Origin of the sequence: Streptomyces sp. NPDC086519 (assembly GCF_040686075.1) — a bacterium.
Lineage (GTDB): Bacteria > Actinomycetota > Actinomycetes > Streptomycetales > Streptomycetaceae > Streptomyces > Streptomyces shenzhenensis.
In genome coordinates this window covers 56,824-113,498 of sequence record NZ_JBFBJL010000012.1, presented here as the reverse complement: position 1 = coordinate 113,498, position 56,675 = coordinate 56,824, and the positions used below count along the sequence as shown (strand labels likewise).

Genomic DNA, 56,675 nt, shown 5'->3' with positions numbered 1-56,675 from the left:
CGCATGTTCGGCGCCGCGTCCGCCACCCGCTTCTACTGCGGTCTCGCCCTGCTCGTCCTCGCCCTGCCGGTGTGGCGGCTGCCGGGCGTGGCGACCCTCGCCGTCACCACCGTGCTGCTCCTGCTGGTCAACGCGGTGGAGCACTGGCTGATCAGCTCCGGGCGGCAGGTGCCGCTGATCCTGCGCAACCGGGCGTTCGGTACGAGCTGACGGCGACCTGACGTAGTAGGCCGACGGATCTGGGGCAGTGCCGGACGCCCTCCTGAGGCGGCCCCGGCGGGACGCGAAGCGTTCCTAACTTCGCTGTATGGAACTTTCCGGCCCCCGCCATCCCGGCACCCATTCCGGCACCGCCGACGAAGAGCAACAGGAGGTGGCTTGATGCCGTCCCGCAGCGCCTTACCAGCCCTGCTCTCCCTGTCACTGGGCTACTTCAGTCTGGGGACGATCTCGCTGGCGGTCGTCGGCCTGAACGGCCCCATCGGCGACGACCTGCACGTCCAGCCGGCCACGGTGGGCATCCTGGTCACCGTCTTCGCGCTGACCTTCGCGGTCTGCGCGCCCACCGCCCCCATCGTGCTGCGCCGATGGAACCGCAAGCGGGTGCTGCTCGTGGGCATCGGCCTGCTCACCGTCGGCGCGGCCCTCGGTGCCGTCGCGCCCGGCTACGGCTTCCTCACGGCCACCCGGGTGCTCGGCGCGATGGGGGCCGCCGTCTTCGGTCCCGGCGCCTCGGCGGCCGGGGCGCTGATCGTGCCGCCCGAGCGCCGGCAGCGGGCCCTGGCCACGGTGTTCGGCGGCATGACGGCCGCGGCGGTGCTCGGCGTGCCGCTGGCCTCGTTCCTCGGCGGCTCGCTGGGCTGGCGGCCGGCCCTGCTCGGCGTGGCCGCGCTGTCGGCGCTCGGCTTCGTGGCGGTGCTGGTGTTCGTCCCCGAGATCCCGTCCGGCGAACCGCCGACGGTCGGCGCCTACCGGGAGGCGATGCGCACCCCGGCCACCGCCGCCACGGTCACCACCACCCTGCTGTTCATGGCCGCCCAGTTCACCGTCTACGGCATCGCGGGCGCCTATCTGAAGGACCGCTTCGGCGCCTCCTCCGGGCTCATCTCGCTGACCCTGCTCGCCTTCGGCGTCATCGGGGTGGCGGGCAACGCCTGCGCGCCGCGGATCGCCGAGCGGCTGGGCGGCGGGCGCACGGTGAGCGTCGCCGTGCTCGGTCTCGCGCTGGGCTTCGTGCTGCTGTTGGTCGCCCCGCACTCCGCGCCCGGGGTCGTCTTCTTCGCGTTCTGGGCGTTCTTCAGCCAGCTGTACCAGGCGCCGCAGCAGGCCCGGCTGGTGGAGCTGGTGCCGCTGCAGCCCGGTCTGATCCTCGCCCTGAACGCCGCCGCGCTCTACCTCGGGATGAGCCTCGGCAGCTTCATCGGCAGCTCCCTGCTGCCGGACCTGGGCGCCGGCCCCATTCCCTGGGCGGCCCTGGGCGTCCTCGTCCTGGCCGGACTGGCCCACCTGTCCTCGGTCCGGCAGGTCGCCGCGGCGGCGGCCGGTGCGGAACGGGCCGCGAGCGCTCCCGTACACACCGGCTGAGCGCTGCGCGCTCCGCGCCGGGAGTGCCGCGATGCCTTGTCGGTTGTCTGCGGCGCCGTCGTGGCTTGGCGCGCCCACGCGGCGGCAGCCGCACATCGACACAGCCCCGCGCCCCTTTCAGGGGCGCTCCACCAAAGCCAGTTCCATTGAGTCAAGGAGAACCCATGAGCAGCCACCAGGTGAACTTCGTGCGCGAGTACATCGAGACCGTCTGGAACCAGGGGCGGACCGAACTAGCCGACAAGTACCTGGCCGAGGACCTCATCCAGCACAACCCGAACCTGCCCGACGGGCGGGCCCCGCTGGTCGAGTTCGTCGACGGCTTCCACAAGCAGTACCCGCGGGCGCGGTTCGAGATCCGGCGCGCGGCCGGCTCGGGAGACCTGGTGTTCCTGCACACCCGCTTCCGCGGCGACCCGGACGACCGCGGCATGGTCGTCGTGGAGGTCTTCCGGATCGACGAGGGACTGATCGTCGAGCACTGGGACGTCCGCGACGAGATCCCGGAGACCACCGTCAGCGGACACGAGGTCGTCTGACCGCCCCGTCCGCCGGCTCCCCCCTGCCGCCCGGGAGGCTCCGCGCCTCCCGGGCGGCGGCCGTTTTCCCCCTGAAACGCCCGAGAGACAGGAGACACCTGTGACACGACAGCAGCAGCCGGCCCGGCGGCCGGCCGCCGGGCTCACCCGGCGCGGACTGATCGGCTCGGCGGCCGCCGCCGGGGCCGGCGCGGCCCTCCTCCCGGCCCCCGCCCGCGCCGCCGACGAGACGGCCACCGCCACCACGACGGCCGCCCCCGCCGCGGTCACCGTCGACGCCTCCGACACCCGATACCTGGACCTCACCTCGCGCGGCTACAACGCGAGATTCACCGCCGCCCCCGACTCCGTGCGGCTCGTGCACAGCACCGACCAGGTGGTGGCCGTCGTCCAGGAGGCGGTGCGCGACGGCAGACGCGTCGGGGTACGCGGCGGCGGGCACTGCCTGGACGGGCTCGTCGACGACCCGGACGTACGGATACTCGTCGACATGTCCGGGATGGACGCGGTCCGCTACGACCCCGCGCGCCGGGCCTTCCTCGTCGAGGGCGGCGCCACCCTCGGCCACGTCTACCGGACCCTGTACCTGGAGTGGGGCGTCGCCCTGCCGGGCGGCACCTGCCCGACCGTCGGCGTCGGCGGGCACGTCACCGGCGGCGGATACGGCGCGATGTGCCGGCAGCACGGCGCCGTCGTGGACCACCTGTACGCCGTGGAGGTGGTCACCGTCGACGCCACGGGCACCGCCCGCGCGGTGGTCGCCACCCGGGACGCCGACGACCCGCACCGCGAGCTGTGGTGGGCGCACACCGGCGGGGGCGGCGGCACCTTCGGCATCGTCACCCGGTACTGGTTCCGCTCCCCGGACGCCGCCGGCAGCGACCCCGCGACCCTGCTGCCCAGGCCCCCGAAGACGCTCCTGAAGTCCACGGTCACCATCAAGTGGAGCGACCTGACCGAGGCGGCCTTCACCGCCCTCGTCGCGGACCACGGCACCTGGCACGCCCGCAACAGCGTCGCCGGGTCCGCCTACGACAGCCTGCACAGCGTGCTCATCCTGTACAACCGCGTCCAGGGCGCCGTCGTGCTCAACTCCCAGATCGACGGCACCCTTCCGGACGCGTCCGCGCTGCTGGACGCGTACGTCACGGCGGTGGCCGGCGGCATCGGGGCGCCGTACACCGAGGTCCGCTCCTCCTGGCCGTGGATGAAGACGACGCTCAAGGACCCGTACGACACAGGCCTGTACAACCGGACCAAGTCCAAGGGCGCCTATCTGCGCAGGGGCTGGTCCGCCGCACAGGCCGCGACCCTCTACGGCTACCTCTCCGACGCCGGCTACGACGGCCACGCCGGGATCCTGCTCTACTCCTACGGCGGCAAGGTCAACACCGTCGCGTCCTCGGCCACCGCGCTGGCCCAGCGGGACTCGGTCCTGAAGGCCAACTTCACGACGTACTGGCCGGACGCGGCCTCCGACGACCGGCACGTCACCTGGATGCGCAACCTCTACCGGGACCTGTACGCCGACACCGGCGGGGTGCCCGTGCCGAACGACACCAACGACGGCTCGTACATCAACTACCCGGACACCGACCTCACCGACCCGGCCTGGAACACCTCGGGGGTGTCCTGGCAGAGCCTCTACTTCAAGGACAACCTGGCCCGGCTGCGGGCGGTGAAGGCGGCCTGGGACCCGCACAACGTCTTCCACCACCGGCTCTCCGTCACCGCGCCCTAGCTCTCGGAGACACCGGACCGGGGACATGGACGAGCCCCCGCCTCGCTGCGGTGAGGCGGGGGCTCGTCCCGTTCGGGGGAGGCGCTGGGATCAGCCGAGGCCGGCCGGGAACGCCACTCCGGTCAGGGACTCGCTCAGCTCCCGGAGCCGGGCGCGGGACGTCTCGTCGTACGCCTGGGCACCGGCCCGGGCCCGCGTCGAGCGGTTGAAGTAGACGCCCGACACGTTCTCCAGGGCCGGGTCGGTGATCAGCCGCAGGGTGTTGCGCATGCCGTCCGCGACCGTGCTCTGCGGGGTGAACAGGTTCACCACCATCTTGGTCGGCATGTACGACGCCGGGTGCAGCGCGTTGACGGTGACCCCGGTGCCGCGCAGCCGCTCGGCCAGGTCGAAGGTGAGGGAGATCTGGGCCAGCTTGGCCTGGCAGTAGGCCTGCACGCCGTCCCAGTGGCGCTCCAGCATCACGTCACGGAAGTCGATGGGGGCCTGGCCCGCGGAGCTGACGTTGATGATCCGGGCGGGTGCCGAGGCCGCCAGCAGCGGGGCGAGCCGGCAGCTGAGGACGTACGCGGCCAGGTAGTCGACCTGGAAGGTGAGCTCCAGCCCGTCCTGGCTCTCCTGCCGGGCCAGCTCGACCCCGATGCCCGCGTTGTTCACCAGCACGTCCAGCCGGTCGTACGTGGTGAGGATCCGCTCGGCGAGTTTGCCGATGTCCTCCAGCGAGGAGAAGTCGGCCAGCTCGTAGCTCAGCCGGCCGGTGGCGCCGGCCGCGCGCAGCTCGGCCAGCAGGTCCGCGCCCTTGGCCGCACTGCGGCCGTGCAGGATCAGTGACGCGCCCTGCGCGGCGAGTTCACGGGCGACCGCGCGGCCGAGACCGTCGGTCGCGCCGGTGATGAGAATGGTCTGCTCGGGAACGGCCTTCATCGTGGGGAACTCTCCTGTCAGGCGTACGTTGCCAGTTCTTCGGTGGACTGGTCGGTGTATCCCTGGCTGACCTCCACCACGATGCCGTCCGGGTCGGACACCCACACCGTCTTCCAGCCGGGGATGAACTCGTCGAACGTCAGCGGCCCGAGCGTCGGCTCCAGCTCGCCCCGGGCCGCGGCGAGGAACGCGTCCACGTCGTCGACCTGGAAGGCGAGGTGGCGGGCGGTGCCGGGGCCGGCCGGGCCGTCCTTGTCGGCCGTCACGAGCGGCTCCGCGTCGGTCGCGAACAGCTCCAGGTAGACCGGGCCGTTGCGCAGGAACACCACGCGGACGCCGTCGGCCTCCACCACCCGGGCCCGGCGGAAGCCGAAGTGCCGGGTGTAGAAGTCCTCGGTGGCCTTCTGGTCACGGCAGTTGAGGCCCACGTGCGACCAGCGCGGGCCGTGCGGGGCGGCGGTCGTCATGGCCGTCACTTCCCGGTGACCGCGGCGAACGGCACGGTGTCGTGGACGTTCGTCATGTAGGTGATCAGCCCGCCCCGGACACGGAAGTAGTTGCACACCGCGGCCTCGACCGTGATGCCGTCCGGGGTGCGGGCGGTGATGTCGGAGACCACCGCGGCCTGCTCGCCGTCCACGACGACGTGCCGGGGCACGTTGGCGAAGGAGGCGTACATCTGCGGGAAGCCCTTCATCATCTCGCGGAGCGTCTCGCGTCCCTCGACGTGTCCGGCCAGTTGCTCGTCCATGGTCTGGTCGACCGCGAACAGGTCGCACCAGGCGTCCCAGTCGCCCTCGTTGGCCAGCCGGTAGTACGTGTCGACCACTTCTCGGGTGCTCATGCGCCCGTCCTTTCGTGTCTGCCTGCTTTCCGGTCTGCCCGTGCCGTCCAGGACGGGGGTGTCAGGGGAGGGGCACGCCGAGCTGGCGCATCAGGCCCGTGGTGTCGGCCTGGACCCAGCGCTCGACGACCTTGCCGTCCTCCAGGCGGTAGACCTCCAGGCTGGTCCAGGAGACCTCCTTGCCGGTCGGCTCCTGGCCGAGGAAGGGGCCGATGTGCCGGCCGTGGAAGGTGATGTGCATGATCACCTTGTCGGGGGCGGCCGGGTACAGGGCGTCGAGGTGCACGGCCATGTCCAGCGCGTCGTGCGCGGCCTTGATGATCCCCTTGAGCTCGTCGAGGCTCTCGACGCTCCAGGCCGGGTTGTTGTCCTTGAACGTGGGCCCGAACAGCTCGTCGAGGTCGTCGTAGCGGCGCTCGTTGACGGCGTCGCTGACCTGCCGGACCACGGTGTAGTTCAGGTCGTCGGAGGAGACCTGGGCGCGCAGGCCGAGCAGGTCGTCCTGGGCCCACCGCTCGGCGAACAGGCCGTTCTCGGCCCGCCAGATCTCGGTGGTGGACCACTGGACCTTGCGGCCGGTGGCCGGGAAGCCGAGCACGTCGCCGAGGTGGGTGCCGGTGAGCTTCACCCGGGTGACGATCCGGTCGTCCCCGAGCGGCACGCCCTCCTCCAGCTCGCCCTTGAGGTCGAGCGTCTCGTGCGCGCCGCGCACCGCGTCCAGGTAGGAGTCGATGCCGGTGATGTCGAAGCCGGGGTGGTGGTCGGTGAAGTCCGGGCTGAGGACGGCGCGGACCCCTTGCAGGTCGCCGGCGTTCAGCGCGTCGAGGAAGCTCCCGTAGAGCTTCCGGATGTCCTGCTGGTCACGGGTGGACATGCTGCATCCCCTCGTTCGGTCGGGCGGCGGTCGAAGGCGGCAGGGAGGTGCCGAGGGCGAACGCCGCCGCGCGCTCGCCGATCATGACGCTGGGTGCGTGGGTGTTGCCGGCCACGATGGACGGCATGACCGAGGCGTCCGCGACCCGGAGGCCCGCGACGCCGTGGACGCGCAGCTCGGGGTCGGTGACGGCGTCCGGTCCTGTGCCCATCCGGCAGGTGCCGGCCGGGTGCCACAGGGTGGTGGCGTTGGCGGCGACGTAGGCGCGCAGCTCGGCCGGGCCCGACACGTCCTTGCCGGGGCCGAGTTCGTCGCCGCGGAAGGCGTCGAAGGCGCGGGTGGCGGCGAGTTCGCGGGCCAGTTCGACGCCGTGCACCAGCACGTCGAGGTCGGCCGCCGAGGTGAGGTAGCCGGCGCTGACGACCGCGTTGGACTCGGGGTCGGCGTCGCGCAGCCGTACCCGGCCCCGGCTGTGCGGGAGCACGGCGATCGGCGCGAAGGTGAGGCCGGGGCCCTCCCACTGCTCGGCGGGCGCGCCGGCCGGCAGGAACTTGACCGGGCCGAAGGTGAACTGCAGGTCGGGCGGCCCGGCCGGGTCGGCGGCCGGGGTGTGGGTGAACAGCCCGGCCTCGGAGAGCAGGGCGCCGGGCGGGTGCTCCCGCAAGGACTGGTAGCAGACGGGGGTGAAGAGGTGGTCCTGGAGTCCGGCGCCCACGCCCGGCAGGTCCCGCACGCAGTGGATGCCGTGCGCCCTGAGGTGGTCGGCCGGTCCGATGCCGGACAGCATCAGGAGCTTCGGCGACTCGAACGCGCCCGCGGACACGATGACCTCACGTTCGGCGCGTATCCGTGCCGGTGCGCCGTCGCGGACGTACTCGACGCCGGTGACCCGGTCCCCGTCGAGCAGCAGCCGGGTGGTCCGGGCGCCGGTCACCACGGTCAGGTTGGGCCGGTCGAGGGCCGGGCGCAGATAGGCGTCGGCGGCGCTGCACCGCCCGCCCGCGTCGTCGCGGTTGGTCTGGTACAGGAAGCCGAACCCGTCCTGCCGGGCGCCGTTGTAGTCGCCGTCGCCCGGCGCGTCGTGGCCGAGTTCACCGGCGGCCGCCACGAAGGCGCGGGCCAGCGGGGACGGGGCGTCCAGCTGCCGTACCCGCACCGGACCGTCGGCGCCGCGCAGCTCGGAACCGCCGCCGGAGTAGCTCTCGGCGGCCCGGAAGTACGGCAGGACCTCGTCGTACGACCAGCCGGTCGCGCCCTCGGTGACCCAGCGGTCGTAGTCGTGGCGGCTGCCGCGCACCCACATCAGGGCGTTGACGGAACTGCACCCGCCGAGGACCTTGCCGCGGGCCACCGGGACGCGGCGGCCGTCCATGCCGGCCTCGGGTTCGGTGACGTAGCCCCAGTCGATCTCGCCGCGCCAGTCGGCGGTGAGCAGGGAGAGGACCGAGGCGGCGTCGGCGTGGTGGATCTCCGGACGTTCGTCCGGGCCGCCGGCCTCCAGCAGGGTCACGGTCACGGACGGGTCCGCGCTGAGCCGGGCGGCGACGGCGCAGCCGGCTGAACCCGCGCCGACCACCACGTAGTCGGCGGCCGGTGGCACCGGGGGAGTCGGATTCGACGGCATGACAGCCTCCAAACGGTGACGGGGTCAGAGGGCGGCCGGCTCGCCGACCTGGTAGTCGACGATCACCGGGGCGGCGCCCGGCGCGGGGCGTTCGAGCCGCCACTGCTGGTTGATCCGGAACGAGGACACGGTGCCGTCGGCGGTGGACTTCGCCGTCCACACGACGGTCAGGTCGATGCCGATCCGCGGTCCGTCCTCCTGGTGGACGAGCTTCTCCACGGTGTGGTCCTGCTCGCTGTAGGCCTCACCGACCGCCACGTACCAGTCGACGAAGTCCGCGTGGCTGTGCAGGGTGCGCTCGGGGAAGGCCATCTCCAGGCCCTCGTCGGCGACGAAGGGCAGCAGCTCGGCGACCGGGGCGTGCACGTTGAGCAGGCCGAACCAGCGCTGCACGAACTCCTCGATCTCCCGGTCGGAGCCGGTCTGTTCGGTGGACATGGATGTCTCCGCTCATCGGGGTCCCGCTCCCGGCGACCGGGAGCGATACGCGTCCGATGACCCCACACCCCGGCCGCGCCGTGCGCCCCGCGCCCGGACACCGGCCGCACTGTGCGAAGTCGCAGCTCAGGCTCGGGCAACTCGCCTCTTCGCGGGAGCCGTACCGCCCGGTGGCGAGGCACCCGCAGGCGTTGGCCACAACATGCCGTAGTGCATTCGGCCATTTGTGCATGTGCCATGAGCACGGGCGGCGGCGATGGTCGGGACGAAGTGCCCCGCCGTAGACAGGAATCCGCCACTTGGCACCGTCCCGCCGATCCGGGAGGAATCCCATGAGCAGGCGCATTCTCGTCGTCCTGTCCGAACACGGTTACTGGGGCGAGGAGTTGATCGGCCCCCTGGAGACCTTCGACCAGGCCGGCTACCACGTCACCTTCGCCACCCCCACCGGCAAGCGGCCCCAGGCGCTGCCGCCGAGCATGGACCCCGAGTACGTCGACCCGCCGCTCGGCCGGTCCGTCACCACGCCCCAGATGGCGGCGAAGGTACGGGCCGTCGAGGAGTCGGACCGGCTCGACAACCCCCTCGACCTGGCGTCCTGGCTCCCCGACCGGCCCTACCGCTCCCGGCCGTACTTCCTGCGCGACTGGGAGGCCTACCACAGCCGCCTGGAGCAGATCCGCCACCAGATCGCCGACCGCTACGACGCGCTGCTGATCGTCGGCGGCAGCGGACCCATCGTCGACCTCGCCAACAACTGGCGGGTGCACGACCTGATCCTCGCCTTCCGCGCCCTGGACCGGCCGATCGCCGCCGAGTGCTACGGCGTCGCCTGCCTGGCCTTCGCCCGCGACCAGGAGACCCGCGAGTCCATCATCCGCGGCAAGCACGTCACCGGGCACTGCATCGAGTACGACTACAAGGACGGCACCGGGTTCCTCGGCACCGACTTCGTGATGGGCCCGCCGCCGTACCCGCTGGAGTACATCCTGCGCGACGCCACCGCGCCCGGCGGCGCCTACCACGGCAACTTCGGCAAGGAGACCTCGGTCATCGTCGACTACCCGTTCATCACGGGCCGTTCGACCCCGGACTCCTACCTGACCGGCCAGAAGACCGTCGAGGTCCTCGAACAGGGCCTGCGCCAGTGGGGGTTCAGGACCTCCTGACGTCCTGACATCCGTCCCGCGAGAGGTGACCAGCATGGACAGCAGGCCCGCGCGCGTCGCGCTCCTGGAGCAACTGGAGGCCGAAGGCGTCCGGTACATGTTCGGCAACCCCGGCACGGTCGAGCAGGGGTTCCTCGACGAACTGCGCTCCTTCCCCTCGATCCAGTACATCCTGGCCCTGCAGGAGGCCACGGCCGTCGGCATGGCGGACGGCTACGCCCGCGCCACCCGCACCCCGGCGGTCCTGCAACTGCACTCCGGGGTCGGCCTCGGCAACGGCATCGGCATGCTCTACCAGGCCATGCGCGGCCACGCCCCGATCGTCACCCTGGTCGGCGAGGCCGGGCTGCGGTATGCCGGACTGGACGCCCAGATGGCGGCCGACCTGGTCGGCATGGCGGAGCCGGTCACCAAGTGGGCGACCCGGGTGCTCGACCCCGACTCCACGCTGCGCGTGCTGCGCCGCGCCTTCAAGGTGGCAGGGACCCCGCCGTACGGGCCGGTCCTGGTGGTGCTGCCGGCCGACGTGATGGACGCCGGCACCCGGGAGGCGGTCGCCCCGGTCAGTTACCCGGACATCCGCAACCGGCCCGCCCCGGACACCGTCGCCCGGGCCGCGGCCCTGCTCGCCGGGGCCCGCCGCCCGCTCATCGTGGCCGGCGACGGCGTGCACTTCGCGGGCGCACAGGCCGAACTGGCCCGCCTCGCCGAGGTGTGGGGCGCCGACGTGTACGGCGCCGACTGGGCGGAGGTCAACCTGTCCGCCCAGCACCCGGCGTACGCGGGCCAGTTGGGCCACATGTTCGGCGAGCAGAGCCGGCGGATCACCGGCGCCGCCGACGGCGTCCTGATCGTCGGCACCTACGCGCTGCCCGAGGTGTTCCCGGCCCGGTACGACGTCTTCGCCGAGGGCACCCCGGTGGTCCACGTCGACCTCGACACCGACGCCATCGCCAAGAACTTCCCCGTCGACCTCGGCATCGTGGCCGACCCGAAGGCCACCCTCGGACTGCTCGCCGACGCGCTGCACGGGGAGATGGGCGACGAGCGGCGGGCGGAGGCGGCCGAGCGGCTGCGGGTGCGGGCCGCCGAACGGGCCGACGCCCTGGCCGGCGCCCGGGACCGGGACCTGGCCGACGGCGAGGCGCAGACCGTGCCCACCGCCGCCTTCGCCCGCGAACTCGCCCGCCGGCTCCCCTCCGACGCCATCCTGTTCGACGAGGCACTGACCGCGTCCCCGACGATCTTCCGCCATCTGCCGCCCACCCTGCCCGGCCACTGGATGCAGACCCGGGGCGGCTCCCTCGGCGTCGGCATCCCCGGCGCGCTCGGCGCCCAGCTCGCCCACCCCGACCGCACGGTGGTCGGCTTCACCGGCGACGGCGGCAGCATGTACACCTTCCAGGCCCTGTGGACGGCCGCCCGCCACGGCCTGCCCACCAAGTTCGTGATCTGCAACAACGGCAGCTACCGGCTGCTGGAGGACAACATCGAGGAGTACTGGCGGGAGACGGGCATACCGGCCCACGAACAGCCCGGCATGTTCGACCTCTCCCACCCGTCCATCGACTTCGTCGGCCTCGCCCGCTCCCTCGGGGTGGCCGCCGTACGGGTGGAGAAGCCCGGTCAGGCCGAGGGCGCGGTGGCACAGGCGCTCGCCCACCACGGGCCGTTCCTCGTCGACCTGGTGACGGCCAAGGGAAAGGGGTGACCGCCGTGCGACTGAACGGACACAAGATCGCCGTCCTGATGGAGAGCGACTTCTACGAGCCCGAGATCCTCTACTACCGCTACCGCTTCCCCGAGGAGGGCGCCGAGGTCCACTTCCTGACCCGGCTCTGGGGCAACGAGGGCATGACCTTCCACGGGCACGAGCACCGCATGCCCTTCGACGTGAACGAGTCCTTCGAGGACCTCGACGAGTTCGCGCTGAAGGAGTACTCGGCGGTGATCGTCCCCTCCGGGATGGTCGCCGACCGCCTCCGCTACACCGACGACCCCGACCGGCTGCCGCCCGCCTCGCAGTTCCTGCGCCGCGCGTTCGCCGACCCGGCGATCCTCAAGGGCATCATCTGCCACGGCATGTGGCTCGCCGCCCCGGTACCCAACCTGATGCGCGGGCGGCGCGCGGTGGTGCACAACAACCTGCTGGGCGACCTGCGCAACATGGGCGGCGAGTACGTCGACCAGGACGTCGTCGTCCACGACGACCTGGTCACCGGCCGCACCGGCAACCACTGCCACGTCTTCGCCCGCACCATCATCGACCTGCTCGCCGACCGCCGGCCCGCCGAGCCCGCCCCGGCCGCCCGGGCCGGGCAGGCGGGGCGGGGCTGACGGGACGCGAACGGGGAGAGGAGCGATCATCATGACACCGGTGACCGGGCGCATCCCCGTCCTCGACGTCCGCCCCCGGGTGCGGGACGGGGAACTGCCCGCCAAGGCCGTGACCGGCGAACACCTCGACATCACGGCCACCGTCTTCCGCGAGGGCAACGGCGTGATCGCCGCGGACGTGGTCCTGCGCGGTCCCGAGGGAACCCCCGCCCAGCGGGTGCCGATGACCCTCGTCGATCCCGACGCCGACCGCTGGAGCGCCACCGTGGTCGCCGGCGCCGAGGGCCTGTGGACCTTCCGGGTCGAGGCCTGGGCCGACCCCCTGGCCACCTGGCGCCGGGACGCCGGACTGAAGACCGCGGCCGGCGTCGACACCGAACTCACCCTGCGCGAGGGCGTGCTGCTGCACGAACGGGCGGCACACGGCGAGAACGACATCACCGACCGGGACCGCCGGGAGGAGGTCCGGGCCGCGATCGCCGCGCTCCGTGACACCCTCGCGCCGGCCTCCGCCCGGCTGGCGGCCGTCACCACCCCCCGGGTGACGGCCGCCCTGGGCCGCTACGCGCTGCGCGAACTGGTCACCGCCTCCCGGCCGCTGCCGCTGCGCGTGGAGCGCCGGCGCGCCCTGGCCGGGTCCTGGTACGAGCTGTTCCCGCGCTCGGAGGGCGCGGTCGTGACGGCGGACGGGCGGACGGTGAGCGGCACCCTGCGGACCGCCGCCGCCCGGCTGCCCGCCGTCGCGGCGATGGGCTTCGACGTGGTGTACCTGCCGCCCGTCCACCCCATCGGCGGCACCCACCGCAAGGGCCGGAACAACACGCTCGTCGCGGGCCCGGACGACGTCGGCTCGCCCTGGGCCATCGGCTCCCGGCAGGGCGGCCACGACGCGGTCCACCCCGACCTCGGCACCCTGGAGGACTTCCGGTACTTCGTCAGCACCGCCCGCGGCCTCGGCCTGGAGGTGGCGATCGACTTCGCCCTCCAGTGCTCCCCGGACCATCCCTGGGTGACCGGGCACCCCGAGTGGTTCCACCACCGGGTGGACGGCTCGGTCGCCTACGCCGAGAACCCGCCCAAGACCTACGAGGACATCCACCCCCTCGACTTCGACACCGACTTCGAGGGCCTGTACACCGAGGCGCTGCGCGTCCTGCGGCACTGGATGGCGCAGGGCGTACGGATCTTCCGCGTCGACAACCCGCACACCAAGCCGGTGCACTTCTGGGAGCGGCTGATCGGCGAGGTCAACGCGACCGACCCGGACGTGGTGTTCCTGGCCGAGGCGTTCACCCGCCGGGCCATGGTGCACGCCCTGGCCCAGGCCGGTTTCCAGCAGTCGTACACCTACTTCACCTGGAAGAACACCAAGCAGGAGCTGACCGAGTACCTGCCCGAACTCACCCGGGACAGCGCCGACTTCCTGCGTCCCAACCTGTTCGTGAACACCCCGGACATCCTGCACGCCTACCTTCAGCACGGCGGCCGCCCGGCCTTCGAGGTACGGGCCGTGCTGGCGGCGACCGCCGCGCCCAGCTGGGGGGTCTACGCCGGGTACGAGCTGTGCGAGAACACCCCGCTCGCCGAGGGCACCGAGGACTACCTCGACTCGGAGAAGTACCAGCTGCGGCCCCGCGACTGGGCGGCCGCCGAGGCCGAGGGGCGGACCATCGCCCCGCTGATCACCCTGCTCAACCGGCTCCGCCGGACCCGTCCCGCCCTCCGGGAACTGCGCAACCTGCGGCTCCAGCACACCGACAACGACCAGATCCTCGCCTACTCCAAACACGTGGGCCGGCCCGAGGGCGGCACCGACGTGGTGCTGGTCGTCGTCAACCTGGATCCGCACCGGGTTCAGGAGGCGACCGTCACCTGCGACCTGGCGGCCCTCGGCCTGCCCGTCGACGGCACGCTCAAGCTCCGCGACGAGCTCACCGGAGCCGTCTACGGCTGGGGCGAGTCCACCTACGTGCGCCTCGACCCGGCCCACCAGGTCGCGCACGTACTGACGACCGAGGAGGCGTCATGAGGACGGAGATCCTACAGCCGCTGCTGCCCGCGCTCGGGCCGTGGCTGACCGGCCGGCGCTGGTTCGACGCGCGCTACGCCGGGGCCCCGCTGACCGCCGACGCGGCGTCGGTGGTCGGGGACGACCCCCCGCTGCTGCTGCACGCCGTGGTCTCGGCGGACGGCGCCGCCGGACCGCTGCGCTTTCAGCTCCTGCTGGGCCTGCGCCCGGAGCTGCCGGCCCGGCTGGACCCCGCCGCCATCACCACCGTGCCGGCCGGCCCCTGGCAGGGCTGGCGGGTCTACGACGCGCTGGCCGACGGCACCCTGCTCGCCCTGCTGCTGCGCACCCTGGCGGGCGGCGGCGCCGGGCCAGGGCCGCGCCTCGAACGCAGCTCCCGCTATCCGCTGCCGGTCGGCCTGGTGCCCCGGCCGCTCCAGGTGGAGCAGAGCAACACCTCCGTGGCCTACGGCGACCGGGTCCTGCTGAAGATCTTCCGCCGACCGGAGCCGGGACCGCACACCGAGGTCGAGGCGCTGCGGGCGCTCACCGGCCGGGAGTGCGCCCGCACCCCCCATCTCTACGGGGCGGTGCACAGCGACGCGCCCGGCGCGGAGGGCCTGGTGCTCGGCCTCGTCGAGGAGTTCCTGCCGGACGCCCGGGACGGCTGGCAGGAGGCGGTACGGCAGGCGGCCGACGCGGTGGCCGGCACCGGCCCCGGCAACCCGGCCGGCGGGGGCTTCACCGCGGACGCGTCCGCTCTGGGCCGGGCCGTCGCCGACGTGCACGGCGCGCTGGGCGAGGCGTTCGGGCGGACCCGGCTGACCGCGGCGGACGTGGCCGAGGAGACGGCCCGGATGACCATGCGTCTCAAGGAGGCCGCCGAGGAGGTCCCGGCGCTCGCCCGGTACACCGCACGGCTCGGCGCCCTCTTCGACGACTGCGCGCGGGTGGCCGGGCGCGGCTGCCCGCTCTTCGTCCAGCGCACCCACGGCGACCTGCACCTGGGGCAGGCGCTGCGGGCCCACGACGGCTGGCGGATCGTGGACTTCGAGGGCGAACCGGCCCGGTCCGCCGCCGAACGCGCCCGCCCGGAGCCGGTGCTCAAGGACGTCGCCGGCATGCTGCGCTCCTTTGACTACGCGGCCCGCACCGGCCTTGCCGCCGCCGACGACGAGGGCGAGTCCTCGCCGTCGGTGCGACTGCGCCGCCGTCGGCGCGCGTCCGCGTGGGCGGTGCGCAACCGGCGGGCCTTCATCGCGGGGTACGCGTCCGCCGGCCACGAGGACCCGGACTGCCACCCCGTACTCCTCCGGGCGTTCGAGGCGGACAAGGCCGTCTACGAGGCCGTGTACGAGTCCCGCCTGCGCCCCGACCGACTACCGATCCCCCTCGCCGCCCTGCACCGCCTCGCCACCACGCCCCGCTGACGCCGCCATGTCCGAAACCACGCCACCGGCCTGGGCCCCGGCGCCGAACCAGGTGTGCGACCGGATGGCCGGCCCGACGCCGGACCGGGTGCCCGGCCAGGCGGCCTGCTCGGCGTCGGACGGGGCGTCGAACCGGGTGTCCGGCCCGGCGTCGGACCCCGCTTCGAACCCGGCGTCCGAGCCGGCGTTCGACCCGGCGTCGAACCCGGCGTCCGGTCCGGCTTCGACGCGGTGTCCGGTCCGGCGTCGATCCGGCATCGAATCCGGTGCGGAAAGGGCCGGAATCGGCAAAAGGAAATCAGGGCTCGGCGGGCTTTCTTTTCTCTTTGTCGATCGGGCAATTCGCGGCGGTTCCGGGAGGGGGAACCGGGTGGTGCGGAGCGGGTCAGGAGCGGCCCTGCTCGGTGAAGGTCGTGCTCGGGTCGCGGTTCGGGGCCAGACCGGCCGACGACAGCGCGTGGTCGTACGCCTGAAGGGCCGCCGTGCTGTTGCCCTGGCGGCGCCACAGGTCGCCCACGTACCGCCAGTTGAGCGCGGTCTGGTGGGACGGCGGGAACTGGCGCAGCTGCCGGGTGGCGGCCTGGAGGCACTGGGCCGCCTGCTCGTGGTCGCCGCGCAGCAGATGGATCTCGGCGAGCGTGGCGCGTGCGCCGACGGCCTGGATGCGGGACTCCGGACCGGTGAGGCCGAGGGCCCGCTCCGCGTGGGCCGCGGCCTCGTCCAGGTTGCCGAGCATCGCGTCCGCGTCGGCCAGACCGATCTCGCACTGGGCGAGTTCGGGCGCGTTGCCGACCTCCGCCAGCAGTTGCTGCGCCTCCTCCAGAAGCTGTTTGGCGCGCGTCGGTTCCGGCTCGTCGACCTGGAGGAGCAGCGAGCCGCAGTTCATCTTGAGCATGGCCAGATGGCGGATGTTGTCGTCCTCGGACATCAGCGCCAGCGCCCGCTCCACCAGCGCCAGGGCCTCGTTCAGCTGGCCGCGGGAGCGGGCCACGAGTCCCGCGTTCCAGAAGACGGCACCGCGCGCGGCCCGTGCCCCCTGCTTCTCGGCGGCGTCGAGGAGCCGGACGCCGAGAAGCTGGGCCCGGGTGAGGTCGCCGCGCATGTGGTACGACGCCATGACCGTGGCGCCGAGCTGGACGTGGTCGACCGTGACGTCCAGGCCGAGCGCGTCCAGCCGGGACATGGCCCGCTCGCCGATCTCGATGCTCGTCGTGATGTCGCCGGCGTTGCGGTAGCAGCGGCACAGGGCGACCGACACCGTGCACCAGTCGGCGGAACCGGGCGGCAGTTCGGGGTCGCGCTGGAGATCCTCGAGGATCGTGATGGCGGCCTCGATCCGGTCGAGCTTCTCCAGGGCGGAGGCCTGTGCGATGCGCGCGCGCCGGATCATCGACGGGTCCAGCAGGGACGGCTTCGCGAGGAGGTCGCTCAACGTCTGGAGCGCCTCGCCGTTGCTGCCGTTGCGCAGGGCCATCTCGCCGAAGGCCAGCCGCAGCCGGGTCTCCTCCAGTTCGTGGTCGTCGCGGCCGGTGCGCAGATACTCCACGGAGCACCCCAGGCGCTCGGCGAGCGCGGCGAGCACCGCGTCCGACGGCGCGCCGCGCTTCCCCGACTCGATCAGGGAGATGTAGCTCGCCGAAATCTCGCCGGACGCCAGGTCCTGCTGCTTGAGTCCCCGTTTGCCGCGCAACACCCTGATGCGCTCGCCCAGTCCTGCGGCCGTCGCGTTGCCGAGTGGATCCATGTGAACTCCTCGGTGCCGTACTTGACTGTCGGGATGACAGATCGATGTTATCAGTAAGCTGATATCTACCCAATGCGGCCTCCAGTGATCTTTTAGTGGCTCTCGGGTGCGTTTTACAGGTAGTTCCTCTGATCCTGTCGATGGCCGCCTTATGCGGCATACGATATTCCGTTTGGATATGATTAATTTTTCTAGAAACTACTTGACTGAACTAGTCATTCAATGTTGACTGTAATTGTCAAGGCGCAACCTTCTATTGTTCAGGGGAGGGGATTTTCGTGAGCAATAAAATAATCGCGCTCTTCGCAGTCGTCGTCCTGGTCAGTGGTCTTGTGTCGGGGGGACTGTGGTTGAGCGATTCCGGTCCGGGTAACCGTCCGCAGCACGAAGGCATGCCCGCGTCCAGCGGTGGGAGCGGTGGCTGCTGCTGAGCACACACGCGTTTCGCACGGAACCGGGAACCGGGTCCGGTCCGGCGGCCGCACGACGGCCGCGGGACCGGACCCGGTCCTTCGTCGTGCGGGAAGCCGCGCGCTGGTCGTGCGGTCAGTCGTGCGGTCAGTCGTGTGGGAAATGGCAGGAGACGGTGTGGCCGGCGGCCTCTCCGGCCGACCGCGCGCGGGGTGTCTGCTCCGCGCAGCGCCGCCGCTCGGCGGCCAGGAGCCCGGCGTGGACGGGGCAGCGGGCCCGGAAGGCGCACCCGGAGACGGCGCGCGGGCCCGGCCCGGGGTCGGCGGGCAGCACGATCCGGCGCCGGGAGCGCTCGGCGACCGGATCCGGCAGCGGGACGGCCGAGAGCAGGGCCCGGGTGTAGGGATGGCGCGGCCGGCCGAACACCTCGGCGACGCCGCCCGTCTCCACCGTCCGGCCCGCGTACATGACCGACACCCGGTCGGCGAGCTGCCGTACCACCGCGAGGTCGTGCGAGACCAGCAGATACGCCGGGCCCAGCGCGCGCTTCAGCCGGAGCAGCAGGTCCAGGATCCCGGCCTGCACGGACACGTCCAGCGCGGACACCGGCTCGTCGAGCAGCAGCAGCGCGGGGCCGACCGCCAGGGCCCGGGCGATGGCGACGCGCTGGCGCTGCCCGCCGGAGAACTCGTGCGGGTAGCCGTCCGCGTCCGCGGGGCGCAGTCCCACCTGGGTCAACAGCCGGGGGACCCGCGCCGCCACGACGGCCGGCGGCACCCGCGCGGCGTGCAGCGGCTCGGCGACGATGTCACCCACCGGCATCCGCGGATCGAGGCTCGACGCCGGGTCCTGCGGCACCAGTTGCACCGCCGTACGCAGCTCACGCGCCGCTCGCCGGGAGAGCAGCGCGGTGTCCTGCCCGAGCACCTCCACCCGGCCGGCCTGCGGAGCCGCCAGCGAGGCGATCTCCCGCAGCGTCGTGCTCTTCCCGGCCCCGGACTCCCCGACCAGCGCCAGCGTCTGCCCGCGCCGCACCTCCAGATCGACGTGCTCGACGGCCCGCACCACGGGCGCACGCCGCTGCCGGAACCCCGGCAGCCGGTACGACCGCCCGAGCCCGGAGACGGACAGCACGACGTCGCCGCCCGCGCCCGCGCCCGCGGCTGCGGCTGCCGCGGGGGCTGAGGCTCGGGACGTGCCCGCGGCCGGGCCGGCGCTCGTGCGTCGGGTCGTGTCCCCGGCCGTGTCCCCGGCCGTCTCCCCGGCCCTCTCCCCGGCCGGGTTCGGGGGCGGCTCGGCCGGGCGGTCGACGTGCGCCGGTGCGTCGAGGGCCCGTCGCCACGGTCCGGCCGGGGCGGCGGGCGGGGTGTGTTCGGCGCTGCCCGTGCCCGACGGCGGCGCGGCTGTCGGAGGTGCGGACGCCTCGGCGGCCGGGTCCCCCGCCGTCCTCGGGGGCGACCCGGCCGGGCGGCCGGGACGGCCCGGGTCGCCGGCGGCCGGGGCGTGCTCCGCGGCGGCCGTGCCCGGGTCGCCGTCCGTGGTGGCCGCCGGGCGCGCGGGCGGTCGCGGCGGCCGTGCGGGCAACTCCGTGATCGTGACGCCCCGGTCCGGCGTTTCCGCCGGCGGTCGCCCGAACAGGTCCGCCGCGCTCCGGTGCCGGACCTCCGGGATCCTTCGGCAGGCCGCCGTGTGGGCGCCGGGTGCCGAAGGGTCGGCCAGGGACGGGCTGTCCACCCCGGTGAGCGGGGGCTCGGCCGCCCGGCACTCCGGTTCGGCCAGCGGGCACCGTGCGGCGAAGGTGCAGCCCGGGCCGGTGGTGCCCGGGGCGGGCGCGGTGCCCGGAACCGGGGTGGGCGGTGTCCGGGTGTCGAGGCGGGGCACGGAGCCGACCAGGCCGAGGGTGTAGGGCATGCGGGGGCGGCAGAGCACCGCTTCCGCCGGCCCCGTCTCCACCACCCGCCCCGCGTACAGGACCGCGACCCGGTCCGCGGCGCCCGCGACCACGCCGAGGTCGTGGGTGACAAGGAGCAGCGCCGCCCCCGTCTCCTGCCGGGCGGCCGCGAGCGCCTCCAGCACCTGGGCCTGCACGGTCACGTCGAGCGCGCTGGTCGGCTCGTCCGCGACGAGGACGGCGGGCCGGTTCGCCACCGCCATCGCGATCATGGCCCGCTGGAGCATGCCGCCGGAGAGCTGGTGGGGAAGGGCGCGGGCCGCCCGGGACGGCTGCGGCACCCCGACGAAGTCCAGGAGCTCCACGGCCCGCCGCAGCGCCGTCTCCCGTCGCGGGCGCGGGCGTTCGTGGATGCGCAGGGCCTCCGCGATCTGGTCGCCGACGCGCAGCACCGGGGTGAAGGCGTGCAGCGGATCCTGGAAGACCATGGCGATCCGGCTGCCCCTCAGAGCGGCCAGCTCCCGCTCCGGCCGCCCCAGCACCTCCTCGCCCAGCAGCCGTACCGAACCGCCCACCTGAGCGCCGGGCGGAGCCAGGCCGAGCAGGGACAGCGCGGTGAGCGACTTGCCCGCGCCGGACTCGCCCACCAGGCCCAGCACCTCACCGCGGCGCAGCACGAGGTCCACGCCACGCACCACGGGGACGGCCGGCCGTCGTCGTCCGCCCCCGAAGGCGACCGTCAGACCGCGCACCTGGAGGACCGCGTCCGCCGGTCCGCGCGCGGCCGGGCCCGTGCTCATCACGCGAGCCCCGACACGGCACCGCGGGGCGGCCCGGCGGGCCGTACCGTCGTGGGGTCCAGGGCGTCGCGCAGGGCGTTGCCGAGGAGGCTGACGGCCAGCACGAACGCGGTGAGCAGACCCGCCGGGAAGAAGAACATCCACGGATACACCAGGGCCACGTCGGACGCGTCCGCGATCAGCGTGCCCAGGGAGACGTCGGGCGGCTGGACGCCGAAGCCGAAGTAGGACAGCCCGGCCTCGCTGACCACCGCACCGGCCACCGTGACCGTCGCGTCGGTGATCAGGAACGAGGCCAGGTGCGGCAGGATGTGCCGCCAGATGATCCGCACCGGTCCGACCCCCATCAGCCGTGCCACCACCACGAACTGACGCTCTCTCAGGGAGCGGGTCATGCCGCGCACCGCCCGCGCGGTGACCATCCAGCCCAGCAGGGCGAGCAGCCCGGCCAGCGCGAGCCAGCCCCACTGCCGCAGCCGCGGGGCGAGCACCACGAGGACGAGGAAGCCGGGAAGAACCAGCAGCAGGTCCGCCACGAACATCAGCGACCGGTCCGTCCAGCCGCCGAAGTAGCCAGCCGAGGCGCCCACCGCCGCCGCCAGCCCGGTGGCGACCGCGGCCACCACCGCCCCGATCAGCAGCGACTTCCGCAGCCCGTGCGCGACCTGGGCGAACACGTCCTGCCCGATCCGGTTGGTGCCCATCCAGTGGCGTGCGTCCGGCGGCTGCCGCAGCGCCGTGTAGTCGACGTCCGTATAGGACCACCGGCACGCGTACGGTCCGGCGACCGCGAGCGCCACCAGGGCCAGCAGCAGCGTGAGTCCGCACAGCGCCCCCGGGTGCCGGGCCAGCCGGCCGAGCACGGCCCGCCCTCGCCGTCCCGCTCTCACGGCTGCCGTACCCGGGGATCGAGCAGCGCGTGCAGGACGTCCGCGACCAGCCCCGCCAGCAGGACGACGGCCGCGGCGAAGCCGTTGACCGCCGCCACCGAGTTCACGTCGCCCTTCTCCACCGAGTCGATCAGCCAGCTGCCCATGCCGGGCCAGCCGAAGACCCGCTCGGTGAACACGGCGCCGGTGACCAGGGTGAGGACGCCGAAGGAGAAGAAGACCGTCATCGGCACGAGCGAGATCCGCAGCCCGTGCCGCAGCAGCGCGCGGCCCGGGGTGAGCCCCTTGGCGCGCGCGGTGCGCAGATGGTCCGCGCCGAGCACGTCCAGGGTGGCGGCGCGCTGGTAGCGGCTGTACAGGGCGATCGCCGCGAGCGCCACACAGAGCGCCGGGAGCACCAGGTGGGCCGCGGTGTCCCGCAGGTGGACGCTCCAGTCGCCCCGCAGCCCGGGGGTGTGCTCGCCCGTGTACTTGACGACGCTGCCGCCCGCGGCCCGGTTGACCGCGAGCGCCCCGGTCTTCAGCAGCAGGGCCAGTACGAACGTGGGCACGCACAGCACCGCGAAGGAGAACCCGGCCAGCGCCCGGTCGCCGAGCCCGCCGCGCCGGACCGCCGACCACACCCCGGCCAGGGTGCCGACGGCCGTACCGGCCAGCGTGCCCACCAGCAGCAGCCGTACCGACACGCCGATCCGGCGGCCGAACTCGGCGCGCACCGACTCGCCGTCGATGGTGCGGCCCAGATCGCCGTGGACGGCGCCGTCCGCCCAGTGCGCGAAGCGCATGGGCAGCGGCGCGCGGTCGTCCATGCCGAGCCGGGCCAGCTCGGCGTCGACGACCCGCGCCGGCGGCGGTGGCCTGCGGTCCTCGAAGTACGCGCGTGGATCGAGCGCGGTCGAGGCGAGCGCGTAGGACAGGACCAGGGAGAGGAGGAACAGGACCACGCAGCGGGCCAGGCGCCTGGCGATCAGGACGAACATGGCACTCCTGACGGGGCAGGGAGGGTGACGGCCCGGCCGGGGCGCGGGCGTTCGCCGGGGGATGAAGTCTGCCTTCTCTTCATTCGGGGGAAACATCGTGATGTTAGGCTCCGACGCCGCAATTCCCATGGCAACAGGGGTAGTTGGCGGTTACGCGACGCCGGAGAGGCTGACAGGTGGAGCGATTACGGGCCTGGTCCGCGTGGATGGCCGGCTGGGCGCTCATCGTCCTCACGGCGACCGGATGCTCCGGGCCCGGCGGGCACGACGGTTCCGGGCAGCAGGCGCTGCCGACGTACGGCACCTACGACATCAACGCGCTGCCGTCCGGGGACCTGCGCTCCGGCGGGACCCTGACGCTGCCGATCACACAGATGATCACGCAGTTCAACTTCAACCACGTCGACGGCGCCCTGGACGACGTGTGGACCATCGACACGATGACGGAGCCGCGGCTGTTCACCCGGGACGCCGAGGGTGTCCCGCGGATCGTGCGGGACTACCTGACCTCCGCCACCGTCACCACCGCGGGCTCGCGCCAGGTCGTCACCTACCGGCTCGCCCCGAAGGCCCGCTGGTCCGACGGCAGGGCCCTGAGCTGGCGGGACTTCGCCGCCCAGTGGCACGCGGTCGGCGGCGGCGACGGCCGGTACCTGGTCGCCGACCCGAGCGGCTACGACCGGATCGCCGACGTCCGCCAGGGCAGCGACGCGCACGAGGTCCGGGTCACCTTCAGGAAGCCGTACGCCGACTGGCGCCGGCTCTTCACCCCGCTCTTCCCGGCCGTCGCCTACGACACCCCGCAGCGCTTCGACTCGGACTGGCAGGGCCGGCTCCCGGTCACCGCCGGCCCCTTCCGGCTCGCCTCCGTCGACCGTACGGCGCAGACCCTCACCCTCGTCCCCGACGCCGCCTGGTGGGGCACCCGGCCCCGGCTCGACCGGATCGTCTTCCGCGTCCTCGACCCCGACGCCGCCCTGCAGGCCTTCCTCAACGGCGAGGTCGACGCCGTCAACGCGGCCACCAGCGAGGCCTACGCCCAGCTGGCGAAGGCCAAGGACACCGCCGTCCGGATCGGCTCCGCCTGGGACGAGGTGCACATCACGCTGAACGGCGCCAGTGGACCGCTCGCCGACCGAGCGGTGCGCAACGCCCTCCAGCAGGCCGTGGACCGCCCGGCGCTGGCCGAGGTCGCCGCGGCGGGCCTGCCGGTGAAGGTGCCGCTGCTCGGCAACCACTTCTACATGACCAACCAGCCCGGCTACGCCGACGACTCCGGCCGCTACGGCCGCTTCGACCTCAAGGCCGCCGAGAGCGCCCTGGACCGGGCGGGCTGGCGCAGCCGGGGAGCGGGGAGACCGAGGGTCAGGGACGGCCGCAGCCTCACCCTGCGCCTGGTGCTGAGCGAGGGCACCAACCGGCTCGGCGAGGACCTGGCCCAGCTCGTCCAGCAGATGCTCGCCCGGGCCGGCGTCCGCGTCGAGATCGAGAAGGTCCCCGCCACCGCCTACGGCCCCCAGTACCTGGACAAGGGCAACTTCGACCTCGCGATCTTCCGGTTCACCGGCCTGACGTACCCGAGCTCCGCCTACGCCGTCTACCGGCGCCCGGCCGGCGGTCAGGTCTTCGAGAACTACGGCCGGGTCGGCTCGGCCCAGGTGGACGAACTGCTCGACAAGGCCGCCGGCACCCTCGACACCCGGACCGCGCGACAGCTCTACAACGCGGCGGACGCCCGGATCTGGCGCCTCGGCCACGACATCGAGCTCTACCAGCGCCCCCAGATCCTCGCCGTCCGCAAGGGCCTCGCCAACTACGGCGTCCCCGGCCTCGGCGACCTCGACTTCGCGAAGGTCGGCTGGGAGAAGTGAGGGCGGGACGGGCGCGAGGGAGCCGGGCGGAAGCGCGCGTGCGGCGGCCCCGGGCGGGTGTGTCCGCCCGGGGCCGCCACTGCCGTCCTGGGGGCGCCGTTCAGCCATGCGGTGTGCTCAGGGCTCTCTCGTCGGCCTGCTGGCGGACCATGTCGAAGCCGAGCGCGGCCGAGGCCAGCGTCACGTGGTGGTGCCAGCCGCGGAAGGAGCGGCCCTCGAAGTCGCCGAGGCCGAACTCCTCGTGCATCCGGCCCAGCGCCTCCCCGGCGAACCTGCGCAGCCGGGCCAGCAGGACGGTCTCCGCGAGCCGGCGGACCGGCAGGTTCGTCAGCCAGTAGGCGCGCGGCTGCGGGCGGCCGTAGGGCCAGTCCGCGAGGAGCATCCGCGCCCGGGGTGCGGCACTCGGGCAGCCCTCCGGAGAACGCTCGGCCCGCAGCAGCACGGGAACGGTCAGGAACTCCGAGTGGCACATGCGTTCGGTCACCGGGTCGTGCCAGGTCACCGACGTCCGCTCGGTGTTGCGGACGGCGTGCCCGGCGAGGTCGGCCAGCGTGCCGCCGGCGCCCCGGGCGGCGGCCCGGCCGCGGGGGAGGAGGACCGGCGTGTGCGGCGATGCCTGGACCACATAGCCGAGACCGCGGGCCTCCAGGCCCCGTAGCAGGGGATCCGGGTCCCCGTCGCCGCGCCAGTCGGCCAGCACCGGCAGCGGTTCCAGGGACCACTCGTCGAGCATCTCGTCGAGCGACTCCAGGACGTAGCTCCACCGGGGGCGGCAGCGCTCGTGCTCCGGCAGGTGCGCCTGGCCGCGCAGCCCCTCGTCGCGGTCCCACCGGCTCGGCAGCACCAGCCGCCAGTTCACCGGGACCCCGCCGGCGTGACCCACCAGCGAGGTCGCCAGCGCCAGCTGGCAGTTGACGGTGCGTTCCTGGGAGGCCGCGTACTGCCGGGCCACGCCGACCGACCGGTCGCCGTTCTTGGCGAAGACGACCTCGTCGACCGACCAGGCCTCGGCCCGGAAGGCCCGGGCCATCTGCCCGGCCAGCCGGCCGCGCACCGGCGCGGACGCCCAGGGGCTCTGGTTCACGAACTGCTGGATCTGCTGCACCGCCCGCCGCCCCAGCACCTGTTCGGTGATCCGGGCCGGCGTCTTGCGGCCGGGCACGGCCAGCAGGCCGCGCAGGTACACCTCGCCCCAGCGCCGCTGGTCGGCCCGGGTGAACTGGCCGAACAGCTCGCCGCAGTAGGCCGGCAGGTCACGGGCACCGGGCGGGGCATCCGGGGTACGCACGGACGGTAACGGGAGTGTCATGGTCGCGAGATCACTCATGGTTGCAGTCGTCACCCCCCTCCAGCAGGAAGGCGTCCGTCGCGAGCAGAGCGTCGGCGACCTCGGGCAGGGTGCAGCCCACGATCACGAAGTCGACGTCGAGCCCCGCCTTGGTGCGCTGGAACAGCAGCTCGTTGATGGCGGACCGGCACATCTCGCTGGTCTCGCAGAGGTGGAACTCCACACGCTGGGGGGCGGCCGCCATGACCTCGCCGAGGATCCTGCGGAACTTGCCCAGCTCGGCGGCGTCGATCACGCCGCGGCAGCTGATGTGGGCGGTGCCGCCGTCGAACTCGCCGCGCATCCGCAGCCGCATTTGGGCGGGCTCCAGCTCCACCCGCACCCGCACCGGTTCGGTGCCCTCGGGCAGCCGTACGGTCAGGTCCTTGGCGTCGAAGTTCTGGTACGGCTGTCCGTCCACCCACACCCGGGTCAGTTCCGCCGAGCCGGCCGGCAGCAGGTCCGGCGCCACCCGCAGCAGCCGCTCCGGGAGGTCGTCCGGACGCGGCCGGAAGTGCAGGGTCACCGGGTCGTTGCCGAGCAGCAGGCCGGTGTAGGTGGCCGCCAGGTAGCACAGCTCCAGCGCGTGGTACCCCGCCATCGCGTGGCTGCCCTTGAGCCGCTCGGTGCCCAGCAGGTACGGGATGCCGTTGGCCAGGACGTTGAAGTAGACGCCGCCGTCCTCGTAGTCGAGGAAGTACGCGTTGTAGAACGACGCCGCCTCCCGGGCCAGCCGCAGGTGCTCGGGGTCGTCGGTGGTGCCGGCCAGGATGAGGTAGGCGAGGATCGCCTGCTCCTGCTGCCACCAGGCCTTGCGGTCGTGCCAGACCATGCGGTGGATGCCGCTGTCCGGGTCGGGCTGCCGCTCCACCACGTCGTACCAGCCGCTGCGCAGGCCGTCGCTGCCCACCGCGGGCATCAGCTCGGCGATCCGCTCCGCCGTGGCGAGGTACTCGGGCTTGTCGTGCAGGGCCTTGATGCGGGTCAGGTTCCAGGTGATCTTGAGGTTGTGGCCGACCACCGCGCGGTCCTGCTGCCAGCCCCAGGTGCGGTCCGGGCTCCAGTCGGCGTGGAACCGTTCCTGCACGAAGGGGGAGTCGGGCTCGTCCGGGAACCGCTGGACGATCGTGTCCGCGGTCTCCTCCAGGAGCGCGGCGAAGTCCGGACGGCCGGTCGCCAGATAGGCGTTGATCAGGTACGCCGGGGCGTGGTCGCCGACGGAGTTCCAGTTCTTGCGGGACCGGTTGCGGCCCAGGGAGTCGGCCCCCGGGTCCAGGGCGATCGGGTCCAGGTGCGAGAAGAACCCGCCGTGGACGGGGTCGCGGAAGTACTTCTGGAACAGGGCGACCGTGCGGTCGATGTCGTTCAGGATCTTCGGGTCGCCGGTGATCCGGAAGGTCTGGGTGGGGCCGGCCAGCGCGTAGATCTGCTCGTACATCGGGATCGCGTCGTAGTCGTCGCCGAACTCCGAGGCGAAGACCGGGCGGTGGCCGTTCGGCGTGATGTCGATGCCGTGGTACCAGTAGGTGATCCCGTCCGCCTGGTCGTCCACCCGCATGTGCTCGCGCAGGTACTCGGTACCGGACTGCGCCGCCTCCAGGAAGCGGTCCTCGCCGGTCAGCAGGTAGGCCGTGGCCAGCCCGTACACCAGCCGGGAGATGGTGTCGGTCTCCTGGCGCACGTCCTGGCCGTGGAAGTCCGGTAAGTGGGTGCCGCTGAGGGTGAGGTGGGTGCGGAAGTTGCGCCAGTCGTACTTCCCGTCCGGGAACTGGCCGCGCAGGTAGAAGTCGGCGATGGCGGCGGCCTGCCGCACCCACCAGTTGGGGTGCTCGAAGACGTACTGGCCGCGGCTCTCCTCCGGGAAGGTGATCTCCTTGGCGTCGAAGCGGGCGCCGCCCTCCCACTCGTAGAGGATCCCGTACGCGAACAGGAACCGGCCCTCGGCCAGCATGTCGACGGTGCGGGCCGTGGTGTCGTGGTAGGGGTCGCCGAGGTTGCGGACGATGCGGGAGACGGCGTTGTGGGTCAGGTGGACCGTGAACTCACGCCCGTCCGGGCTGCGCAGGCCGAACATCCGCCTTGTGGGGCTGTAGTGGGTGACGTAGCCCGCCAGGGTGTCGGAGGTGATACGTCGTTGGGAGAGTGCGCTCATCGTCGCGTGCCCTTCTCGTCAGGCAGGGCCGCCAGCAGCGCTACGCTGCGGCCCTGGGCGTGATAGGTGGGACCGTCGACCGGCTCCTCCGCTCCGGGCGGGAGGATCTCGTGCGGGGCCGGCCGGGCCGTGTCCAGGACGCGGTGCCAGCGGTGGCCGGGGATGACGGGCAGCTCGAAGTCGAGGCCCAGGTGGTACATGTTGAGGACCAGGTGCAGGTCCGGATCACCGTCGAAACCGCCGTACGTACAGGCCAGCACATGGGCGTCGGGGTTCTCCCAGCCCGGCTGGTGCAGCCGTGTGCCGTGCCAGGTGATGTCCGGCAGGAGACGGGGGTTGAGCCGCTCGGAGAAGAACTGCGGCTCACGGAAGGTGCGGTAGCGCTTGCGCAGCCCGATGACACCGCGGGTGAACCCGAACGTCTCCTGCTCCGCGGCGGCCTGGTCCCAGTCGAGCCAGGAGAGCGGGCCGTCCTGGCAGTAGCCGTTGTTGTTGCCGTTCTGGCTGTTGCGGAACTCGTCGCCGGCCAGCAGCATCGGGACGCCGCGGCTGAGCATGAGGATCGACAGCAGGTTCTTGATCTGCCGCACCCGCAGCCCCTCGACCTCCGGGTCGTCCGTGGGGCCCTCGGTGCCGCAGTTCCAGCTGAAGTTCTCGTTCGTCCCGTCGGCGTCCGCCTCGCCGTTGGCGTGGTTGTGCTTGGTGTTGTAGCTGACCAGGTCGTTGAGGGTGAAGCCGTCGTGACAGGTCACGAAGTTGATGCTGTTGGTGGGCAGTTCCTCCTGCGGGGCGAACAGGTCGGCCGAGCCGCCGAGCCGGGAGGCGACCTCGCCGGCGATGCCCGCGTCACCGCGCACGAACCGCCGTACGTCGTCCCGGAAGGGGCCGTTCCACTGCGCCCAGCGCTTTCCGGGGAACCGGCCCACCTGGTAGAGCCCGCCGCCGTCCCAGGGCTCCGCGATGATCTTCGTCTCGGCCAGGACCTGGGACAGCTCTATCGCCCACAGCGCGGGCGGCACCGCCATCTCGTAGCCCATCGGGCCGCGCGAGAGCTCCGAGGCGAGGTCGAAACGGAAGCCGTCGACGTGATGCTCGGACACCCAGTACTCAAGGGACTCCAGGATGAACTTGGTGACGATGGGGTGGTTGGCGTTGACCGCGTTGCCGCACCCGGTGAAGTCCATGTAGTGGGAGCGGTCCTGCGGCCACAGGTGGTAGTAGGCCTCGTTCGCCGCGCCCCGGAAACTGATCGTCGGCCCGAACTCGTTGCCCTCGCTGGTGTGGTTGAAGACCACGTCGAGGATGACCTCGATGCCTGCCTTGTGGAACGCCTTCACCATGTCGCGGAACTCGGTGATGTGGGTGGCGAGATGAGGGCTCGCGCAGTAGCCGGTGTGCGGGGCGAAGAACCCGTACGGGTCGTAGCCCCAGTAGTTGCGCAGCGGTGTCCCGTCGGGGCCGGTCCGCAGCACCTGGGTCTCGTCGAAGTCGAAGACCGGCAGCAACTCCACGGCGGTGACGCCGAGTTCCTGAAGGTGCGGGATCTTGTCGATGACGGCCGAGAAGGTGCCCGGGCGGGCGGCCCCGGAGGTCGGTGAGGCGGTGAAGCCGCGGACGTGCACCTCGTAGATGACGGTGTCGGCCATGGGGGTGCGCAGCGGGGTGTCGCCCTCCCAGTCGTAGTCGTCCAGGTCGACCACCAGGCTGCGCATGGAGTACTCGACGTTGTCCCCGGGACCGATCGCGCGGGTCCGCTCCCAGCGGCTGTTGACGTTGGCTCGGGCGTAGGGGTCGAGCAGCACCTTGCGGTGGTCGAAGCGGCTGCCCCCGGCGACGGGGTCGCGCGGTCCGTCCATGCGGTAGGCGTAGACCTGGCCGGCGCCGAGCCCCCGCACATGGCAGTGCCAGAAGTGGAAGCTGCGGTGCTGCTCGGGGCGCAGCTGGATGGTCCGGTAGGGCTGGGGGCTGTCGCAATGCTCGAACAGCAGCAGGTCGACGCGGGTGGCGTGTTCGGAGAAGACCGAGAAGTTGACCCCGTCGGCGTCCACGGTGCTGCCCAGCGGCTGCGGGCGGCCCGGGGTGACCCCGGGCTGGGGGACGTCGAGGGTGTCGGGGGCCTGGTCGGCGGGCAGGGTCATGAACTCGTTCGTGGCATCCGTGGTCGTGGTCGTGGTGGTGGGGCCGGTCGGGTGGTCCTGGGCCTCGGCCGGGGCGCTCATGCGAACACCGCCCGCGTTCCGGCCGGGACGTCGGCGCGCAGCCCGGCGAAGAGCTCGTCCCAGGGCACGGGACCGGAGGCCGGGCCGGGCTCGCTGCGCATCTCGAACGTCACGCCCCGTGCGGCGGGCGAGTCGAGCGCCCGGACGCAGGCCTCGGCGACGTACGCGCGGGTCACGAATCCGTCGCCGGCGTCGCCCTGCTCCAGGTGCAGCACGCCGTGGCCGGGCTCGTCGGTCAGCCAGCCCGGCCGGATCACCGTGTAGGGCAGGCCCGAGGAGCGGACCGCGTCCTCGCCGGCCAGCCGCCAGTCCAGCATCCTGCCGTAGGCGTTCATGGGGTGGTCGCGGCGGGTGACATGGCGCTGGCTGACGAGCACGAAGTGCCGGTCGGCACCGGCGGTGCCCAGGGCGTCGAGGACGTGGCGGACGCCGCCGTGCAGGGTCGACTCCGGACTGTCCGGGCCGGCGGCGTCGGTGCCCGGTTCCACGGCGTAGACGACGGCGGCGCACCCGTGCAGGGGGGTGCGGAGCGTGCCGGGGTCGCGTACGTCGGCCGTGAAGTACTGCGCCTGCGCGGGCATGTGCCGCCGGGCGCGCTGGGTGCTGCGGCCGATGACCCGGACGGTCTCGCCCCGGGCCAGCAACTGCCGGGTGACGAGCCGGCCGACTCGGCCGGTCCCTCCTATGACTGCGATCGGGCTGTCCATCGAGAAAACTCCCCAGGGCGGTAGCCGAGCCGGACGAATGGCGTGCGGGAAGGAGCGGGTGGAGGCGCGAGGACGCGGAAGGATCCGGTCAGATCCAGCGCAGGATGTCGTCGGAGCTGGTCAGGTGGGTGCCGGAGGGCAGGCCGGTGACGGCGGGGACCCGCAGCCGCGGATAGACGCTCACCCCCGACAGCCGGGTGCCGGGGCGCAGGTCGGCGGCCTCGCCGATCGCCGAGTGGACGAGCCGGACGGGGTTGTCGCGTGCGGAGCGCACCTGCGCCATGGGCCCCACGTACGAGTCGGTGATGCGGGCGTACGGCCCGACGACGGCGCCGTCGCCGATCGCCGTCCGGCTCAGCCGGGCCCCTTCGTCGATGTCGACGTCGTCGCCGACGTCCGTGTAGCGCAGTTTCACGCCGGGGCCGATCTCGGCGTTGCGCCCGATGCGTACGGCGGGGCCGACCACCACGCTGCCCTCGGAGATCTTCTGGGCGAGGGTGGTGCCCTGCACGCTGTCCTTGGTGCGCAGGCTCGACTCGTGGATCCAGTACCGCGGGTCGGTGCTCACCGGTGCGCCCATGGCCCGGCTCATCCAGGGGTAGCGGCCGCGCAGCACGTCCCCGAGGGTGGCCAGGTAGTCCGGGATGCTGCCCAGGTCGCCGAGCCGGTCGATGGGCGCGGCCGCGACCGGCAGGCCCCGCCGGACCAGCCAGGGCAGCAGGTCGCCGCCCCAGTCGAGGTGCTGCTGGGCGAGCCGGATCATCTCGGGGGTACGGGCCGCCAGTCGCAGCCGCTCGCAGTCGACCAGGTACATGCCGGCGTTGGTCGGCAGGGTGAAGCCGGTGCCCGGCAAGGATGTCTCGGGAAAGAGGCGGTGGACGCGGTCGAGGCCGGGTTTCTCCAGGAAGCCCGAGACGGTGCCGTCCGCGGACGTCTGCATCACGCCGTACTTGCCGGCGATCTCCTCGGCCGTACGGGCGACGGAGGCGACGGTCACGACGGCGTCGGCGGCGTCGTGCGCGTCGGTCAGCAGGGGGAGCGAGAACTCGAAGACGGAGTCGACCGGCATGACCAGGGCGCGGCCGGTCAGGTCCCACCGTTCGAGGTTGTGCAGGGTGGCCGCGCCCGAGCCGACGTTGTAGCGGTCGAGGCGGGCCCGGGAGTAGTGGATCTCGACGCCGAACCGCTCGCCGCGGCCCAGGACGAGCTTGATCTGGCTGTGGTTCTCGGCGCCCTGGGCGATCACGTGGAAGCGGCGGATGCCCTGGTCCCGGCAGTTCTCGACGAGCCATTCGATGACGGGGCGGCCGGCGAACGGGATGAGCGCCTTGCTGCGGATGTAGTCAGAGGAGGCGAGGGTGAGCGGTTTGGCACGTTCGCCCCGGCCTCCGGCCAGGATGATCCCTGATGTCTCGTCCCCCATGAGTGCGCTGCCTCCTCGGCTGACGAATCAATGCCTTTCAGTCAACTGAGCCTGTCATTGAGAGTCAAGTAAAATGTAAAAAAAATGCGCAGACGGGAGCCGTGGTGCGGCCCTCCGGCCTTTTGAATCATGGCTCTGAGCAGGATCTATACGGGACCGGCTACGGATTTACCCGGCCAGTCAACACGTTAAATCCATCCGTCAACCGTGCTGCCGTGTCACCGGCGCGGGCCGGTCACTTCAGCTCGTCGGGGCAGGGCGTGCCCCGCGGCAGCTGGTACGGCGCCGCCAGCCGGTACGTCCCCGCCCTGGGGGCCAGCAGCATCGTCCACTTGTCGCCCTTGGCGTCCTCCGCCGTCTCCATCAGGCAGCCGTTCACGTTGGTGTACGTCTTCGGCTCGCCGTCGGCCCGGTGCTTGGAGGCCTCGGTCTCCTGGGGCGCCTTCAGGCTCTTGCCGTCCGCGTCGACGATGCTCAGCCAGGGCGAGTACGGGATCCGGATCAGGATCCGGCCGGCCTTGCGGACCTCAAGGGTCAGCTCGCCCTGCTCGGCGCTGTCCACCACCGCGTCGGGCTCGGCCAGCGGCACCGGATCGGTCACCCGGAACAGCTGCCAGTTGGCGTCGCCCCAGATCTGCTTCAGATACGGCATCCCGCGCTGCACCAGCGCCCGCTCGCGCTCCCCGCCGTCGCCGTCCGGCTCGTCCTTGGGCAGGACGACGAAGTGCACGGCCCAGCGCTGTAGCCACTCGTGGTAGTTCGCGGAGTTCAGGGTGTCGTCGTAGAAGAGCGGGTTGCGCTCCATGTCGGCCTGCCGGTTCCAGCCGCGGGCCAGGTTGACGTACGGCGCCAGCGCGGAGGCCTCGCGGTGCGAGCGGGCCGGGACCACCTCGACGCGGCCCTTCTCGGCGCCGACCTGCTGGAGCTGGTGGACGAGCGGGGCGAGCTCGCGGGCCCAGGACGCGGCCGGGGTCGTGTGGATGATGTCGTCGACCGACTTGAAGCCGATCCAGCCGACGAAGCCGAGGAAGGCGAGAACCGTGACGTAGTACTTGCGCGAACGCGGAACCGTGTACGGGAGGGCCGCGACCAGGGTCGCGCCCGCGAACAGCATCGGCAGCCGCGAGATGTTCGAGCCGATCTGCGAACTGACCAGCCACACCAGCACCACGCCGAGGCTGTACACGGCCGCCGTCAGCCGGACCGTCTTCCACTCCTTCGGCACCAGGAAGAGGCAGAGCAGGCCGTACGACAGGGGCAGGATCACCGAGCCGAAGCCCATCGGCTGGGTGCCGGAGAACGGGAAGAGCCAGGCGGAGACCGCCACCACGGCCGCGGGCGCCAGGCCGAGCGCCCAGGCGCCCGGCCGCCGCTTCTGCAGGAACAGCGCGACCGCGACCAGGCCGACGAAGAGCCCGGCCACCGGGGACGACATGGTGGCCAGCGCCGCGAGCGGGGCGGCGACCAGCGCCTTCGCCCACCGTTTGTGGCGCCAGCGGTACGGCCAGCAGAACACCGCCCCGACCGAGGCCAGCGCGAACATCGTGCCGAGCCCGAAGGTGACCCGCCCGGAGATGGCGTTGCACAACAGCGCGAACACCCCGGCGAGCGCGGCCCACAGGGGGTTCTTCACCACCCGGCTGCGGATGAGGAGCAGGGTCAGCAGGCCGGCCGAGACGGTGCCGGCGAGCATCAGCGTGGTACGGACGCCGATCAGCGACATCAGATACGGCGACACCACGCTGTACGACACCGGGTGCATACCGCCGTACCAGGCGAGGTTGTACGCCGAGTCCGGGTGCCGGCCGACGAACTCCGCCCACGCGTCCTGCGCCGCCAGATCGCCGCCGCTGTTCGCGAACGTGAAGAACCAGATGACGTGCAGGATGCCGGCGAGGGCGGTGACCGACAGCACCGGGTGGCGCAGCAGCCGCCGGCGCAGCGGCTCGGCGGCCCGCAGCAGCCTGCTGCCGTCCTCACGCTCCGTATGGTCCGCGTCCGCCGGCGGCATGGCTATTCGCGGGCCGGCTACCGGCCCCGGATCGGCGTCGTCGGCGCGTGTCGGCTCCGCTGTGGCCACCTGAAGGCACTCCCCGTGTCCCGTCTTCTGGTCTCGGCCGTGTTCCACGGTGTTGGCGGCCGCTTTCCGTCCAGTTCGCGGCCGTGTCCCGGCGACCGGCGACCTGCCCCGATTCGTGACGCTAGCACGCACCCCGCCGCGGGGCCCCTGGGTGGGGCGCCATCAGCGGGGTGCGGTGACGGAATGCCGGTTATGGGTCAGCCGAGGCGGGTCAGCTTGCTCGTGAACCCGGGCTCGGTCAGGTCCCTCTGCAAGGCGACCGGGACCCGGACGGCGGAGCCGGAACCGTCACCCACAGTGAGAGTGCCGACCTTGGTGCTCGCCTTCGCGGTGTGCGGCACGTCGTCCGCCTGGAACGACAGCCTCACCTTCAGCCCGGCCCAGCCGGCGGCGGTGACGTCCTCGGTCGCCACCACCGGGGTACGGCCCCCGAGCCCGTCGTCCACGTACCCGACGACGTCGCCCTTCTTGTAGATCGTCGCCGGGACCAGCGCGCCCTGGGCGGCCCGGATCAGCTTGTCGCCGCCGTTGAGGGCGGCGGTGAGGATGCTGTTGTCCGAGGCGGCGCTGGCCGGCTGCCGCAGCACCGCGCCGATGATCGTGCGGGTCTGGCCGCCGACCGTCTTCTTCGCGGCGAAGACCAGGTTGCCGAGGGCGGAGGTGGTGGTGCCGGTCTTGATGCCGACGACGTCGTTGTGACCGACCAGCTGGTTCCAGTTGCCGTGGTTGACGCCCTTGTAGTCGTCGTACGACATCATCGCGGCGACCTCGCGGAAGGCCGGCTCGCTCGCCATGGCGGCCTTCGCCAGCTTCACCTGGTCCACGGCGGTGGACACCGTGGAGTTCGTGAGCCCGGACGGGTCCGTGTACGTCGTGCCGGTCATGCCGAGCTTCTTCGCGGTGGCGTTCATCTTCGCCACGAACGACTTCTCGGAGCCGGCGTCCCACCGGGCCAGCAGGCGGGCCACGTTGTTGGCCGAGGCGATCAGGATGGACTCCAGGGCCTCGCGCTGGGTGATCGAGTCGCCGGCCGTCACGTCGACGGTCGACTCCTGGCCGGCGTTCGCCTGGTCCTGGGCCGCCTGGTCGATCTTGATCTTCGGACCGGTGGCGCCGCTCTTCAGGGGGTGGTCGCGCAGGATGATGTACGCGGTCATCACCTTGGCGACGCTCGCGATCGGCACCGGCTTCTGGTCGCCGGAGGAGCCGAACGTGCCGATGCCCTGCACGTCGAGGGCGGCCTGGCCGTCGGCCGGCCAGGGGATGTCCACCTTGCCGCCGTCGAAGGTGTACGTGTCCTTCGCGGTGAGGTCGAGGGTGGGCTGGGGGAGCGGGCGCAGAGTCTGTACGACCGCAAAGACGATCAGCAGGACGATGACGAGCGGCGTCCAGATCTTGACCCGGCGGAAGAGGGTCCTGACCGGGGTCTCCGGCGGCGGGGGCGTGTTGGTCAGCTCGGCGAGCAGGTCCAGCGGGGGCTTCGGGGGAAGCGGCTGCTGGGTGGTGCGCTCGGGGCCGACCTGCGGGAGGACGGTGGTGCGGGTGGTGGAGGCGGTCTCGGGCTTCGGTCCCTGCTTTATGTCCGACTTGAGCGCGACGAACCTGCTGGTGCGCTCGGCGTCGGCCACCGGGGTCTTCGGTCCCAGCTTGAGCGTGGTGGTGGGCTGGTCGACCTGCGGGGCGCGGGGGGCCTTGAGCGTGGTGGTGGGCTGGTCGACGGCCGCCTCGGCTTCGCCTTCGCCGCCGTCCGATTTCCCACCCGCACCACCCGTGCGGCCATCGTTGTCAGGCGCGGGTGGCCCCTTCGGCTCCTCCTCGCCGTCGGCGTCCGCGCCACCGTCGTCGCCGGATCCGGAACCCCCGCCGTCCGACCCGGACTTGGCGCCCCGGTCCGCGACCGCCCACTTCGGCTTACCGCCGGGCTTGGCGTCCTGGGGTGCACGTGCCGGGTTCGACTTGGCGTCCTGGGGGGTATCCGCCGTCTTCGGCTTGGCGTCCTCGGGCTCACCCGGCGTCCCCGGCTTGGCGTCCTCGGGTTCGTCGGCGGTCGCCGACTCGCCCTCGGACGCGGCGCCTTGAGCCTCGGCGGCCTTCGACTCGCTGCCGGGCTTGGCGTCTTCGGGTTCGGTTGACGCCTTGGGCTTGGCGTCATCGGGTGCGGCGTCCTGGGGTTCGTCGGTGGTGGCCGGCTCGTCCGCTGGCTTGGCGTCTTCGGGTTCGGCCGTCGCCTTCGACGCGCTGCCGGGCCTGGCGTCCTCGGGTGCGGCGTCCTGGGGTTCGTCGGTGGTGGCCGGCTTGTCCTCGGGCTTGGCGTCCTCGGGTTCGGCCGTCGCCTTCGGCTTGGCGTCCTCGGGTTCGTCGGTGGTCGCCGACTCGCCCTCGGGCGCGGTGCCTTCGGGCTCGGCAGGGGCCTTCGGGGCCACCAGGGTGTCCTCGGTCCCGGTCGTTGCCTCAGGTGCCGTAACGGGCTTGGGGGGCTTCTCCGGGGTCTCCGGGGTCTCCTGGCGGTCCTCGGCGTCCGCGGGCGTCTCAGGGCCCTCCTCGGCCTCCGTGGCCGCCTCCGTGGCCGCCCGGGTGGCCTCCTCGGCGTCGTCGCCCGTGCGTACCCACGTCGCCGCCGCGTCGCGGAGCTCCGTGTCGCCGTTGTCGGGTTCGTCGGGCCCGTCGGGTTCGTCGGTCTCGTCGGCCGCCTTCAGGTCCCGTACCGAGAAGATCCGGGTCGCGGTGTCCACGCCGCCGGCGGTCTCCTTGTCGGCGGCCACCGCCAGTCGCGGGTCGCGTGTTTCGGGAACCGCTCCCGCATTCCCCGACGTCGGTTCTGCCGACGACTCGCGCTGCTTCGACCTGTCGGGGGACTCGCCCGCCACCGATGCCTCCTCCACGCTTCGCACGTTGCCGTGCGCTGTCCGAACCATGTACCAGTGTCCTGTGTGCGGGCTTAGCCCCTGCGGTAGACGAGAACGACATACCTACCGGTTCCCTTACGAACCGGTCACGCACCCTCGACAGACCAATGTGAGAGGGGTCACCCTGTCATTCATCCACGCGGGGAGGCATGGATGGGCAGGAGCCGCAGAACACTTCCGGAGGAGCTTCTGCTGCTGGCACTGGACCCGGCCACGGGTACCACTGCACAGCCGCAGTCGCTCGACCTCGGTCTGGCCGGAGCACAGCTAGTAGAGCTGGCGCTGGCCGGACGGATAGCCCCAGACGGGGATCGTATCGCCGTGGTGCAGCCACGGCCGACTGGAGATCCGACTTTGGACTGTGCGTTGGAGTTGCTGCGAAGGCGCGGCGCTCCCGTACGGGCTGTTCACTGGATCGGCGGGCCACGACTCGGCCTTCGCCAGATCTATCTCGCGCATCTGGAACGGTGCGGCATGGTCGCCGCCGTCGCCGGTCAGATGTGCGGGGTGCTGCCGACCACGCGCTACCAGGCGACGGACAACGCCGTCACCCGGGAGATCCGTGGCCGGCTGGATTCGGCGATCCGCACCGGCGTACCGCCGGACCCGCGGACCGCAGCGCTCGCCGCCCTGGCCCACGCGGTCGGTCTCGGCAAGCATCTGTACCCGGGGAACGAGGGCCGCTCCTCGCGTTCCCGGCTGCGGGACCTGATCCGGCACGACCCGATGGGCGGGCTCGTGGCCCACGCCGTCATGGACGTGCAGAACGGCGCGGCCGCTCAGCCACGCCGTAACCCGGCCGCCCCGGCCGGCCGGCAGGCCGGACCAGGCGCCAGGGCCGCCGCACCGGAACCCGCTCGCGGTGTTCCGATGCAACCGCGCCGAGGCGCGGGCGCGATGGCGCGTGCCGTGGTGCACTGAGCCGTAGTTCCACGGCGGCGACAGCCGGCGACAGCCGGCAATGCAGGACCTCTGAAGACCCGGTTCGGGAGCCGCTGGTCCGAGCGGGGCGGTGAGGCGCACGGTACGCGCCTCGCCGCCCCGCTCGGCTGCGTTCGTCCCCCTGCGCCCCGCCGCATCCGGAGCGCGCCCGAACTGACGCGTACGCGCTGCATATCCACTGTTCTCCAGCGGTAGAAAGCCCCTTGGTGGCAGTCTGCTCAACAGCAGATACGCAAAGTGGTAGTTATACGCAGGCAGCCGGAGGTGCACGTCCCGTGGCGTCCAATGTCAATCCCACCGTCAGGCGACGCCGGCTGGGCCAGGAGCTGCGCAGGCTCCGCGAGCTCAAGGGCATGACGGCGGAGGAAGTGGCGGAGCGGTTGCTCGTTTCGCAGTCGAAGATCAGTCGGCTGGAGAACGGGCGCCGGAGCATCAGTCAGCGCGACGTCCGCGACCTGTGCGGGGTGTACGAGGTCGAGGACCAGCGGGTCGTCGAGTCCCTGATGGAGATGGCCAGGGATTCGCGCCAGCAAGGCTGGTGGCATGCGTTCGGCGACATTCCGTACAGCGTCTACATCGGTCTGGAGACGGACGCCGAGTCGCTGCGGGTGTACGAGCCCCAGCTGGTCACCGGACTGCTGCAGACCCGGGCGTACGCCGAGGCCCTGGTGCAGGGCGCGTTGCCGGAGACCTCCGCCGCCGACATCGAGAAGCGGGTCCAGGTCCGGATGCGGCGACAGGAACGTATCACCGCCGAACACAACCCCCTTCGGCTGTGGGTGGTGCTCGACGAGGCCGCGCTGCGCCGGCTCGTCGGCAGCAGGCTCGTCATGCGCGAGCAGCTGGAGTACCTCATCGAGATGTCCCAGCAGCCGCACATCACCGTCCAGGTGCTGCCCTTCGAGTGCGGCGCCCATCCCGGCCTCAACGGCCAGTACGCGATCCTGGAGTTCGCCGACGCGGCCGACTCCAGCGTCGTCTACCTGGAGGGCGTGACCAGCGACCTCTACCTGGAGAAGGCCCACGACGTGCAGAAGTACGCCGTGATGTACGAGCACCTGCGCGCCCAGTCGCTGAACGTCGAGCAGTCCCGGCAGTTCATCGCCGACGCGGCGAAGGAGTACGCCCGCTGAGGCCACCGGATGCCCTCCCGGGCGGAGAGCGCGAGATCGTACACCGGCGTAGCGCTCCCATGGAAGCCTCCTTTGGAATATGCCATCCGGACGAGTGAACGGGTACTCCGGGCGGGGAAGTTGGCTAGTAGCGTCGATCACGCCAACCGGTCAGAAAGGTTGGCGTGATTCGCACTACAGCAAGCACCACAGCAACTCGCTACAGGAGTGGACATGGCACTGCTTCAGGGCGCCACGGAGACGTGGACGAAGTCCTCCTATTCCGCAGGGAACGGGGCGTGCGTCGAGGTCAAGTCGCCGACGACCGCGGGACTCGCCGTACGCGACTCCAAGGTCGAGGAGGGCCCGGTCCTCGCGTTCCCGGCCGGGGCCTGGAACACCTTCGTGAACTCGGTCAAGGCGTAGGGGGGCATTCGCTGACCCACCGCTTCACGCTCCCGACGACAACATCTGCACAAGCGTCACCCAGAGCCCTCTCGACCAGCTCGCCGTCCTTGCCGAGGGGGCTCGGCTTGTGCCCTCTCCATCGGCCCATCTTCACCGGCCCATCCCCACCAGCTCATCTCCACGGGCCGACGCTCACCCCACTCCCGACGCGCCTCACCGCACGGGGAACGCGACGTCGCACACCGGATCCTCCGGTCCGGCCGCGTCCCAGTCAGCGAAGTAGACCTCCCTGCACGGGCCGTCGTACGCCAGGCCCGGGCGCCCGGCGATCCACCGCTCCACCGCCTCGAAGGCCGCCAGGATCTGCGGATGCGCCACCTGCGCCTTGCTGATCCGCGTGTACGCCAGCGTGCGCGCCGGCTCGACGCGCACCGCCGTCTCCCAGGCCCGTCCGTGCCGCTCGGCCCAGGCCCGGGCCGCCGCCTCGTCCGCCACCGGCACACAGGCCTCGGCCGGCCCGTCGCTCTCCACGGACACCTCGGCGTGGTACACGACGAACGGCGCCCCGGCCACACCCCCGCACTCCCGGGCCGCCGCCTCCAGACGGCCCAGCGAGGCGCCGATCCAGGCCGGCAGCTCGTCCGCCAGCGTGTGCCGCGTCTCGGTGATCACCACCTGCGCCGGCACCTCGACCGTCTCCACCGTGAACGTCTCGTACATCTGCGAACTCCCTCCGGACAGCCGTCCACGGAGGTATGCGGCGAGCGTCCGCTGCCCGGCGACCCGCGCCTCGACGTCCGCCCAGTAACCGGCCAGCAGCCCGGCGGCGGTGTCACCGTCCGCCGCCTCCGCCGCCTCGACCACCTCGGCGATCCGGGCCAGCGGCATGTCCAGCTGGCGCAGCAGCGCCACCAGCCGGGCGCGCTCCGCCTGACCGGCGCGGTAGTAGCGGTAGCCGGTCACCTCGTCGACGTGCGCCGGGGCCAGCAGCCCGAGCCGGTCGTAGCGGCGCAAGGCCTTCGCTGAGAGCCGGGACCGCGCGGCGAACGCGCCGATCGTGAGCAGCTCCTCGTCCACGGCGTCCTCCACGGCCACATCCTCCGTCACCGGGCGGATCCGTTCCGCCCGGTGACCAGGAGGCTCGTCCCTGCCCCAGGGGCAAGGTCAACCCGGCTCAGGCGAGGGCGGCCTCCACCGCCGCCACGACCTCCGCCGACTCCGGCTCGGTCTGCGGCGCGAACCGGGCGACGACCTGCCCGTCGCGGCCGATCAGGAACTTCTCGAAGTTCCAGCGGATGTCCCCGGTGTGCCCCTCGCCGTCGGCGAACCCGACCAGACGGTCGTAGAGCGGATGCCGCCCCTCCCCGTTCACCTCGACCTTCTCGGTCATCGGGAAGGTCACGCCGTACGTCGCCGAGCAGAACTCGGCGATCTCCTCGGCGCTGCCGGGCTCCTGGCCCATGAACTGGTTGCACGGCACTCCGAGCACGGTGAAGCCCTGCGCCGCGTACCGCTCCTGGAGCTTCTCCAGGCCGGTGTACTGCGGCGTCAGACCGCACTTGGAGGCCACGTTGACAATGAGCACGGCCTTGCCGTCGTAGCCCGGCAGGTCGGCCGAGCCGCCCTGCAGCGCACCGATCTCCACGTCGAGCACGGACCCGTTGTTCTCGGTAGTCGTCATGAACGGATGCTAACTCCGACAAGTGGCGGAGCGGCTTCCGGCCTCGACGACCACGTCACCGGCCACCGTCCGCGAGTACAGCACCGACCGCCGGGCCCGCGCGTCCCCCAGCAGCGCCCCTGAGCGGCCGGCAGCGCCCGTTCGGAGGGGTCGGGAGAGTGCCGCCAGCGCTACGCCCCCGGCTGGACATCCCGCTGCTGCCGACCGCGCCCTATCTGGTGTTCGCCCGGTGTCCGCCGGTCGTGCTCGCCGCGGACCGCCGGTCCGCCGGTCCGCGGGTCCGCCGGTCACCGTCACCGTCGCCGCCGTCGGCTTCGCCGCGAGTCTCGTTCTCCAGGAACGCCTGATGTCCCTCACTCCCGGCGACCTCACGGGCCAGGCCCTGGGACTGCACGCCACCGGCGTGGTCGCCGCGCAGGGGGTGGGCGCCACGCTGGCGGGTTCGGTGGCCCAACTCACCTCGCCCGCCGACGCGATGACGCTCATGGCGCTCGCGTCACTCGCCGTGACGCTGGCGCTGGCTACTGCTGCTCGACGGGAGCGGACGGCTCCGCTGCCGGTTCCTTCGGCGCCGTGAGCTCCGCCGTCGGCCCGAACTTGTCGGCGACGGCGGCGATCTGCTCGATCCCGGCCCTGAGCGCGGCCGACCCGTCCGGCCCGTCCAGCTCCCGCTCGTTCTTCTCGACCTCCTGGTCGAGCCGCTTGGTCGCCCGCTCGAAGTAGCGCAGCAGCTCCACCGGGAAGGGCATGACGAGCGTGGAGTTCTTCTCGGCGGCGACCTCCACGACCGTCTGCAGGAGGCGCAGCTGCATCGCCTCCGGGGTCTCCGCCATGATCCGGGAGGCGTTGGCGAGCTGCTGCGCGGCCTGGAACTCACCGTCAGCCGTGATGACCCGGGCCCGCCGCTCCCGCTCGGCCTCCGCCTGCCGGGACATGGACCGCTTCAGCGACTCCGGGAGCTGTACGTCCTTGATCTCTACGCGGTCGATGTGGATGCCCCACTCCGCGGCCGGGCTGTCGATCATCAGGGCGAGCCCCTCGTGCAGCCGCTCCCGGTCGGTCAGCAGGTCGTCCAGGTCGCTTTTGCCGATGATGGAACGGAGCGAGGACTGGGCGACCTGGCCGACGGCGAAGACGTAGTCCTGCACCTCGATGGCCGCGCGGATCGGGTCGGTGACCCGGAAGTAGACGACGGCGTCGACCTTCACCGACACGTTGTCCTTGGTGATGCCCTCCTGCGTGGGCACCGGCATGGTGACCACCTGGACGTTCACCTTGCGCATCCGGTCGGCGAACGGGATGAGGAAGGTGATCCCCGGCCGCCGGAAGTCCGGCAGCGCCTTGCCCCAGCGGAACACGACCCCACGTTCGACCTGGTTGACCACCCGCATCCCGCTGCGCAGCACGAGCAGGGCCAGCACGACCACCAGTACGACCCCTACAACGGCGCCGTCCATGGGCACACACTCCATTCTCGACGTGATCCGGACAAGAAACCGGACAAGGATGAGGACACTTTCCGGCCCTCCGGGGATGCGGACTCGGCGTCAGGAGTGCGTAAAGAAAACCACTGCCCGGGGAGCCAGGGCAGGGCCGCCGGGTGGCGCCGGACGCAGGGGGCCGTGGCGCACCCGGACGAGGCGCCTGACGGCGCGACCGCGGTGCCGGCCCCGGCGCGGGCCGCGCCGACCCGCCCGTATGGGCTATGATCATTCCAGAGCTGGCCGGCCCAATCCGGGCCGCCTGGTGCTGCGTTGGTGGTCCAAGGAAAGACGCCCCGCTTCCTGCGGGGAAATGCAGGTGCAAGGCCTGCCCGGCGCTCCATCCCGAGGCCCGTCCACACCGGACGGGCCTCGCGCGTTTCCCGTCACGCGTCCGGCCCCCACCGCTCCGGCCCTCCACCCCGCCAGTCGATCCACGGCGCCGCCGCGACATCCGCCGGGTCGATCTCCAACCCGGCCCGGCGAAGGAACTCGGCGACGTCGGTCACGTTGTGCGCGAGCCCGAGGATCTCCCCGTCCACACGCACGCGCCGGCCGCCCGTCGGCGACGGCGGATGCACGATCACCCGTATCGGTCCGGACATGCCTTCAGAATCATCCTGGACGTACAGTCCCGCACTCCAGCCCGCCATCCGAGCCCCCTCAGTTCCCTGCCCTGTCCGACCGCCCCAGGCCCCGCAGCTCCCACCACGCGACCGGGGCCGGGCGCCGTTCCTGCCAGTAGGCATGGAAGAACACCTCAGCCGACAGCCGGTACAGCCGCCGGCGCAACTCGGTACGCCCGGGCCGCTCGGCGAGCTCCCGGTAGGTGGCGCTCCACTCCTGCTGCGCCCGAGCCAGTTCCGCGGGAAACGATCGCATGACTGAATTCAAGCATGTGTTCGATTTTCGAGTCCATCCAAGCCGGGACGGTGGCACCGGGGGCTATGTCTCGGCGGCGGCCGGAGCGGTGATGAGCGGTGAGTGGTGAGGGGGCAGAGGTGGAGGCAGAGGTGGAGGCAGAGGTGGAGGCGGTGGCAGGAGGCAGGAGGCAGGAGGCAGGAGGCAGGAGGCAGGGGCGGGTGAGGGCTCGGGCGATGAGCCGAGGGCGCGGGCGGGAACAGACCCGTCGTGATCCTGTGGCCCCGCCCCACCTCCGACTCCGACTCCGACCCCGCGCATCCTGACCGCACCCCCGCCCCCCGCCACAACGCAACCGGCGCGCCCGCCCCGCGAGGGCGAACGCGCCGGTCAGAGGCGGTGGTGTTCAGGGGTGCCGGACTAGTCGACGTCCACCGGGCCGTCGTCCGACTTCCGGCCCTTGTTGGTGGGCAGCTGAAGCAGGCCGCTGCCGTTGCTCTCCCTGTCCCCGGAGCGGCGGCCGTCGGAGTCCTGGCTGCTCAGGTTCTGCCGGACCGAGTCGAGGATCGTCAGGCCCTGGGAGACCAGGCCGGCGGCGATCTCCCCGAGGCCGTCCGCGCCGTTGAGGACGTTGACGTTGGCACCGGCGAGGCCGCCGGCGGCCTCCTTGACGATCTGCGGGAGCTGGTCGATCAGCATCCGGTCGAGCGCGACCCGGTCGTACGACGCTGCCGCCTCCGCCTGGATCTTCATCCGCTGCGCCTCGGCGGCGGCGAGGATCCTGACCCGCTCGGCCTCGGCCTCGGCGGGCTTCACGATCTCGGCGACCAGCTGCTGCTGGCGCAGCTTGGCCTGGCGCTGGGCCAGCTCCGTCTGGGCGGCGAGCACCTCCTGCTGGGCGTGCGCCTGCGCCAGCGGTCCGGCCTGCGCGGCCTGCGCCTGGGCGCGGTCCACCTCGGCCGAGTACTCGGCCTTGACGATGGCGGTCTGGCGGGCGTACTCGGCCTGCTTGCGGGCCGCCGCCTGTTCCGCCTCGACCGAGGCCTGGGTGGCCTGGGCCTGGGCGATCTGCGCCTGCCGCTGGATGGCGGCCTTGTGCGGGGCGGACATCGCGTCGATGTAGCCGGTGTCGCCGTCGTCGATGGACTGGATCTGCAGTGAGTCGACGATCAGGCCGATCTTCGCCATCTCCGTCTTTGAGGTGTCCAGCACCTCGGCGGCGAGCTTCTGCCGCTCGGTGACGATCTCCTCGACCGTCATCGAGCCGATGATGGCCCGCAGGTGCCCGGCGAAGATCCGGCCGGTGAGCACCGACATCTGCTCCTGGTCGGAGAGGAACCGCTGGCCCGCGTTGATGATGCTTTCCTGGTCGTTGCCGACCTTGAAGGCGATGACCGCGCGCACGTGCAGCGCGATGCCCTGCCTGGTCACGCAGGTCTCGGTGACCTCGGACTCACACATGGACAGGGTGAGGAACCGGACCTTCCGGAAGACCGGCATCACGAACTTTCCGTGCCCCGTGACCACTCGGAACGGCGCGCCCCCCAGTCCCCGCCTGCCCCCCGAGATCAGCATCGCCTCGTCGGGAGCGGGTACGCGGTATCCGAACATTCCTGTTACTCCTCAGCCGGCCTCGGCGCTGTCGCCGAGCGCGTCCAATGGATCCACCCACTCGATGACGCCGACCTCACGGCATCCCCGTGATTCGATCACGAGCACCGTCGCGCCGACGGGCAGGGGCTCCTCCGACCAGGCGAGGAACGTCTCCGAGCCGCCTCTGACCCGCACGAGGACTTCGCCGGGGCCGTGGGAACCGCGCGTTCCGATGAGCACCTTCCCCGTGCGGCCGATCACGGCCTCGTCCTGCGGCATCACCGGCCGTCCTCCTCGTCCTGGCCTCACGATTCCGACGATAGACCTGTTCCGCGCGGGACCCAACGGCCGGGGAGGACCGTCCTGCGGAGCGGGAGGTTCCGGAAGAGCCATGCGGGAAGCGGTCGGTACGGGAACGTCCCTCCGCGCGCCGCTCCGATCCGCGAGATGCCGGGCGGCATGATGCCAGATACGGCGCAAATGCCGTCGGGCCATGCGTAATTGCCCGCACGGTGGGCGCGGTGTACTGCCCGTGTGGGGTGGTGATCCGTGCGGGGGGTGGGGCGGAGCCGTCACGTCTCATCAGCGGCCATCAGCGGCCAACAGTGGCCGTCAGCGGCTATCTGCGGCTATCGGCGGGCTCGGCGGCCATTGGTGGGCTCGGCCGTCTTGGCTGGAGCAGGTCGGAATCGGATCGGAAGCGGTTGGCGGGTGCCCGCGGAAGCAGGCGGGGTGGTGTCGTGGACGGCGGTGAGGCCGGGCGACGCGGCGCGAGACGCGGCCGGCGGGGTGGTGCCGCGAAGGGGGAGCAGTCAGATGCGGAGCAGCCCGCCGGCCCGGGGGACACGTCCGGGCCTCCGCCCGGCCTCGCCTTCGTCGTCGGTGGTAGAGCCGTCGGTTTCGTCGTCGGGTTCGCGGTCGGTGGAGCCGTCGGTTCGGCCGTCGGTTCCGTCGGCAGTTTCGCGGTCGGTAGAGCCGTCGGTTCGGCCGTCGGTTCCGTCGGCAGTTTCACGGTCGGTTTCGCGGTCGGTTTCGGGGTCGGTTTCGGGGTCGGGTCCCGGGGCCGGTCCGTCGTCAGTCCGCCGCGCGCAGCCCGAGCACCAGGTCCTCGAAGCGCTGCTCGACCGGGGCCAGGTCGGTCCGGGCCAGCTCCTGGGGCAGGATGACGATCCGGAGCTCGGGGGTCAGGGCGGGATGGCGGCGGCAGGCCTCGATGAACGAGTCCACGATCAGGGCGGCCAGTTGGCCCCGGTCCAGGTCGGTGATCCGGGCCAGCCCGGAGCCGATCAGCGGGACGGCGACCGGCTTGAACAGGCCGTGCACCGCCACCGAGGCCCACAGGTTCTCCAGGCTCAGCCGCAGGTCGGCGTGGTTGGACCTGGCCACCAGGTCGTTGCCGAGCCGCGAATAGGCCGTGGCGAACACCCGCCGGCCCTCGACCGGCACCATCACGGTCGTACCCACCGGATAGCGGACCCGCCGGCCCAGCGGCTTGGTCCGTACGGTCTCGGTGCCCACCGCCTTCACCGTGCGCAGCCCCGCCCGCAGCCGGTCGTCCAGCAGGCGCCGCCGCCCGGCGAACAGCCGGTCGACGAGCTGGCTCTGCAGGCTCTCACGGCTGATCACCAGATCCTCGGTGGTCTCCGTGTCGAAGGTGTCGGAGAACCCGATCACCAGGTTGGCGTCCACCTGGTCGAACAAGTCACCGCGCACCAGCACCACATCCGCCCGCTGGCCGGGCAACGGCACCCGGTGTCGCAGCAGTTCGGCCCCGTGCCGGGCGCGCAGCTCCGCGCGCAGCGCGTCGAGGACCCGTGCGGCCTCGGCGTCGTCCGGATGCTCGTGGACGATCGACTCGGCGATCGGCAAGGCGAGTTCGGGACGCCCCAGATCGGTCTGCGCGCGGACCAGTTCACGACGGGCGGTGTCCAGGAGGGTGGTCAGGCGGCGTACGAAAGGCACCGCGAACCCCTCGCCGTTGACCTCGGCCAGCGGCCGGCCGCGCACCAGGGACAGCGCCTCGGCCAGCCGGTGCGCGGCGGTGGCCGGCGGTGCGAGCAGGGCCTCGCCGACGATGGCGGTGAACCTCGCGCTGTCCAGCTCCTCGGGCCGCAGCACCAGGCGGTAGGCGGTCTCCGGGCCCTGCACGGTGACCTGCTGCTCGGTGCACAGGACCTGCGTGCCCGCGCTGTCCTGGCCGGGGGCCAGCGCCCGCCGCAGCTCCAGGACGCGTTTCTGGACCTCATTGCGGTTGCGCTGGTCCAGGTGGCGGGGCTCGTCCGCGAGTCCCCACACGTCGCGGCGCAGCTGCCGTACCGGCACCGCCTCGCCCGCGGCCGCCACCAGGCGGACCAGCAGCCGCGTCGTCAGAGGAGTCAGCCGGACCGGCGCCCCGTCGACTTCGAGCTGCACCGGGCCCAACACCTTCACCCGGATACGTGCTCTCCCACCGGCCATCCGCGTCGCCCCCCGGCGGTTCTACGTCACTCTGCGTCATATCCAGTGACTGAAAGGTTATCATGATGCCCTGGGGAATCCATGAGTTCGGGTGATTCCGCCGGGCTGGACCCAATAAGGCCTCCGGACGCCTTCCGGCCCCGTATCATTCGCCCCTTCCCGCGCCCCGGCCTGCGCGCCCTTCCGTGCTCTCTTGCGCGCTCTCTTCCGCGCCCACGTCTGCCACGGGGCACGCGGCGCGCCCGGCAGGCGTTCATACGCGACACGATGGTGGCGTTCGGCGGGCTGTCCGCCGTCTCCCAGGTCGTCGGCCCCTTCGTGCCGTACAGCGCCTCGGGCGCGGTCGTCGGGCTGTCGGTGGGGGCCTGCCTGGGCTGGGGGCTGCTGCGGTCCCGTCCGGTGGTCCGGGTGCGGCAGGTGTTCCGGCGGCCGGACATGACGGTGGTCGTCGAGGCGGGCGATGTGTTCGACCAGCCGGCCCATCTCGTCGTCGGGTTCTGCGACACCTTCGACACCCTGTCGGCCGGCGGCCGGCTCATCAACGCCGACAGCGTGCAGGCGCAACTGCTGGACCGCCGCTACGGCGGCGACGCGCACCGGCTGGACGCGGAGCTGGCCGCGGCGCTCGCCGCGGCCGGGCCGGTCGCGCGGGAGGAGCGGGCGGACAAGCCGCTCGGCAAACTCGACCGTTACCCGGTCGGCACGGTGGCCGTGCTGGGCACCCGGCCGCGGCTGGTGTTCGGCGTGGCCTACAGCCGGATCGGCAACGACTACGTGGCCGCCTCCGGCGTGGAGGATCTGTGGCGGGGCCTGGGCGGACTGTGGGACGCGCTGCGCACGCACGCCCAACTGGAGGCGGTGGCGATGCCGTTGGTCGGCTCCGGGCTGGCACGGCTCGGTCACCTCGACCGGGACAGCCTGCTCCGGCTGATCCTGATGTCCTTCGTGGCCCGCTCCCGGGAGGGCGCGATCTGCCGTGAACTGCGTGTGATCGTACGGCCCGAGGAACTGGACGGCGTCGACATGCGCGAACTGGCCGCGTTCCTGGCCGCGTTGGCGTCGGGCCCGGAGAGGTAGCCCATCTGCATGCGCATGCGCACGTTCTTGTGTATGTGTATGCGCGCTTGTATGCGTATGAGCATGAGAGTAAGAGGGGCGGAAGGCCCAAGGCCCCCGCCCCCCGTCCCTCGGCCCTGCCCCTCCGCCCCTTCCCGCGATGTCCGTCAGGCCAGTCGGCGGTAGGCCGCCAGATTCTCGAAGTACGAGGTGTCACGCCAGTCCGGCCGGGTGTCGTCGAGGTCGCACTCGGCGCCCTTGAGCCGTTCGACGATCTTCGAGATGGCGGTCTCGGAGCCGTCGAAGCGGATCACGTTGCGGCCCCCCAGGTCCGCGGCCGGCCGTACCTGGCCGACCTCCACGATGATCGTCCGCTCCGGGTAGGCCATCAGCGCCATGCCGAGCTCGATCAGCACGTTCTGGCGGGGCTGGCCGGTCAGCCGGGTCTCGTACGAGGGCTCGTTGTCGCCCAGCAGGTGCGGATGGAGCTTGGCGACGTCGTCCGGGGTGAGCAGCACGAGCGCCGCCTGTGCCTGGGACAGCGCCTTCTCGATGACCTCGCCGAGGAACGGCGTGGTCCCCCCGGTGGCCCGTACCAGCCGCTCCCACTCCAGCGGGCGCAGGTCGAGCCGGCGCAGCAGCCCGAACATGGCCGTGCGGACCTCCTCGTCGCGGCCGTGCACGACGAAGACGCTGCGCCCGCGGGCGTGCTCCGCGCGTGCCTGGGCCGCCCGCGCCGCCTCCTGCTCGGCGGACCGCTGGTCCTGCTGCGGGGTGTTGTGGACGTTGTAGCCGAAGCCGCTGTTCTGGCCGCCGAGGATGTTCTGGTTGTTGTCGCCGAAGGTGTGGCCCTGACTCATGGTCACTGTCCCGCCTTTCCCGAGGAACCGCCGCCCGGCGGCTGGAAGTTGTAGCCGAAGCCGCTGTTCTGGCCGCCGAAGACGTTCTGGCTGTTGTCGCCCAGCAGGATGTTGGTCTGCGCGCGGTCGTGCTCGGCGAGGTCCACGTCGTGCTCGTCGAGGAACGCGCGGATGTTGTGAAGCAGCCGGCGCTCGACGACCTGCATGTACTTCACCGCGTCGGACTGCTGGAAGAAGTGGTGGTACGTCTCGCTGGTGGCCAGCTCCCTGACGCTCGCCAGCGCGCCGCAGTTGAGCCAGCGGTTGACGTAACGGCCCAGCCGGAACTCGCTGGTGTCCGCCGCCCGGTCCGACAGCAGCACCGCGGCCGTGGCCCGCCTGGCCCTCCAGACCCGCCAGGGCTGGATCCACGGGACCGCCCACGTCGGCAGGAACCGCTCCGGGACCAGCCACAGCGGCCACAGCCACAGCGCCACCCACCAGCGCAGCAGCGCCGTGCCCATGTCCCACGCCACCCGCAGTGCCAGCCGCCGGTCGACGGCGGCGGGCAGCTGGTCCACGAGGTGAAAGTCCTCCACGAGCGGCCCGAGCACATAGGTGTAGAACTCGGTGTGCAGGGTGTTGCCCTTGAGGTCGAACCCCACGAAGACCGAGGTCACCAGCTCCTCGTTCCAGGACCCGACGCGCACGCACAGGTATTCGCGGGCCGCGTCGTAGTCCTCCCGCCAGTGGATGTCGGGCAGGTCGTCCACGCTGGGCAGCCGGGACCAGCCGGCGCCCCTGGAACGGTCGTCGGTGCGGATCGCGGTGGTGTAGCGGCGCTGCTCGACGGTCAGCCCCTCGATCCGCTCGTCGGCGCGGGCCTCGTCGCGCAGGTCGGCGGTGAGCCGGGCGGCTACCTGGCTGGTGATCTCGCGCACGGTGAACGGGACGACCTGCCTGCGCTCGACGGTGTCGAGGTCGGGCGGTGAACCGTCCGCGTTCTTGCGTGCCATGATCTGGGTTTTCGGGGCGCCGAGCAGCAACTGCGCGTTGGACCAGTCGCGCAGCGGCAGGCCCGCGCCGACGAAGGGCCGGTAGCCGCCGTAGAAGACCAGTCCGCTGCGGCCGGCCTGCTCGTGGTCGATCTTCCGGGCGAGTGCGGCGGTCAGCTTCGCGTGCGACGGGCAGGCACCGTCGAAGCCACCGTCCGGGCCGGTCTCCCGCACTCGGGTCATCAGGATGTGCAGGGTGACGATCCGGCGCAGGTACGCCGCCGCCCACGGCACCCAGAGCAGCAGGACGACACCGAGGAACGGGTTGAGCACCCCGTTGGTGAGCATCAGGAAGACCGCGAAGTCCACGCCGGCCGCGACCCCCCACTGGATGCGGCGCAGCCGGCGGGCGGCGAGGGCGTGGGCGAGGACCGACACGGCGTCGTAGCCGTAGGAGGGCGCGACGACCCGGAAACGTCGGCGGAGCAGTTCCCGGATGACGGCGCGCCGGTAGCCGGGATCGAGGTAGGTGCCCGCGGACAGCAGCCGGGTGGCCCTGGTCCGCGCGTACGCGCGCTGTCCCGGCGGCTCCTGCGGTGCCGGGCCGGGCGGATGGGGGTCGAGTACTTGTGTGGCCATGGTGGTTCAGCGCTCCGCTCGTGCGGGCGCACCCTGCGGCACGCCCCGGTGGGTGTCAGCCGGTCTGGGTCGCCGTGCCGCTGGTGATCACGCCGTCCTGGACGGTGTAGGTGGCGTCGTACGTCTTCGTCGTGCCGTCCGTCTGGAGGGCCTCGAGGGTCACCTGCACCTCGGTGCCGGTCACGGACACGATGTCGACGGTGTCCTGCGCGGTGGTGGCGTAGCCCGAGACGAAGCTGTCGTAGCTGGAGTCCAGGTTCTTGCCGCCGAGGTTCCAGGCGGTCCGGTAGTCACGGGCGGAGATCGCCGCGAAGTAGGCGGTGACGACATCGCCCGGTCCGCCGCTCGCGCTCGCGCTCGCGTCCGGGGTGCCGGTGGCGGTGTCCGTCGGGTAGGCGTAGTCGTCGGTCGCGGTCGCCTCGGGGGTGCTGGTGTCGTCGTACGGCCATGCGGACGCGGTCGACGGGTCCGTGTACGTCGGCTGGTCGGCCGTGTCGTCGCTGCCCGAGCCCGTGCTGCCCGAGCCGAAGAGGCCCGAGCCGGACAACCCCGACCCCGACGACTCCGACGATCCCGACGCCCCGGACGACCCACCGGTCAGGCCGCCGATCAGGGTCAGGAGCACGGCTAACAGCAGGGGCGTGGCGATGACCACGAGCCCCCAGGTGCGGGCGGGGCCGCTCGGCGGTATCAGCCCCGGGGCCTGGTAGGAGGGTGGAGCACGGTGGGTGGACAGCGGGTCGGGACGCTCGGCGTGCGGCGTCAGCCCTGGGTCGGTCATGGGGTTCTCCAGCGGTCACGGCAGTGCACCGCGCCCGCCCCGGCCGCGAGGCCGGGCGGTGAACAGCGGGGCGCGGCAGTGAGGTTGATGCCTCCGATGCGACCAGCGCCGGCGCTTCCGTGACCAGAACCGAGCTGCTTCCGATCCGCTTCCGGCCCGCTCCAGGGCCCTTCCGGCCGCCGGATCCGCCGCCCGCGCCCCAGACATGAGAGAACTCCCCGCCCGCCTCCGTGGCAACACCGGATCCGGCCACGGCTACGACGGGTCAGGGACATCGGGGGAGGGGGCGAGGGGGGAGGGCTCAGGGGGGAGGGCTCAGGAACCGGCGGGTGCCGGTCCGCCGGCCCCGTCCTGCTGGCAGGAGCGGCGCTGCGGGACCCCGCGCGGTAGGGCCGGGTGGCCGTGGGGCAGCATCTGCTCAGTCGCCGCCTGCCCTGTGAGGATTCATCATGCGTTCTGCCGATCGTGCCGTGCCGCCTGTCCTGCTCGCCTGTCTGCTGCTGTCGGGCTGTTCCTCGCTCGGAACCTCGACGTCCACCACGACCCGCAGTCCGGCGGCGGGGGCGCCGCGATCGGCGGCGCCCACCTCCGGGAAGGCGATCGCGGTGGGCGCGGGTCCGCAGCGGCACTACGTGGTCCAGCAGCAGCCGGCCGCGGGCAGCTGCCACTACCGCTACGAGCACGGGGAGCCGCTGGAGGACCCCGCCTGCACGCCGGGCGCGATATCGCCCGCGGTGACGCAGGCGAACCTGAAGTCGACGATATGCCGCAAGGGCGGCTACACCTCCGGCGTGCGTCCCTCCGCGTACGTGACGGGCAAGGAGAAGAAGCTCGACGCCGCCTCGTACGGCTACACCGGCTCCATGGCGGACGCCGAGTACGACCACCTGATAAGCCTTCAGCTGGGCGGTGACCCCAACGACCCGCGCAACCTGTGGGTGGAGCCCGCCGACCCGGGCCACAAGAAGGGGGCCGGGGTGAACAACAAGAAGGACCCGGTGGAGACGAAGCTGCACACCGCGGTCTGCGCCGGCAAGGTCACTCTCGCCGCCGCACAGCAGGCCATCGTCACCGACTGGACCACCGCCCTCACCCGCCTCGGCCTCGACTGACCGCCGGTGTACGGACGCCGGGGCTGTACCGCCTCCGCCGGATCGCCGACGGAGGCGGTACAGCCGACGGGCAGGGACTGTGCGGGGCAGGGACTGTGCGGGGCAGTGCCTGCGGCCGACGGTCGTCCCGGCCGTCTCGCGGCGGGGCGGCGAGGTCACCGGCCGGTTGTCGCCGCCCTGTCCTCGCCGCCCGGTCCACGTCGCCGATGCCGGCAAGGGACATACCCGCTGTCTGCCGGAGCGCGCGGCTCCAGGTGTTCCAGGTGTCAGGACGGCGGCTGGAGAACCGCGTCGATGACGTAGATGGTGGCGTTCGCGGCCTCGATGTTGCCGCAGACGATGTTCGCCTTGCCGTTGACCTTGAAGTCGGTGCCCGAGCCCGACGTGGTCAGTTTGCTGCCTTCCAGCGTCGTGAAGGAGCCGTGGGAGAGCTCGTTCGGAGTGATCCGCTGGTCCACGACGTGGTAGGTCAGCAGCTTCTTCAACTGCCCCTGGTTGGCGAGGAGAGAGGACAACTGCGACGCGGTCATCGTCTGGAACGCCTTGTCGTCGGGGGCGAAGACGGTGATGTCGGGCTTCCCGTCGAGGGTGCCGTCCAGGTTCGCCCTGACCGCGCTGGAGACCAGGTTGCTGAGTTGGGGATACGCGGCCGCGGCCTCCACGACCTTGTCCCTGATCGTGCTGGCCTTCTGGGCGAGCCCCGCACAGCCGGGACCGAAGGTGCCCGACGGACTGGGAGAGGCTTCCTGCGCTTGGCTCTGCGGCGCCGTACCACCCAGCGCCAGGGGGATGGCGACCAGGGCTGCCGCCGTGGTCTTTGCTGTGCGCGTGCGCATGCGAGTGAAGTTCATCGCAACCTTCCTCCCGTGGAGGTATGAACACTGCGGGGGTCTGGACTGCGGAATTCTTCGTTTCCGGGACAGGGATGGGGCGGCTGCAGCGCCATGGCCTCGGGGCATCGTCACCCGGCCACCCAGCGAGCGTATCCAGTGGCAGCCGATGACCGCATCTCGAAGCCCGGACGCGGCGGACGCCGGCTGCCGGGTGGCGGCCGGAGCTGCCATGTGCTGCTGCCGCCCACTCGGCGGTGCCCCGCGGGCGGACCACCCTGCCGCGGCGACGCCGACGCGCCCGCACGCCCCGCTGTCCGCCCCTCCGCCGGCTCGCGCGGCGCCCCCGCGCTCGGTTCGTCTTTCTCCGACGACCCCGAAACCCGCCCCGAAAGTGTAGCGATCATGACAATTTCGGGTAGGTATGCCGACATGCCTCCACGCCGATTACGCCGATCACGTTCGGGAAGTCATCGATCACGTCCGGGCGCCGAACGCCTCACCGAACGCCTCGCCGAACGCCTCGCCGCGCTGGTCGCCGTCGCGGCGCTGGTCCTGGTGGGCTGTGACAGCGGCGGCAACCCGCACCCGGCCGACGGCCGACAGCAGCTGACCGTGGCGGCGCTGCCGCTCACCGACTCCGCCGCCCTCTATCTCGCCCGGGACCGCGGGCTGTTCGCCAAAGAGGGCCTGGACGTGCGCATCCCGCCCGTGCAGCAGAGCATCCAGGCGCTGCCCGCGCTGCTCAAGGGCCAGGTGGACGTCATCGCGAGCGCGAACTACGTCACCTACCTCCAGGCGTACGAGAAGGGCACCCTGGACCTGCGCATTCTCGCCGAGGGCGTGCGGATCGCCCCGCACATGATGGATGTCCTCGTGCCCAAGGACTCCGCCCTGAAGTCGCCCGCCGACCTCGCCGGCAAGAAGGTCGCTGTCGCCGTCCTGAACAACATCCAGTCCCTGACCCTGAACGCGATCCTCGACGCCCGGCACGCCGGCCGGCCCGTCTACCGGCAGATCCTGTTTCCGCAGATGGGCGCCGCCCTGCAGCGGAGCCAGGTGGACGCCGTCCACGCGGTCGAGCCCTTCGACACGGCCATCCAGGGCGAACTGGGCGCGAGGGTGCTGCTCGACGGCGGTTCCGGACCCGCCAAGGGCCTGCCCGCCAGCGGGTACGTCACCACGGCCGCCTTCGTGAAGAAGAACCCGAAGGCGGCGGCGGGCTTCCGGCGTGCCGTCGAGGCGGCGTCCAAGCTGGCCGCCGGGAACCCGGCGGCCGTACGCACCGAACTGCCCAAGTACGCCAAGGTGACGGCGGACCAGGCCGCGTCGATCCACCTGCCGGCCTATCCGCCGACCGCCGATCCGGCCGCCCTGCGCCGGCTCGTCCGGCTCATGCGCACCCAGGGACTGCTGACGAAGGACATCGACCCCGCACCCCTGCTGGTGAGATGACCCGGCGTCAGGAGCTGCTGCTGGGGCTGCTCGGCGCTGCGGCGGCCTTCGGGATCTGTGAGGCGGTGGCCCGGGCCGGGGTCGTCCGGCGCAGCTATCTGCCGCCCGCGTCCGAAGTCGTCGTGCGCGCCGTGCGGTTGGCGGGTGACCCGGCCTTCCTCGACGGGATCGGGATGACCCTGCGGGCGTGGGCGCTCGGCCTCGGGCTCGCCTGCGCGCTCGCCGTGCCGCTGGGGCTGCTGCTGGGCACGGTGCCGGGGGTGGAGGCCGCCGTACGGGCCGTGATCGAGTTCCTGCGGCCCCTGCCGTCCGTCGCGCTGATCCCGCTGGTGTCCCTGCTGCTCGGGTCCGGCACCCGGACGGAGGTGACCCTTATCGCGTACGCCTCGCTGTGGCCGGTGCTGTTCAACACCGTCTACGGCCTCGGCGAGACCGACCCGCTGGCCAGGGACACCCTGCGCGCCTTCGGGTTCGGCCGGCTCACGGTGCTGCTGCGGGTGGACCTTCCGGCCACCGCCCCGTTCATCGCCGCCGGCGTGCGGATCTCGGCCGCGGTCGCCCTGATCCTCGCCGTCGCGACGGAGATCCTCGCCGGCTTCGGCCAGGGCCTTGGCATCTTCATCGCCCAGGCCCAGTTCGAGACGGACGGCACGCGGGACGTGCTGGCCGGGGTGGTGTGGGCGGGCGGCCTCGGACTGGTGATCAACGCCGTACTGGTCGGCGCCGAGCGCCGGTTGTTCGCCTGGGCCCAGGAACCCCGCCCGCAGGCAGGGAAGTCGGAGCGGAGCCGCCCATGACACAGCCGCAGCCGCAGCCGCAGCCGCAGCCGCAGCCGGAGCCGGACCCGGAGCCGGACCCGGCCCCCGAGTCGCACCCGCACCCGGAGCCGGAGCCGGACCCGGAGCCGCACCCAGCCCCCGAGTCGCACCCGCACCCGCGCCCCGGCGTACGTCCCGGAGCCGCCCCCGCCCCGCCCCGCACCGCCGCCGCACCCTTCCTGCTGCGCTGGTCGGTGTTCCTCGGCGCCATCCTCTGCTGGGAGTGGGCGGCCCGCGCACGGCACAGCGTGTACTTCCCGCCGCCGCTGCGGATCGCCCGGCACGCCCGCGACCTCTGGTTCTCCGGCCCTGCCACCCGTCTGTTCCTCACCTCGGACGCCGTCGGCACCATCCTGCCGAGTCTCGGCCGGATGGCGGCCGGGTTCACGCTCGCCGCCGTCGCCGGGATCGCCCTCGGTATCGCGGTGGGCCGCTCACGCCGGGTGTACGCGCTGTGCAACCCGGTGCTCCAGTTCGCGCGGGCCGTGCCGCCGCCCGCGCTGGTGCCGGTGTTCGTCGTCGTCTTCGACGTCGGTACGCCCATGCAGGTGGCGTCGATCGTGTTCGGCGCCGTATGGCCGGTGCTGGTCAACTCGGCCGAGGGCGCCCGTGCCACCGACCCGCTCCGGCTCCAGGTGGCGGCCGTGCTGCGGCTTACGGCACCCGAGCGGCTGTGGTTCCTGATCCTGCCCTCGGCGCTGC

General features: G+C 72.1%; 47 protein-coding genes and 1 pseudogene (2 of these 48 only partly in view). 19 read left to right on the top strand and 29 right to left on the bottom strand.

Features of this window, described 5'->3' with window-relative positions:
• From AB0P24_RS14110 to AB0P24_RS14095, 4 genes are all read left to right on the top strand, one after another.
• Positions 1 to 210 carry the 3' portion of a low temperature requirement protein A gene (locus tag AB0P24_RS14110; protein ID WP_365793591.1) on the top strand. 960 nt of this gene lie to the left of the window's left edge, so only the last 210 of its 1,170 coding nucleotides appear in the window; its start codon lies beyond the left edge, outside the window; the stop codon is at positions 208 to 210.
• Positions 211 to 381: 171 nt separating this feature from the next.
• The gene (locus AB0P24_RS14105; protein ID WP_365793589.1) at positions 382 to 1,584 is read left to right on the top strand and encodes an MFS transporter; all 1,203 of its coding nucleotides are present in this window, start codon (positions 382 to 384) and stop codon (positions 1,582 to 1,584) included.
• A 164-nt stretch (positions 1,585 to 1,748) separates the two neighbouring features.
• Positions 1,749 to 2,123: a nuclear transport factor 2 family protein gene (locus AB0P24_RS14100; protein ID WP_089102071.1), complete on the top strand. Its 375-nt coding sequence runs from the start codon at positions 1,749 to 1,751 to the stop codon at positions 2,121 to 2,123.
• Between the two features lie 100 nt (positions 2,124 to 2,223).
• Positions 2,224 to 3,864, top strand: a complete 1,641-nt coding sequence (locus tag AB0P24_RS14095; RefSeq protein ID WP_365793587.1) for an FAD-binding protein — start codon at positions 2,224 to 2,226, stop codon at positions 3,862 to 3,864.
• 90 nt (positions 3,865 to 3,954) lie between these two features.
• On the opposite strand, the gene AB0P24_RS14090 is transcribed toward AB0P24_RS14095, so the two are convergent.
• The 6 genes from AB0P24_RS14090 to AB0P24_RS14065 form a co-directional block, all read right to left on the bottom strand.
• On the bottom strand, positions 3,955 to 4,788 hold the full coding sequence (locus AB0P24_RS14090; RefSeq protein WP_365793585.1) for an SDR family NAD(P)-dependent oxidoreductase: 834 nt from the start codon (positions 4,786 to 4,788) through the stop codon (positions 3,955 to 3,957).
• Between the two features lie 17 nt (positions 4,789 to 4,805).
• The gene (locus AB0P24_RS14085; protein ID WP_365793583.1) at positions 4,806 to 5,255 is read right to left on the bottom strand and encodes a VOC family protein; all 450 of its coding nucleotides are present in this window, start codon (positions 5,253 to 5,255) and stop codon (positions 4,806 to 4,808) included.
• A gap of 5 nt (positions 5,256 to 5,260) precedes the next feature.
• Positions 5,261 to 5,632 carry a nuclear transport factor 2 family protein gene (locus tag AB0P24_RS14080; protein ID WP_365793581.1) on the bottom strand — a complete coding sequence of 124 codons (372 nt, stop codon included), beginning with the start codon at positions 5,630 to 5,632 and terminating at the stop codon, positions 5,261 to 5,263.
• Positions 5,633 to 5,693: 61 nt separating this feature from the next.
• Positions 5,694 to 6,506 carry an ester cyclase gene (locus AB0P24_RS14075; protein WP_365793579.1) on the bottom strand — a complete coding sequence of 271 codons (813 nt, stop codon included), beginning with the start codon at positions 6,504 to 6,506 and terminating at the stop codon, positions 5,694 to 5,696.
• A complete protein-coding gene (locus AB0P24_RS14070; protein WP_365793577.1) occupies positions 6,493 to 8,130 on the bottom strand; it encodes a GMC family oxidoreductase N-terminal domain-containing protein in 1,638 nt (545 codons plus the stop codon). Before AB0P24_RS14070 ends, AB0P24_RS14075 begins: the two co-directional genes overlap by 14 nt.
• Positions 8,131 to 8,154: 24 nt before the next feature.
• The gene (locus AB0P24_RS14065; protein WP_365793575.1) at positions 8,155 to 8,568 is read right to left on the bottom strand and encodes a hypothetical protein; all 414 of its coding nucleotides are present in this window, start codon (positions 8,566 to 8,568) and stop codon (positions 8,155 to 8,157) included.
• Positions 8,569 to 8,900: 332 nt separating this feature from the next.
• On the opposite strand from AB0P24_RS14065, the gene AB0P24_RS14060 reads away from it, so the two are divergent.
• Genes AB0P24_RS14060 through AB0P24_RS14040 form a run of 5 tightly spaced genes read left to right on the top strand, consistent with a single transcriptional unit; the run spans position 8,901 to position 15,512 of the window.
• Positions 8,901 to 9,737: a type 1 glutamine amidotransferase domain-containing protein gene (locus AB0P24_RS14060; RefSeq protein WP_365793573.1), complete on the top strand. Its 837-nt coding sequence runs from the start codon at positions 8,901 to 8,903 to the stop codon at positions 9,735 to 9,737.
• A 34-nt stretch (positions 9,738 to 9,771) separates the two neighbouring features.
• On the top strand, positions 9,772 to 11,448 hold the full coding sequence (locus tag AB0P24_RS14055) for a thiamine pyrophosphate-binding protein (protein WP_365793571.1): 1,677 nt from the start codon (positions 9,772 to 9,774) through the stop codon (positions 11,446 to 11,448).
• Positions 11,449 to 11,453: 5 nt separating this feature from the next.
• Positions 11,454 to 12,074: a DJ-1/PfpI family protein gene (locus tag AB0P24_RS14050; protein ID WP_365793569.1), complete on the top strand. Its 621-nt coding sequence runs from the start codon at positions 11,454 to 11,456 to the stop codon at positions 12,072 to 12,074.
• Positions 12,075 to 12,105: 31 nt separating this feature from the next.
• The gene (locus tag AB0P24_RS14045; RefSeq protein WP_365793567.1) at positions 12,106 to 14,103 is read left to right on the top strand and encodes an alpha-1,4-glucan--maltose-1-phosphate maltosyltransferase; all 1,998 of its coding nucleotides are present in this window, start codon (positions 12,106 to 12,108) and stop codon (positions 14,101 to 14,103) included.
• Complete coding sequence (locus AB0P24_RS14040) at positions 14,100 to 15,512, top strand: hypothetical protein (RefSeq protein WP_365793565.1); 1,413 nt, start codon at positions 14,100 to 14,102, stop codon at positions 15,510 to 15,512. The genes AB0P24_RS14045 and AB0P24_RS14040 overlap by 4 nt, the downstream gene beginning before the upstream one ends.
• Positions 15,513 to 15,897: 385 nt before the next feature.
• On the opposite strand, the gene AB0P24_RS14035 is transcribed toward AB0P24_RS14040, so the two are convergent.
• From AB0P24_RS14035 to AB0P24_RS14020, 4 genes are all read right to left on the bottom strand, one after another.
• Complete coding sequence (locus AB0P24_RS14035; RefSeq protein WP_181808575.1) at positions 15,898 to 17,256, bottom strand: helix-turn-helix domain-containing protein; 1,359 nt, start codon at positions 17,254 to 17,256, stop codon at positions 15,898 to 15,900.
• A 558-nt stretch (positions 17,257 to 17,814) separates the two neighbouring features.
• Complete coding sequence (locus AB0P24_RS14030) at positions 17,815 to 20,358, bottom strand: dipeptide ABC transporter ATP-binding protein (RefSeq protein ID WP_365793563.1); 2,544 nt, start codon at positions 20,356 to 20,358, stop codon at positions 17,815 to 17,817.
• A complete protein-coding gene (locus AB0P24_RS14025) occupies positions 20,358 to 21,248 on the bottom strand; it encodes an ABC transporter permease (RefSeq protein ID WP_365793561.1) in 891 nt (296 codons plus the stop codon). The genes AB0P24_RS14030 and AB0P24_RS14025 overlap by 1 nt, the downstream gene beginning before the upstream one ends.
• Complete coding sequence (locus AB0P24_RS14020; protein WP_365793559.1) at positions 21,245 to 22,228, bottom strand: ABC transporter permease; 984 nt, start codon at positions 22,226 to 22,228, stop codon at positions 21,245 to 21,247. The genes AB0P24_RS14025 and AB0P24_RS14020 overlap by 4 nt, the downstream gene beginning before the upstream one ends.
• A 176-nt stretch (positions 22,229 to 22,404) precedes the next feature.
• Here AB0P24_RS14020 and AB0P24_RS14015 point away from each other — a divergent pair, with 176 nt between their 5' ends.
• A complete protein-coding gene (locus tag AB0P24_RS14015) occupies positions 22,405 to 24,099 on the top strand; it encodes an ABC transporter family substrate-binding protein (protein WP_365793557.1) in 1,695 nt (564 codons plus the stop codon).
• A gap of 100 nt (positions 24,100 to 24,199) precedes the next feature.
• On the opposite strand, the gene AB0P24_RS14010 is transcribed toward AB0P24_RS14015, so the two are convergent.
• The 7 genes from AB0P24_RS14010 to AB0P24_RS13980 all read right to left on the bottom strand — a co-directional run bounded on the left by AB0P24_RS14010 (position 24,200) and on the right by AB0P24_RS13980 (position 36,874).
• Positions 24,200 to 25,387: a transposase gene (locus AB0P24_RS14010; RefSeq protein ID WP_365793555.1), complete on the bottom strand. Its 1,188-nt coding sequence runs from the start codon at positions 25,385 to 25,387 to the stop codon at positions 24,200 to 24,202.
• A 31-nt stretch (positions 25,388 to 25,418) separates the two neighbouring features.
• Positions 25,419 to 27,578: an AGE family epimerase/isomerase gene (locus tag AB0P24_RS14005; protein ID WP_365793553.1), complete on the bottom strand. Its 2,160-nt coding sequence runs from the start codon at positions 27,576 to 27,578 to the stop codon at positions 25,419 to 25,421.
• A complete protein-coding gene (glgX, locus tag AB0P24_RS14000; protein ID WP_365793551.1) occupies positions 27,575 to 29,797 on the bottom strand; it encodes a glycogen debranching protein GlgX in 2,223 nt (740 codons plus the stop codon). Before glgX ends, AB0P24_RS14005 begins: the two co-directional genes overlap by 4 nt.
• Complete coding sequence (locus AB0P24_RS13995) at positions 29,794 to 30,504, bottom strand: SDR family oxidoreductase (protein WP_365793549.1); 711 nt, start codon at positions 30,502 to 30,504, stop codon at positions 29,794 to 29,796. Before AB0P24_RS13995 ends, glgX begins: the two co-directional genes overlap by 4 nt.
• 88 nt (positions 30,505 to 30,592) lie before the next feature.
• Positions 30,593 to 31,927, bottom strand: a complete 1,335-nt coding sequence (locus AB0P24_RS13990; RefSeq protein WP_365793547.1) for an NDP-sugar synthase — start codon at positions 31,925 to 31,927, stop codon at positions 30,593 to 30,595.
• A gap of 235 nt (positions 31,928 to 32,162) precedes the next feature.
• A complete protein-coding gene (locus tag AB0P24_RS13985; RefSeq protein WP_365793545.1) occupies positions 32,163 to 34,007 on the bottom strand; it encodes an MFS transporter in 1,845 nt (614 codons plus the stop codon).
• A gap of 197 nt (positions 34,008 to 34,204) precedes the next feature.
• Positions 34,205 to 36,874, bottom strand: a complete 2,670-nt coding sequence (locus tag AB0P24_RS13980) for a D-alanyl-D-alanine carboxypeptidase (RefSeq protein ID WP_365793713.1) — start codon at positions 36,872 to 36,874, stop codon at positions 34,205 to 34,207.
• A gap of 192 nt (positions 36,875 to 37,066) precedes the next feature.
• Here AB0P24_RS13980 and AB0P24_RS13975 point away from each other — a divergent pair, with 192 nt between their 5' ends.
• The 3 genes from AB0P24_RS13975 to AB0P24_RS13965 all read left to right on the top strand — a co-directional run bounded on the left by AB0P24_RS13975 (position 37,067) and on the right by AB0P24_RS13965 (position 39,393).
• Positions 37,067 to 37,834 (top strand): GPP34 family phosphoprotein, encoded by a 768-nt coding sequence (locus AB0P24_RS13975; protein ID WP_365793543.1) that lies wholly within the window; start codon positions 37,067 to 37,069, stop codon positions 37,832 to 37,834.
• Between the two features lie 296 nt (positions 37,835 to 38,130).
• Positions 38,131 to 38,988 carry a helix-turn-helix transcriptional regulator gene (locus AB0P24_RS13970; protein WP_093501737.1) on the top strand — a complete coding sequence of 286 codons (858 nt, stop codon included), beginning with the start codon at positions 38,131 to 38,133 and terminating at the stop codon, positions 38,986 to 38,988.
• Between the two features lie 213 nt (positions 38,989 to 39,201).
• Entirely contained in the window at positions 39,202 to 39,393 is a 192-nt protein-coding gene (locus AB0P24_RS13965) for a DUF397 domain-containing protein (protein ID WP_365793541.1), read from the top strand.
• Between the two features lie 195 nt (positions 39,394 to 39,588).
• Here AB0P24_RS13965 and AB0P24_RS13960 read toward each other — a convergent pair whose 3' ends face one another.
• Both AB0P24_RS13960 and AB0P24_RS13955 read right to left on the bottom strand, forming a co-directional pair.
• Entirely contained in the window at positions 39,589 to 40,482 is an 894-nt protein-coding gene (locus tag AB0P24_RS13960) for a MerR family transcriptional regulator (protein WP_365793539.1), read from the bottom strand.
• Between the two features lie 67 nt (positions 40,483 to 40,549).
• The gene (locus tag AB0P24_RS13955; RefSeq protein ID WP_365793537.1) at positions 40,550 to 41,056 is read right to left on the bottom strand and encodes a glutathione peroxidase; all 507 of its coding nucleotides are present in this window, start codon (positions 41,054 to 41,056) and stop codon (positions 40,550 to 40,552) included.
• A gap of 158 nt (positions 41,057 to 41,214) precedes the next feature.
• Here AB0P24_RS13955 and AB0P24_RS13950 point away from each other — a divergent pair.
• Positions 41,215 to 41,633: pseudogene (locus AB0P24_RS13950) on the top strand (MFS transporter); the annotation flags it as partial.
• Here AB0P24_RS13950 and AB0P24_RS13945 read toward each other — a convergent pair.
• The 6 genes from AB0P24_RS13945 to AB0P24_RS13920 all read right to left on the bottom strand — a co-directional run bounded on the left by AB0P24_RS13945 (position 41,578) and on the right by AB0P24_RS13920 (position 47,403).
• On the bottom strand, positions 41,578 to 42,513 hold the full coding sequence (locus AB0P24_RS13945) for a slipin family protein (protein ID WP_365793535.1): 936 nt from the start codon (positions 42,511 to 42,513) through the stop codon (positions 41,578 to 41,580). The pseudogene AB0P24_RS13950 and the gene AB0P24_RS13945 overlap by 56 nt on opposite strands.
• A gap of 410 nt (positions 42,514 to 42,923) precedes the next feature.
• The gene (locus AB0P24_RS13940) at positions 42,924 to 43,142 is read right to left on the bottom strand and encodes a hypothetical protein (RefSeq protein WP_234533069.1); all 219 of its coding nucleotides are present in this window, start codon (positions 43,140 to 43,142) and stop codon (positions 42,924 to 42,926) included.
• A gap of 58 nt (positions 43,143 to 43,200) precedes the next feature.
• Positions 43,201 to 43,419: a hypothetical protein gene (locus tag AB0P24_RS13935; RefSeq protein ID WP_365793533.1), complete on the bottom strand. Its 219-nt coding sequence runs from the start codon at positions 43,417 to 43,419 to the stop codon at positions 43,201 to 43,203.
• Between the two features lie 399 nt (positions 43,420 to 43,818).
• Positions 43,819 to 45,009, bottom strand: coding sequence for an SPFH domain-containing protein (locus AB0P24_RS13930; RefSeq protein WP_365793531.1), 1,191 nt, complete (start codon positions 45,007 to 45,009; stop codon positions 43,819 to 43,821).
• A gap of 12 nt (positions 45,010 to 45,021) precedes the next feature.
• Complete coding sequence (locus AB0P24_RS13925) at positions 45,022 to 45,270, bottom strand: hypothetical protein (RefSeq protein WP_365793529.1); 249 nt, start codon at positions 45,268 to 45,270, stop codon at positions 45,022 to 45,024.
• Between the two features lie 795 nt (positions 45,271 to 46,065).
• Positions 46,066 to 47,403, bottom strand: coding sequence for a macro domain-containing protein (locus tag AB0P24_RS13920; protein WP_365793527.1), 1,338 nt, complete (start codon positions 47,401 to 47,403; stop codon positions 46,066 to 46,068).
• A 312-nt stretch (positions 47,404 to 47,715) separates the two neighbouring features.
• On the opposite strand from AB0P24_RS13920, the gene AB0P24_RS13915 reads away from it, so the two are divergent.
• Positions 47,716 to 48,525 (top strand): macro domain-containing protein, encoded by an 810-nt coding sequence (locus AB0P24_RS13915; RefSeq protein WP_365793525.1) that lies wholly within the window; start codon positions 47,716 to 47,718, stop codon positions 48,523 to 48,525.
• Positions 48,526 to 48,671: 146 nt separating this feature from the next.
• Here AB0P24_RS13915 and AB0P24_RS13910 read toward each other — a convergent pair whose 3' ends face one another.
• Genes AB0P24_RS13910 through AB0P24_RS13900 form a run of 3 tightly spaced genes read right to left on the bottom strand, consistent with a single transcriptional unit; the run spans position 48,672 to position 51,758 of the window.
• A complete protein-coding gene (locus AB0P24_RS13910) occupies positions 48,672 to 49,364 on the bottom strand; it encodes a nucleotide-binding protein (protein ID WP_365793711.1) in 693 nt (230 codons plus the stop codon).
• A 2-nt stretch (positions 49,365 to 49,366) separates the two neighbouring features.
• Positions 49,367 to 50,977 carry a hypothetical protein gene (locus AB0P24_RS13905; RefSeq protein WP_365793523.1) on the bottom strand — a complete coding sequence of 537 codons (1,611 nt, stop codon included), beginning with the start codon at positions 50,975 to 50,977 and terminating at the stop codon, positions 49,367 to 49,369.
• Between the two features lie 55 nt (positions 50,978 to 51,032).
• Positions 51,033 to 51,758 carry a hypothetical protein gene (locus AB0P24_RS13900; protein WP_365793521.1) on the bottom strand — a complete coding sequence of 242 codons (726 nt, stop codon included), beginning with the start codon at positions 51,756 to 51,758 and terminating at the stop codon, positions 51,033 to 51,035.
• A gap of 449 nt (positions 51,759 to 52,207) precedes the next feature.
• Between AB0P24_RS13900 and AB0P24_RS13895 the strand changes: the two genes are divergently transcribed.
• On the top strand, positions 52,208 to 52,870 hold the full coding sequence (locus tag AB0P24_RS13895; protein WP_365793519.1) for a hypothetical protein: 663 nt from the start codon (positions 52,208 to 52,210) through the stop codon (positions 52,868 to 52,870).
• A 266-nt stretch (positions 52,871 to 53,136) separates the two neighbouring features.
• Here AB0P24_RS13895 and AB0P24_RS13890 read toward each other — a convergent pair whose 3' ends face one another.
• Entirely contained in the window at positions 53,137 to 53,721 is a 585-nt protein-coding gene (locus AB0P24_RS13890; protein WP_365793517.1) for a fasciclin domain-containing protein, read from the bottom strand.
• A gap of 411 nt (positions 53,722 to 54,132) precedes the next feature.
• Between AB0P24_RS13890 and AB0P24_RS13885 the strand changes: the two genes are divergently transcribed.
• The 3 genes in view from AB0P24_RS13885 to AB0P24_RS13875 are tightly spaced (each overlapping or abutting the next) and all read left to right on the top strand, a layout consistent with a single transcriptional unit that may run on beyond the window.
• Positions 54,133 to 55,155 carry an ABC transporter substrate-binding protein gene (locus AB0P24_RS13885; protein WP_365793516.1) on the top strand — a complete coding sequence of 341 codons (1,023 nt, stop codon included), beginning with the start codon at positions 54,133 to 54,135 and terminating at the stop codon, positions 55,153 to 55,155.
• Positions 55,152 to 55,952 carry an ABC transporter permease subunit gene (locus AB0P24_RS13880; protein ID WP_365793514.1) on the top strand — a complete coding sequence of 267 codons (801 nt, stop codon included), beginning with the start codon at positions 55,152 to 55,154 and terminating at the stop codon, positions 55,950 to 55,952. The genes AB0P24_RS13885 and AB0P24_RS13880 overlap by 4 nt, the downstream gene beginning before the upstream one ends.
• On the top strand, positions 55,949 to 56,675 hold the 5' portion of the coding sequence (locus AB0P24_RS13875; RefSeq protein WP_365793512.1) for an ABC transporter permease subunit. 287 nt of this gene lie beyond the right edge of the window; the window shows 727 of its 1,014 coding nt (coding positions 1–727); the start codon lies at positions 55,949 to 55,951; its stop codon lies beyond the right edge, outside the window. Before AB0P24_RS13880 ends, AB0P24_RS13875 begins: the two co-directional genes overlap by 4 nt.

Bases quoted from the DNA above. Each gene is read 5' to 3' on its own strand.
- AB0P24_RS14105 (WP_365793589.1), top strand. From the start codon at position 382: ATGCCGTCCCGCAGCGCCTTACCAGCCCTGCTCTCCCTGTCACTGGGC.
- AB0P24_RS14100 (WP_089102071.1), top strand. From the start codon at position 1,749: ATGAGCAGCCACCAGGTGAACTTCGTGCGCGAGTACATCGAGACCGTC.
- AB0P24_RS14090 (WP_365793585.1), bottom strand. From the start codon at position 4,788: ATGAAGGCCGTTCCCGAGCAGACCATTCTCATCACCGGCGCGACCGAC.
- AB0P24_RS14085 (WP_365793583.1), bottom strand. From the start codon at position 5,255: ATGACGACCGCCGCCCCGCACGGCCCGCGCTGGTCGCACGTGGGCCTC.
- AB0P24_RS14080 (WP_365793581.1), bottom strand. From the start codon at position 5,632: ATGAGCACCCGAGAAGTGGTCGACACGTACTACCGGCTGGCCAACGAG.
- AB0P24_RS14075 (WP_365793579.1), bottom strand. From the start codon at position 6,506: ATGTCCACCCGTGACCAGCAGGACATCCGGAAGCTCTACGGGAGCTTC.
- AB0P24_RS14070 (WP_365793577.1), bottom strand. From the start codon at position 8,130: ATGCCGTCGAATCCGACTCCCCCGGTGCCACCGGCCGCCGACTACGTG.
- AB0P24_RS14065 (WP_365793575.1), bottom strand. From the start codon at position 8,568: ATGTCCACCGAACAGACCGGCTCCGACCGGGAGATCGAGGAGTTCGTG.
- AB0P24_RS14060 (WP_365793573.1), top strand. From the start codon at position 8,901: ATGAGCAGGCGCATTCTCGTCGTCCTGTCCGAACACGGTTACTGGGGC.
- AB0P24_RS14055 (WP_365793571.1), top strand. From the start codon at position 9,772: ATGGACAGCAGGCCCGCGCGCGTCGCGCTCCTGGAGCAACTGGAGGCC.
- AB0P24_RS14045 (WP_365793567.1), top strand. From the start codon at position 12,106: ATGACACCGGTGACCGGGCGCATCCCCGTCCTCGACGTCCGCCCCCGG.
- AB0P24_RS14040 (WP_365793565.1), top strand. From the start codon at position 14,100: ATGAGGACGGAGATCCTACAGCCGCTGCTGCCCGCGCTCGGGCCGTGG.
- AB0P24_RS14035 (WP_181808575.1), bottom strand. From the start codon at position 17,256: ATGGATCCACTCGGCAACGCGACGGCCGCAGGACTGGGCGAGCGCATC.
- AB0P24_RS14030 (WP_365793563.1), bottom strand. From the start codon at position 20,358: ATGAGCACGGGCCCGGCCGCGCGCGGACCGGCGGACGCGGTCCTCCAG.
- AB0P24_RS14020 (WP_365793559.1), bottom strand. From the start codon at position 22,228: ATGTTCGTCCTGATCGCCAGGCGCCTGGCCCGCTGCGTGGTCCTGTTC.
- AB0P24_RS14005 (WP_365793553.1), bottom strand. From the start codon at position 27,578: ATGAGCGCACTCTCCCAACGACGTATCACCTCCGACACCCTGGCGGGC.
- glgX (WP_365793551.1), bottom strand. From the start codon at position 29,797: ATGAGCGCCCCGGCCGAGGCCCAGGACCACCCGACCGGCCCCACCACC.
- AB0P24_RS13995 (WP_365793549.1), bottom strand. From the start codon at position 30,504: ATGGACAGCCCGATCGCAGTCATAGGAGGGACCGGCCGAGTCGGCCGG.
- AB0P24_RS13990 (WP_365793547.1), bottom strand. From the start codon at position 31,927: ATGGGGGACGAGACATCAGGGATCATCCTGGCCGGAGGCCGGGGCGAA.
- AB0P24_RS13975 (WP_365793543.1), top strand. From the start codon at position 37,067: ATGGGCAGGAGCCGCAGAACACTTCCGGAGGAGCTTCTGCTGCTGGCA.
- AB0P24_RS13965 (WP_365793541.1), top strand. From the start codon at position 39,202: ATGGCACTGCTTCAGGGCGCCACGGAGACGTGGACGAAGTCCTCCTAT.
- AB0P24_RS13955 (WP_365793537.1), bottom strand. From the start codon at position 41,056: ATGACGACTACCGAGAACAACGGGTCCGTGCTCGACGTGGAGATCGGT.
- AB0P24_RS13945 (WP_365793535.1), bottom strand. From the start codon at position 42,513: ATGGACGGCGCCGTTGTAGGGGTCGTACTGGTGGTCGTGCTGGCCCTG.
- AB0P24_RS13940 (WP_234533069.1), bottom strand. From the start codon at position 43,142: ATGTCCGGACCGATACGGGTGATCGTGCATCCGCCGTCGCCGACGGGC.
- AB0P24_RS13935 (WP_365793533.1), bottom strand. From the start codon at position 43,419: ATGCGATCGTTTCCCGCGGAACTGGCTCGGGCGCAGCAGGAGTGGAGC.
- AB0P24_RS13930 (WP_365793531.1), bottom strand. From the start codon at position 45,009: ATGTTCGGATACCGCGTACCCGCTCCCGACGAGGCGATGCTGATCTCG.
- AB0P24_RS13925 (WP_365793529.1), bottom strand. From the start codon at position 45,270: ATGCCGCAGGACGAGGCCGTGATCGGCCGCACGGGGAAGGTGCTCATC.
- AB0P24_RS13915 (WP_365793525.1), top strand. From the start codon at position 47,716: ATGGTGGCGTTCGGCGGGCTGTCCGCCGTCTCCCAGGTCGTCGGCCCC.
- AB0P24_RS13910 (WP_365793711.1), bottom strand. From the start codon at position 49,364: ATGAGTCAGGGCCACACCTTCGGCGACAACAACCAGAACATCCTCGGC.
- AB0P24_RS13905 (WP_365793523.1), bottom strand. From the start codon at position 50,977: ATGGCCACACAAGTACTCGACCCCCATCCGCCCGGCCCGGCACCGCAG.
- AB0P24_RS13900 (WP_365793521.1), bottom strand. From the start codon at position 51,758: ATGACCGACCCAGGGCTGACGCCGCACGCCGAGCGTCCCGACCCGCTG.
- AB0P24_RS13895 (WP_365793519.1), top strand. From the start codon at position 52,208: ATGCGTTCTGCCGATCGTGCCGTGCCGCCTGTCCTGCTCGCCTGTCTG.
- AB0P24_RS13890 (WP_365793517.1), bottom strand. From the start codon at position 53,721: ATGAACTTCACTCGCATGCGCACGCGCACAGCAAAGACCACGGCGGCA.
- AB0P24_RS13885 (WP_365793516.1), top strand. From the start codon at position 54,133: ATGCCTCCACGCCGATTACGCCGATCACGTTCGGGAAGTCATCGATCA.
- AB0P24_RS13880 (WP_365793514.1), top strand. From the start codon at position 55,152: ATGACCCGGCGTCAGGAGCTGCTGCTGGGGCTGCTCGGCGCTGCGGCG.